This window comes from Microcoleus sp. D3_18_C4 (genome assembly GCF_036702355.1).
Lineage (GTDB): Bacteria > Cyanobacteriota > Cyanobacteriia > Cyanobacteriales > Microcoleaceae > Microcoleus.
The window spans coordinates 115,344-171,258 of record NZ_JAUBTF010000005.1; the positions used below are offsets into that span (position 1 = coordinate 115,344).

General features: G+C 47.7%; 62 protein-coding genes (1 of these 62 running past the window's edge). 43 read left to right on the forward strand and 19 right to left on the reverse strand.

Annotation, left to right across the window (positions count from 1 at the left end):
- Window positions 1–600: the start of an amino acid adenylation domain-containing protein gene (locus QUA90_RS04000; protein WP_333443958.1), read on the reverse strand. The gene continues 8,004 nt to the left of window position 1, outside the view; 600 of the gene's 8,604 nt are visible here — the first part of the coding sequence; its start codon is at window positions 598–600; its stop codon lies beyond the left edge, outside the window.
- A gap of 135 nt (window positions 601–735) precedes the next feature.
- Between QUA90_RS04000 and QUA90_RS04005 the strand changes: the two genes are divergently transcribed.
- Window positions 736–891 (forward strand): hypothetical protein, encoded by a 156-nt coding sequence (locus QUA90_RS04005; protein ID WP_333443960.1) that lies wholly within the window; start codon window positions 736–738, stop codon window positions 889–891.
- Between the two features lie 247 nt (window positions 892–1,138).
- On the opposite strand, the gene QUA90_RS04010 is transcribed toward QUA90_RS04005, so the two are convergent.
- Window positions 1,139–1,279: a hypothetical protein gene (locus QUA90_RS04010; RefSeq protein ID WP_333322894.1), complete on the reverse strand. Its 141-nt coding sequence runs from the start codon at window positions 1,277–1,279 to the stop codon at window positions 1,139–1,141.
- A gap of 126 nt (window positions 1,280–1,405) precedes the next feature.
- Here QUA90_RS04010 and QUA90_RS04015 point away from each other — a divergent pair, with 126 nt between their 5' ends.
- The 3 genes from QUA90_RS04015 (at window position 1,406) to QUA90_RS04025 (ending at window position 7,038) form a co-directional block, all read left to right on the forward strand.
- Window positions 1,406–4,216, forward strand: coding sequence for a TonB-dependent receptor domain-containing protein (locus QUA90_RS04015; protein ID WP_333443961.1), 2,811 nt, complete (start codon window positions 1,406–1,408; stop codon window positions 4,214–4,216).
- A gap of 263 nt (window positions 4,217–4,479) precedes the next feature.
- Window positions 4,480–5,661: a PepSY-associated TM helix domain-containing protein gene (locus QUA90_RS04020; RefSeq protein ID WP_333443963.1), complete on the forward strand. Its 1,182-nt coding sequence runs from the start codon at window positions 4,480–4,482 to the stop codon at window positions 5,659–5,661.
- Between the two features lie 90 nt (window positions 5,662–5,751).
- On the forward strand, window positions 5,752–7,038 hold the full coding sequence (locus tag QUA90_RS04025) for an MFS transporter (RefSeq protein WP_333443965.1): 1,287 nt from the start codon (window positions 5,752–5,754) through the stop codon (window positions 7,036–7,038).
- Window positions 7,039–7,265: 227 nt separating this feature from the next.
- Here QUA90_RS04025 and QUA90_RS04030 read toward each other — a convergent pair whose 3' ends face one another.
- The 3 genes from QUA90_RS04030 to QUA90_RS04040 all read right to left on the reverse strand — a co-directional run bounded on the left by QUA90_RS04030 (window position 7,266) and on the right by QUA90_RS04040 (window position 12,339).
- Complete coding sequence (locus tag QUA90_RS04030) at window positions 7,266–9,353, reverse strand: acylase (protein WP_333443967.1); 2,088 nt, start codon at window positions 9,351–9,353, stop codon at window positions 7,266–7,268.
- A gap of 358 nt (window positions 9,354–9,711) precedes the next feature.
- Window positions 9,712–10,785 carry a hypothetical protein gene (locus tag QUA90_RS04035; RefSeq protein WP_333385138.1) on the reverse strand — a complete coding sequence of 358 codons (1,074 nt, stop codon included), beginning with the start codon at window positions 10,783–10,785 and terminating at the stop codon, window positions 9,712–9,714.
- 102 nt (window positions 10,786–10,887) lie between these two features.
- Window positions 10,888–12,339: an energy transducer TonB gene (locus QUA90_RS04040; protein ID WP_333443969.1), complete on the reverse strand. Its 1,452-nt coding sequence runs from the start codon at window positions 12,337–12,339 to the stop codon at window positions 10,888–10,890.
- Between the two features lie 768 nt (window positions 12,340–13,107).
- Between QUA90_RS04040 and QUA90_RS04045 the strand changes: the two genes are divergently transcribed.
- Window positions 13,108–13,767, forward strand: a complete 660-nt coding sequence (locus QUA90_RS04045) for a MotA/TolQ/ExbB proton channel family protein (protein WP_333082117.1) — start codon at window positions 13,108–13,110, stop codon at window positions 13,765–13,767.
- A complete protein-coding gene (locus QUA90_RS04050) occupies window positions 13,751–14,152 on the forward strand; it encodes a biopolymer transporter ExbD (protein WP_333322881.1) in 402 nt (133 codons plus the stop codon). Before QUA90_RS04045 ends, QUA90_RS04050 begins: the two co-directional genes overlap by 17 nt.
- 365 nt (window positions 14,153–14,517) lie before the next feature.
- Here the strand turns inward: QUA90_RS04050 and hemL are convergent, their stop codons facing one another.
- Window positions 14,518–15,816 (reverse strand): glutamate-1-semialdehyde 2,1-aminomutase, encoded by a 1,299-nt coding sequence (gene hemL, locus QUA90_RS04055; RefSeq protein WP_333035451.1) that lies wholly within the window; start codon window positions 15,814–15,816, stop codon window positions 14,518–14,520.
- Between the two features lie 350 nt (window positions 15,817–16,166).
- Here hemL and hisIE point away from each other — a divergent pair, with 350 nt between their 5' ends.
- Window positions 16,167–16,817: a bifunctional phosphoribosyl-AMP cyclohydrolase/phosphoribosyl-ATP diphosphatase HisIE gene (gene hisIE / locus QUA90_RS04060; RefSeq protein ID WP_333443971.1), complete on the forward strand. Its 651-nt coding sequence runs from the start codon at window positions 16,167–16,169 to the stop codon at window positions 16,815–16,817.
- 231 nt (window positions 16,818–17,048) lie between these two features.
- On the opposite strand, the gene QUA90_RS04065 is transcribed toward hisIE, so the two are convergent.
- Window positions 17,049–18,308 carry an MFS transporter gene (locus tag QUA90_RS04065; RefSeq protein WP_333322877.1) on the reverse strand — a complete coding sequence of 420 codons (1,260 nt, stop codon included), beginning with the start codon at window positions 18,306–18,308 and terminating at the stop codon, window positions 17,049–17,051.
- A 320-nt stretch (window positions 18,309–18,628) separates the two neighbouring features.
- Between QUA90_RS04065 and QUA90_RS04070 the strand changes: the two genes are divergently transcribed.
- The gene (locus QUA90_RS04070) at window positions 18,629–19,135 is read left to right on the forward strand and encodes a hypothetical protein (RefSeq protein WP_333082113.1); all 507 of its coding nucleotides are present in this window, start codon (window positions 18,629–18,631) and stop codon (window positions 19,133–19,135) included.
- A gap of 435 nt (window positions 19,136–19,570) precedes the next feature.
- On the opposite strand, the gene QUA90_RS04075 is transcribed toward QUA90_RS04070, so the two are convergent.
- The 3 genes from QUA90_RS04075 to upp form a co-directional block, all read right to left on the reverse strand.
- The gene (locus tag QUA90_RS04075) at window positions 19,571–19,864 is read right to left on the reverse strand and encodes a TMEM165/GDT1 family protein (RefSeq protein ID WP_333082112.1); all 294 of its coding nucleotides are present in this window, start codon (window positions 19,862–19,864) and stop codon (window positions 19,571–19,573) included.
- 60 nt (window positions 19,865–19,924) lie between these two features.
- On the reverse strand, window positions 19,925–20,392 hold the full coding sequence (locus tag QUA90_RS04080; protein WP_333322875.1) for a TMEM165/GDT1 family protein: 468 nt from the start codon (window positions 20,390–20,392) through the stop codon (window positions 19,925–19,927).
- 225 nt (window positions 20,393–20,617) lie between these two features.
- Window positions 20,618–21,268: a uracil phosphoribosyltransferase gene (gene upp, locus QUA90_RS04085; RefSeq protein WP_333323037.1), complete on the reverse strand. Its 651-nt coding sequence runs from the start codon at window positions 21,266–21,268 to the stop codon at window positions 20,618–20,620.
- Between the two features lie 485 nt (window positions 21,269–21,753).
- Here upp and crtH point away from each other — a divergent pair, with 485 nt between their 5' ends.
- On the forward strand, window positions 21,754–23,298 hold the full coding sequence (gene crtH / locus QUA90_RS04090) for a carotenoid isomerase (protein ID WP_333443974.1): 1,545 nt from the start codon (window positions 21,754–21,756) through the stop codon (window positions 23,296–23,298).
- 152 nt (window positions 23,299–23,450) lie between these two features.
- Here crtH and QUA90_RS04095 read toward each other — a convergent pair whose 3' ends face one another.
- Entirely contained in the window at window positions 23,451–23,891 is a 441-nt protein-coding gene (locus tag QUA90_RS04095; RefSeq protein WP_333443976.1) for a pentapeptide repeat-containing protein, read from the reverse strand.
- A 531-nt stretch (window positions 23,892–24,422) separates the two neighbouring features.
- Here QUA90_RS04095 and QUA90_RS04100 point away from each other — a divergent pair.
- Window positions 24,423–27,788, forward strand: a complete 3,366-nt coding sequence (locus QUA90_RS04100; RefSeq protein ID WP_333443978.1) for an EAL domain-containing protein — start codon at window positions 24,423–24,425, stop codon at window positions 27,786–27,788.
- A 122-nt stretch (window positions 27,789–27,910) separates the two neighbouring features.
- Here the strand turns inward: QUA90_RS04100 and sipA are convergent, their stop codons facing one another.
- Entirely contained in the window at window positions 27,911–28,150 is a 240-nt protein-coding gene (gene sipA, locus QUA90_RS04105; RefSeq protein ID WP_333385168.1) for a regulatory protein SipA, read from the reverse strand.
- A 542-nt stretch (window positions 28,151–28,692) separates the two neighbouring features.
- Here sipA and rbfA point away from each other — a divergent pair.
- Window positions 28,693–29,127 carry a 30S ribosome-binding factor RbfA gene (gene rbfA / locus QUA90_RS04110; RefSeq protein ID WP_333160269.1) on the forward strand — a complete coding sequence of 145 codons (435 nt, stop codon included), beginning with the start codon at window positions 28,693–28,695 and terminating at the stop codon, window positions 29,125–29,127.
- A 71-nt stretch (window positions 29,128–29,198) separates the two neighbouring features.
- Window positions 29,199–30,821: a glycoside hydrolase family 3 N-terminal domain-containing protein gene (locus QUA90_RS04115; RefSeq protein ID WP_333443980.1), complete on the forward strand. Its 1,623-nt coding sequence runs from the start codon at window positions 29,199–29,201 to the stop codon at window positions 30,819–30,821.
- Here the strand turns inward: QUA90_RS04115 and QUA90_RS04120 are convergent.
- A complete protein-coding gene (locus tag QUA90_RS04120; protein ID WP_333443983.1) occupies window positions 30,789–31,019 on the reverse strand; it encodes a hypothetical protein in 231 nt (76 codons plus the stop codon). The two genes, QUA90_RS04115 and QUA90_RS04120, sit on opposite strands and share 33 nt — an antisense overlap.
- A gap of 167 nt (window positions 31,020–31,186) precedes the next feature.
- Between QUA90_RS04120 and QUA90_RS04125 the strand changes: the two genes are divergently transcribed.
- Entirely contained in the window at window positions 31,187–31,420 is a 234-nt protein-coding gene (locus QUA90_RS04125) for a DUF4327 family protein (RefSeq protein ID WP_333057778.1), read from the forward strand.
- Window positions 31,421–31,483: 63 nt separating this feature from the next.
- Here the strand turns inward: QUA90_RS04125 and QUA90_RS04130 are convergent, their stop codons facing one another.
- From QUA90_RS04130 to QUA90_RS04140, 3 genes are all read right to left on the reverse strand, one after another.
- Complete coding sequence (locus tag QUA90_RS04130) at window positions 31,484–31,888, reverse strand: hypothetical protein (RefSeq protein WP_333443985.1); 405 nt, start codon at window positions 31,886–31,888, stop codon at window positions 31,484–31,486.
- A 354-nt stretch (window positions 31,889–32,242) separates the two neighbouring features.
- Window positions 32,243–33,376 carry an ABC transporter ATP-binding protein gene (locus QUA90_RS04135; protein ID WP_333443987.1) on the reverse strand — a complete coding sequence of 378 codons (1,134 nt, stop codon included), beginning with the start codon at window positions 33,374–33,376 and terminating at the stop codon, window positions 32,243–32,245.
- 50 nt (window positions 33,377–33,426) lie between these two features.
- Complete coding sequence (locus QUA90_RS04140; RefSeq protein WP_333443989.1) at window positions 33,427–33,996, reverse strand: HD domain-containing protein; 570 nt, start codon at window positions 33,994–33,996, stop codon at window positions 33,427–33,429.
- A 145-nt stretch (window positions 33,997–34,141) separates the two neighbouring features.
- On the opposite strand from QUA90_RS04140, the gene QUA90_RS04145 reads away from it, so the two are divergent.
- From QUA90_RS04145 to QUA90_RS04155, 3 genes are all read left to right on the forward strand, one after another.
- Window positions 34,142–34,765: a Uma2 family endonuclease gene (locus QUA90_RS04145; RefSeq protein ID WP_333322859.1), complete on the forward strand. Its 624-nt coding sequence runs from the start codon at window positions 34,142–34,144 to the stop codon at window positions 34,763–34,765.
- Between the two features lie 76 nt (window positions 34,766–34,841).
- Window positions 34,842–36,392 carry a thymidylate synthase gene (locus QUA90_RS04150; RefSeq protein WP_333322857.1) on the forward strand — a complete coding sequence of 517 codons (1,551 nt, stop codon included), beginning with the start codon at window positions 34,842–34,844 and terminating at the stop codon, window positions 36,390–36,392.
- Window positions 36,389–36,928: a dCMP deaminase family protein gene (locus QUA90_RS04155; protein ID WP_333322855.1), complete on the forward strand. Its 540-nt coding sequence runs from the start codon at window positions 36,389–36,391 to the stop codon at window positions 36,926–36,928. Before QUA90_RS04150 ends, QUA90_RS04155 begins: the two co-directional genes overlap by 4 nt.
- A gap of 241 nt (window positions 36,929–37,169) precedes the next feature.
- Here QUA90_RS04155 and QUA90_RS04160 read toward each other — a convergent pair whose 3' ends face one another.
- The 3 genes from QUA90_RS04160 to QUA90_RS04170 form a co-directional block, all read right to left on the reverse strand.
- A complete protein-coding gene (locus tag QUA90_RS04160; RefSeq protein ID WP_333443991.1) occupies window positions 37,170–37,676 on the reverse strand; it encodes a salt stress protein, Slr1339 family in 507 nt (168 codons plus the stop codon).
- Between the two features lie 72 nt (window positions 37,677–37,748).
- Window positions 37,749–38,354: a VWA domain-containing protein gene (locus QUA90_RS04165; RefSeq protein WP_333290962.1), complete on the reverse strand. Its 606-nt coding sequence runs from the start codon at window positions 38,352–38,354 to the stop codon at window positions 37,749–37,751.
- Between the two features lie 114 nt (window positions 38,355–38,468).
- Complete coding sequence (locus QUA90_RS04170) at window positions 38,469–38,945, reverse strand: NAD(P)H-quinone oxidoreductase subunit N (protein ID WP_333290963.1); 477 nt, start codon at window positions 38,943–38,945, stop codon at window positions 38,469–38,471.
- A 431-nt stretch (window positions 38,946–39,376) separates the two neighbouring features.
- Between QUA90_RS04170 and rplC the strand changes: the two genes are divergently transcribed.
- The 27 genes from rplC to truA all read left to right on the forward strand — a co-directional run bounded on the left by rplC (window position 39,377) and on the right by truA (window position 55,899).
- Entirely contained in the window at window positions 39,377–40,012 is a 636-nt protein-coding gene (gene rplC / locus QUA90_RS04175; protein WP_333290964.1) for a 50S ribosomal protein L3, read from the forward strand.
- 190 nt (window positions 40,013–40,202) lie between these two features.
- The gene (gene rplD, locus QUA90_RS04180; RefSeq protein ID WP_190657994.1) at window positions 40,203–40,835 is read left to right on the forward strand and encodes a 50S ribosomal protein L4; all 633 of its coding nucleotides are present in this window, start codon (window positions 40,203–40,205) and stop codon (window positions 40,833–40,835) included.
- The gene (locus QUA90_RS04185; protein WP_006634999.1) at window positions 40,828–41,136 is read left to right on the forward strand and encodes a 50S ribosomal protein L23; all 309 of its coding nucleotides are present in this window, start codon (window positions 40,828–40,830) and stop codon (window positions 41,134–41,136) included. The genes rplD and QUA90_RS04185 overlap by 8 nt, the downstream gene beginning before the upstream one ends.
- A gap of 175 nt (window positions 41,137–41,311) precedes the next feature.
- Complete coding sequence (gene rplB / locus QUA90_RS04190; protein ID WP_333057787.1) at window positions 41,312–42,175, forward strand: 50S ribosomal protein L2; 864 nt, start codon at window positions 41,312–41,314, stop codon at window positions 42,173–42,175.
- Window positions 42,176–42,288: 113 nt separating this feature from the next.
- Window positions 42,289–42,570, forward strand: a complete 282-nt coding sequence (rpsS, locus tag QUA90_RS04195) for a 30S ribosomal protein S19 (protein ID WP_006634997.1) — start codon at window positions 42,289–42,291, stop codon at window positions 42,568–42,570.
- A 96-nt stretch (window positions 42,571–42,666) separates the two neighbouring features.
- Window positions 42,667–43,026: a 50S ribosomal protein L22 gene (rplV, locus tag QUA90_RS04200; protein ID WP_015178707.1), complete on the forward strand. Its 360-nt coding sequence runs from the start codon at window positions 42,667–42,669 to the stop codon at window positions 43,024–43,026.
- 112 nt (window positions 43,027–43,138) lie between these two features.
- Entirely contained in the window at window positions 43,139–43,867 is a 729-nt protein-coding gene (rpsC, locus tag QUA90_RS04205; protein WP_242719701.1) for a 30S ribosomal protein S3, read from the forward strand.
- 115 nt (window positions 43,868–43,982) lie between these two features.
- The gene (gene rplP / locus QUA90_RS04210) at window positions 43,983–44,402 is read left to right on the forward strand and encodes a 50S ribosomal protein L16 (RefSeq protein WP_333082091.1); all 420 of its coding nucleotides are present in this window, start codon (window positions 43,983–43,985) and stop codon (window positions 44,400–44,402) included.
- 160 nt (window positions 44,403–44,562) lie between these two features.
- Window positions 44,563–44,877, forward strand: coding sequence for a 50S ribosomal protein L29 (gene rpmC / locus QUA90_RS04215; protein ID WP_333385187.1), 315 nt, complete (start codon window positions 44,563–44,565; stop codon window positions 44,875–44,877).
- 37 nt (window positions 44,878–44,914) lie between these two features.
- Window positions 44,915–45,163, forward strand: a complete 249-nt coding sequence (gene rpsQ, locus QUA90_RS04220; protein WP_006634992.1) for a 30S ribosomal protein S17 — start codon at window positions 44,915–44,917, stop codon at window positions 45,161–45,163.
- Window positions 45,164–45,279: 116 nt separating this feature from the next.
- A complete protein-coding gene (gene rplN, locus QUA90_RS04225; protein WP_006634991.1) occupies window positions 45,280–45,648 on the forward strand; it encodes a 50S ribosomal protein L14 in 369 nt (122 codons plus the stop codon).
- A 1-nt stretch (window position 45,649) separates the two neighbouring features.
- Window positions 45,650–46,012 (forward strand): 50S ribosomal protein L24, encoded by a 363-nt coding sequence (gene rplX / locus QUA90_RS04230; protein ID WP_333212630.1) that lies wholly within the window; start codon window positions 45,650–45,652, stop codon window positions 46,010–46,012.
- Window positions 46,013–46,172: 160 nt separating this feature from the next.
- On the forward strand, window positions 46,173–46,718 hold the full coding sequence (gene rplE / locus QUA90_RS04235; RefSeq protein WP_006634989.1) for a 50S ribosomal protein L5: 546 nt from the start codon (window positions 46,173–46,175) through the stop codon (window positions 46,716–46,718).
- A gap of 22 nt (window positions 46,719–46,740) precedes the next feature.
- Window positions 46,741–47,145, forward strand: a complete 405-nt coding sequence (gene rpsH / locus QUA90_RS04240; RefSeq protein WP_190657976.1) for a 30S ribosomal protein S8 — start codon at window positions 46,741–46,743, stop codon at window positions 47,143–47,145.
- A 122-nt stretch (window positions 47,146–47,267) separates the two neighbouring features.
- On the forward strand, window positions 47,268–47,816 hold the full coding sequence (rplF, locus tag QUA90_RS04245) for a 50S ribosomal protein L6 (RefSeq protein WP_333039622.1): 549 nt from the start codon (window positions 47,268–47,270) through the stop codon (window positions 47,814–47,816).
- 2 nt (window positions 47,817–47,818) lie between these two features.
- Entirely contained in the window at window positions 47,819–48,181 is a 363-nt protein-coding gene (gene rplR, locus QUA90_RS04250) for a 50S ribosomal protein L18 (RefSeq protein ID WP_333039624.1), read from the forward strand.
- Between the two features lie 162 nt (window positions 48,182–48,343).
- Complete coding sequence (gene rpsE / locus QUA90_RS04255; RefSeq protein WP_190745441.1) at window positions 48,344–48,892, forward strand: 30S ribosomal protein S5; 549 nt, start codon at window positions 48,344–48,346, stop codon at window positions 48,890–48,892.
- Between the two features lie 146 nt (window positions 48,893–49,038).
- Window positions 49,039–49,485: a 50S ribosomal protein L15 gene (gene rplO, locus QUA90_RS04260; RefSeq protein ID WP_006634984.1), complete on the forward strand. Its 447-nt coding sequence runs from the start codon at window positions 49,039–49,041 to the stop codon at window positions 49,483–49,485.
- A 102-nt stretch (window positions 49,486–49,587) separates the two neighbouring features.
- On the forward strand, window positions 49,588–50,892 hold the full coding sequence (secY, locus tag QUA90_RS04265; RefSeq protein WP_333082087.1) for a preprotein translocase subunit SecY: 1,305 nt from the start codon (window positions 49,588–49,590) through the stop codon (window positions 50,890–50,892).
- A 5-nt stretch (window positions 50,893–50,897) separates the two neighbouring features.
- Window positions 50,898–51,482 carry an adenylate kinase gene (locus QUA90_RS04270; protein ID WP_333443993.1) on the forward strand — a complete coding sequence of 195 codons (585 nt, stop codon included), beginning with the start codon at window positions 50,898–50,900 and terminating at the stop codon, window positions 51,480–51,482.
- A gap of 293 nt (window positions 51,483–51,775) precedes the next feature.
- Complete coding sequence (gene infA / locus QUA90_RS04275) at window positions 51,776–52,000, forward strand: translation initiation factor IF-1 (protein WP_006276978.1); 225 nt, start codon at window positions 51,776–51,778, stop codon at window positions 51,998–52,000.
- Window positions 52,001–52,368: 368 nt separating this feature from the next.
- Window positions 52,369–52,482 (forward strand): 50S ribosomal protein L36, encoded by a 114-nt coding sequence (gene rpmJ / locus QUA90_RS04280; RefSeq protein ID WP_015178722.1) that lies wholly within the window; start codon window positions 52,369–52,371, stop codon window positions 52,480–52,482.
- An 83-nt stretch (window positions 52,483–52,565) separates the two neighbouring features.
- Window positions 52,566–52,949, forward strand: coding sequence for a 30S ribosomal protein S13 (gene rpsM, locus QUA90_RS04285; protein ID WP_006634981.1), 384 nt, complete (start codon window positions 52,566–52,568; stop codon window positions 52,947–52,949).
- 84 nt (window positions 52,950–53,033) lie between these two features.
- The gene (gene rpsK / locus QUA90_RS04290; protein WP_332978136.1) at window positions 53,034–53,432 is read left to right on the forward strand and encodes a 30S ribosomal protein S11; all 399 of its coding nucleotides are present in this window, start codon (window positions 53,034–53,036) and stop codon (window positions 53,430–53,432) included.
- Window positions 53,433–53,606: 174 nt separating this feature from the next.
- Entirely contained in the window at window positions 53,607–54,551 is a 945-nt protein-coding gene (locus tag QUA90_RS04295) for a DNA-directed RNA polymerase subunit alpha (protein WP_332958426.1), read from the forward strand.
- Between the two features lie 125 nt (window positions 54,552–54,676).
- Window positions 54,677–55,027 carry a 50S ribosomal protein L17 gene (gene rplQ / locus QUA90_RS04300; RefSeq protein ID WP_190657966.1) on the forward strand — a complete coding sequence of 117 codons (351 nt, stop codon included), beginning with the start codon at window positions 54,677–54,679 and terminating at the stop codon, window positions 55,025–55,027.
- A gap of 29 nt (window positions 55,028–55,056) precedes the next feature.
- On the forward strand, window positions 55,057–55,899 hold the full coding sequence (truA, locus tag QUA90_RS04305) for a tRNA pseudouridine(38-40) synthase TruA (protein WP_190745434.1): 843 nt from the start codon (window positions 55,057–55,059) through the stop codon (window positions 55,897–55,899).
- Window positions 55,900–55,915 lie beyond the last annotated feature (16 nt).

Here is a 55,915-nt window from a genome sequence, read left to right on the forward strand (position 1 = left end):
TTCGATGTTGTACAAAACGTTGGCGTGGCTCACCATTACGCCTTTGGGGGTGGAGGTTGAGCCGGAGGTGTACTGAAGATAAGCCACTTCGTTGGGATGGATGGGTGGCTGCTGCCACTTTTCGCCGTCATCGGCAAGCGCCTCTGCTGTCAGCCAGTGCAGCCCTTTGAGTTCCGGCGCTTGATCGCATAGCTGCTCTAAATTTTCCAAGTGTCGCGCGGGAGCGATCGCAACTTTTGCTCCTGCGTCTTTGGCGATCGCACTAATTTTCGCTAAATTCCGTTTCAGCTTCGGCGGATAGAGGGGAACTGCGATCACTTTGGCGTACAAACATCCAAAAAAGGCGGCGAGATAGTCCAATCCTGGCGGGAAAAGCAGTAACGCTCGTTCGCCAGTGACTCCCAATGTCTGAAGTCGCGTGGCGTGCGATCGGGCGATCGCATCTAACTCTCGATAAGTCAAACTGGCGGTTTCAGTTTTTCCGTCTAACAGAAAAGTATATTTCTGCTCTGGTTGGTGTAATGCTCTGTTTTTTAGAAGTTCTACTAAATTGGTACAACTTTCGGTGAGTTGGTTTCCCTTAATGCTTGCGTCACTCATCGATTCTTTTTACCTATAAATCTTGTTTGCAGTACGCCAACCAGTTCCGCCCAATTCTTTCCACATAGACTTTCTGTGAACAGTTGTCGGGCGTTACGAGTCTCCCATCAGCGCGTTTGAGTCTTCAATTCGGGTATGAGCGCTTGTTTTCACGTTTTGTTGTCGATCGCGCTGTTCGGCAATGGCTCCGGGGCGATTTCAGTCCGCGCCAGCTTCGATATCAGCTTCAGGGGCTTTACGGCTATCGACTTTAAGCATAGTAGGCTAGATGATATTTATTGTCAAGAGTAGTTGAGAGAATTTATTGACTCCTCTCATTGCCTATATGACAATATTTTTTAACTTTTGCCATAGCATTTTAGGCGGTCGTTTGTCTAGCCCTGACAATCAACCATACTACGCAAGTGATGTCCAAGGAAATAGAGGGGTGAGACCCCCTATCATGAGATGCAATAATTTTTCATTAGTTAACTCTTGACAGATGCAAGTGCTCTGTTATCTAATTAAGGCACTTTCTCATTAAGCGTCCAGCGACTACTTACTTTAACCGAGGAAGGTGCCAACCGTGGGCGATCGTCCAGAGCGCCACCGGACTGAGGAGTTCGCCCTCACGCGCCTGCTGTATTCCCAGACAAATGCCACTAGCGACGGGAGAATCGGATCGAACTGCGCCCGACAACTGGGCCGGATCTTCTGCACGTCAGTTTCAAGAGGCACACAAGAGCAGTAACGCTGCCACAAATCATGTTGTGCAAGCAACGCAAACCACATATCCGAAGTTCCATTAATTGTTGATTTAAGAGTAATGAACAGATCGCAGAAATTACTAAGTAGCCTTGGGCTGGCAGGAGTCGTGTCGGCGGTAGTCGCTCAGTCGGCGTGCGCTTCCAACATCGCGCAAGTGACGGGCGTTCGCCTCAACCCCACGTCAGAAGGCATTGAAATCATCCTAGACACTGAAGATGGAAGACCCCTGCAAGTCTTCACCACCACCTTTGGCGAAACTTTACAAATTGATGCCATCACCGCTCAACTGCGACTACCGGGGGGAAATGAGTTTCGTCAAGACAAACCGGCTGCGGGAATTGCTTCTGTCACCGTTACTCCTTTAGATAACAACAGCATCCGAATCAGAGTCATTGGCGAGAGGGGTCAACCAGTGGCACGGGTGATTCCTAACGCTGCAGGTCTGATTCTCAGCTTAAAACCCACCTCGCAGATGACTGCTCGCCCGCCTGCACCGGCTCCTACAACACAGCCACCTGGGACACCCGGAGAACCCTTGCCACCGACCGGGCAGCAGGTAGAGATACCCGGAGAACCCTTACCGCCTACAGCGCAGCCACCTGGGACACCCGGAGAACCCTTACCGCCTACAGCGCAGCCACCTGGGACACCCGGAGAACCCTTACCGCCTACAGCGCAGCCGCCAGGAACGCCCGGAGAACCCTTACCGCCTACAGCGCAGCCACCTGGGACACCCGGAGAACCCTTGCCGCCGACAGCGCAGCCACCTGGGACACCACAGCCGGGGAGAGACCCGATTGAAATCGTCGTCACTGCAACACGAACCTCAGAAAGAGTGTCAAACGTGCCGCGCTCTATAACGGTGATAGACTCAGAAGAACTTCAGCGGGACACAGGGGCATCGAGAAATATCGGGGAAGCTCTGGCAAATCAGGTTCCCGGTTTCGCGCCGCCGACTCAAACTACGAGCACTTATGGTCAAACTTTGCGGGGTCGCAACGTTTCCGTTCTGATTGACGGCGTGCCGCAAACGACCAATCTTCAATCTTTTGTCAGGGATTTTAGAAACATCGATCCCAGTGCGATCGAACGCATTGAAGTAGTGCGGGGGTCTACCGCAATCTACGGCGCTCAGGCTACAGGTGGCGTGGTTAATATTATTACTCGTCGGCCAACTGAGGAAAGGCTAACTGCTGTAACTGAAGTGGGCGTCAGTAGCGCTTTAACAAACACAAGAGATGCTTTAGGCTTTAACGCTCAGCAGACAATTTCTGGCCGAAGTGGCAATTTCGATATGACGGGCACTGTGTCGCTCGCCAGAAGTGGAGCTTTTTACGATGCCAAAGGCGATCGTATTCCCTTTTTTGAACTCGGCGGAGATAGCAGCACCCTCTTCAACGTGATGGGCAAAGTCGGGGTAGATTTGGACACCCAACAGCGGCTGCAACTAACTGTCAATCACTATCGGGAAACTCAAGATCCCAATGTAATTCCCGACTTTAGTGTTGACGAACAGGAAGGACGGCAAAAAGCCCGCGCCATCCGAACCGGAAATTTGGATATTGACGGGGTAACACCGGGAAATAGGAATACACAGCTCAACTTAAGTTACACCAACCAAAACCTTTTTGGCAGCAGCCTTCAAAGTCAAATTTACTATCGAACGCATTCCAATGTAGGTGTTCCTTCAGATTACCGCACGTCCGATTTCTTTGGGCCGTTTGTCGGCGTTACTCGTTCGCGCACCAACACCGAACAAATAGGAGGAAGGCTTGCGATCAACACTCCTTTATCGCGTGCCGAAAATCTTCGATTAACTTGGGGATCTGACTATGTTACTGAAGATAGCAGACAGCGTTTCGACCTGTACGACCCGGAGAGATTTGACGCAAGTGGCGGCCGGGTTTACCGGAAAATCTCCGAGCGTCCTTTCGTCCCTCCTTACACTTTCAACAGCCTTGGCTTTTTCGGTCAAATGGAATGGAATATTGACGATATCGTCATTCTAAGTGGTGGGATACGTCACGAACGCCTCGGGTTAAACGTCAATGATTATACCACTTTTAATGAGCGCCAGATCGAAGGAGGCGATCGCAAATTTAACGCCACCCTATTTAATACAGGGGCTGTCTATAAAATTACTGACAACTTCAACATATTTGGCAACTTTTCTCAAGGTTTCTCAGTTCCAGATTTCGGCCGCATCCTCCGCCAACCCCCCGACGATTTTGTCGGAATTGAATCTTCGTTAGAAGTAACTCAACCGCAAAAAGTCAACAGCTACGAAATTGGCATTCGAGGAGGGTGGCAATCCGTGCAAATGTCGCTTGCCGCTTTTTACAATACCTCCGATCTAGGAGTCCGTTTTACACCAGTTGGTAACACAGGCCGCCTGGAACTACAGCGCTCCCCAGAACGCATTTATGGCTTAGAAGGAACTGTGGATTGGCAACCTGCACAAGCATGGTCGCTCGGCGGGACGGCTACTTATATTCAAGGCGAATATGAGGACGAAAACAGTTACCTCGCCCTCGATAGCAGCCGAATTCCACCACTCAAGCTAACAGCTTATGTTCAAAACGAAACTTTGCCGGGATGGAACAATCGGTTACAGTTATTATATTCTGGAAATCGCGATCGGGCATTCAAAGACGGCTCGGATGGCGGCCCGATTAGCAGCTATCTCACACTGGATTACATCAGCGCGGTTAAAATTGGCTCTGGGCTGCTAGAAGTCAAAGTCGAGAATTTATTGAATAATCAATATTTTCCCGTGATCTCGCAATACTCCGCTGGATTTGAATCGGACAGCTCTAATTATGCAGGCAGAGGTTTGACTCTCAGTGTTAATTACCGCCTTAACTGGTAATTACAGCAGATTGCAGGTTTATGAGGTAGATTCAATATCCCCGTAGGGACACTCCAAGAACCCATTGGTGTCAATTTAAGCTGTTAGTCCGCTAGTCCTCGCGCCCACACGCTAGTCCGCCAGGGGTTGAAACCCCTGTCTAATAGCTAAAGTCCTCTCAAGAGGATTAATGAGTTGAGAAGTGTTTTTCTCAGTCCTCATAGCGAGGACTTTAGCTTTGAGACAGGGATTTCATTCCCTGTCGGACTATCGGTTTTACCTTAATGAGAACAGTTAACGGCTTTGAGAAAAATTTCGAGATGAAGTTCCGCAAACTCGCATTCAAACTGCACTTGTATTTGGGGTTAGTGGTAGGAATATTTCTAGCAGTAATTGCTTTAACGGGTAGCTTGCTGGTTTTCGGGCCCGAAATCGAGCGGTTCTTCAATCCCCAACTCCTGCAAGTAATTCCTCAAGGCGAACGGATACCGCTGGAAAATGTCCTGCAAATTGTCGAAAAAGCTTATCCGCAAAATCAAGCTCTTAGTATCTTGCTGCCACGCTCAGCGAAGGATATTTGCCAAGTTTCAATGCTGTCTAAGAGTGAGGAAATAGTTAGCATTTATGTCAATCCTTACAGCGGAAAAATTACGGGTGGGCGCCTTTGGGAAGAAACTTTTACAGGTTTTATTTTTAAGTTACACGCGGAATTAGCTGGAGGAGAATTCGGTCATCTTGTGGTCGGTATTTGCGGTCTAGTAATGCTAGGACTAACTTTTAGTGGCTTGGTATTGTGGACGGGTTGGCGCAATTTGGCTCGCGGATTTTCTATTAATTGGCAAGCTCACTGGCAGCGGACTGTATTTGATTTACATAACGTTTCGGGCATTGTATCGGTTGCTTTTCTCATACTAATCTCTGCTACAGGGACAGCGATAATTTTTTACACGCCGGTTGAATCGGCTCTGTATTGGCTAACGAATGAAAAGCCACAGCCAGCATTGACTTCTCATCCCCACTCTAGCAGTTCGAGGCAAAACCTTGACGAAATCTTACACCAAGTTAATACCGTTTGGCCGGAAGCTACAACCACTTTTATTTCTCTGCCTTTGAAGCCTGAAGCCATTTTTAAAGTACGGAAAAAATTTCCCAATGAGCCGCACCCAAACGGGATTAGCACCATTTATCTCGACCAATATAGTGGCAAAATATTGCAGGCTGACAGTGTAAATTCAGCTTCTGTAGCAAATCGAATTCTCAACTCGCTTTATCCGCTACATATTGGCAGCTATGGCGGAATTTACTTGCGACTTGTACACGCGATCACAGGATTAGCAGCGATTGTACTGTTTGTTACGGGCGTACTAATGTGGCGGCAGCGGCACTTGGCAAAATTTTACCGCAAGGAGGCGAGACAGCAATATGAAGAATTATCTCCACTTAGCCAGCAATGGCCTTGGTTTTAAGGAGAGCGGCGTGCGGTTGGATGCGGGTGTCATTCTCCTGCCTAAAAGCCCCGATTCTCTGAATTTTAAATTGTATCGATCGCCTATTTAATGCAAAAATTTATTCAACTCTGGCTGGGACAAACGGCTTCGATGATTGGCAGCGCTATGTCCGGGTTTGCCCTGACTATTTGGATTTGGGAGTCCACCAGTCAAGCCACAGCTTTGGCTTTGTTGATGTTTTTTACTCAATTGCCGCGCATCTTGCTCGCTCCAGTTGCTGGCATTCTCGTCGATCGCTGGAATCGAAAATTTTTGATGGGGATCGGTGATGCGGTTTCAGCTTTGTTAACGCTCACTATCCTATTACTTTATATCAACCAAAACCTGCAAATATGGCATATATATGTAGCGGCTGCGATTAACGGAATTTTTGATCAACTTCAGCAGTTAGCTTACTCAGCAGCGATTGCCACAATGATGCCCGAAAAGCATTACAGCCGCGCTAGCAGTTTAAGTTTTCTGGCAAGTTACGGTGCGAGTATTATTGCTCCGACGCTGGCGGGGATTCTCTATTCTGCGATCGGGTTGAGCGGGATTTTTACGATCGACCTGGCAACATTTACAATCGCGATCGGCACGCTAGTATGTGTCAAAATACCACAGCCCGCGATCGCGCCAGCGTTGCGGAGCAATATCGCCTCGAATCCTCAGCCGACTCGCCCCCACCTGTTGCAAGAACTCAGCTTCGGATTCCGCTACATCGTCCAGCGTCCCAACGTACTTGCCTTGCTGGTGTCCCTTTCGCTATTCTGGTTCGCTCACGACATCGGCGCGGCCCTGTACTCACCGATGATACTGGCACGCACCGGCAACAATGCCAGAATCCTCGGTACTATCCTTTCAGCCGCCGGCGCAGGCGGCGTTTTAGGAGCATCAATCGTCAGTATTTGGGGCGGCCCCAAACGTCGAATCCGGGGCTTTCTGCTCGGCATGGCAGGCGCGGGCTTGAGTAAAATAGTCTTTGCTTTCGGTCAGGCGCTTTCCATCTGGATTCCCGCTCAATTTTGTTCGTCTTTCAATTTCCCCATCCTCGGCAGTTCCAACGAGGCAATCTGGTTGGCGAAAGTCGCACCAGAAGTACAGGGCCGCGTTTTTGCTACCAGAGCAGTCATCGTACAATTGGCATCAGCGATCGGTCTATTGATCGCAGGCCCACTTGCCGATCGCGTATTTGAACCCGCCATGCAACCAGGAGGTTTTTTAGCAGCTATTTTTGGCGGAATTCTGGGGACAGGTGCCGGTGCTGGCATGGCTTTGTTATACGCTATCTCCGCCCTAGGCTTATTCCTCGTTGCAGTCGGTGGGTATGCTTCCCGACTGCTGCGCGATGGCTAAAGGCGAAACGGAAAGAGGTCTTCTTCCTTCTTCCTGACATCCGTTATATCGTTTCCGGTTGCATCGAAATCATAAAATCGAGTCAACAGTTAACACTCAACCATTCAGTTTTTCGACCCGCCCGTCAACAGTCAACAGTCAACACTCAACAATCACGGACGGTGCAACCGGAATTGATATTACATCCGTTACATCCGTTACAGAATCCGTTGCCGAACTTCCTTCTGCTATAGTTTCTGGCGCGAACTCAAGTGAGCTTCAATTTCCGATCGCGATCGCCATACAGGGCGCAATTCCTTGCGAGCAAAAAGCTGCAACTGATCGCCGACGTGGGGTGAACCAGGTTGAGTGGCGTTGCCGTAACTGTTTAGCGCCATCGCTTTCACCGGATTGGAGAACTCAATCGCAGCGACAAAAGAATCGCCGGCAACCGCTTGAAAGCGATCGTCCTTGCCAGGAGCGAACCATACTGAGCGAAATACACCCAAAGCACCGTCAGCTCCATTTGCAGGCAGATTCGCCACCCCAGGCAATCGGAAGACTTCCCCCCATGCCACATCTAACGCGCCATAAGTTACCTCAACTTTGGTTGCTGCCGCTTCCAGCACCCGCAACGCCTCCGCAGGATTTGCCAACCCGTCTGGCGTCGTTAGCGGCGCATCTTCGCTCCAAGGTTTAGCGAATAACTCATCGGCATCCATCGCTTTTTTCCAAAAGGCAAACAGCACCGCACCCCGACTGTCAGCATCGACTTTCCGATCCCAAGTGGCGAGAACTTCCGCAGCGCGCCGCGCTTTTTCGCTGCCTTGGCGTGCGACGGGAATTAAATCATCAAGGAGGCGATCGGCGAGTTCTACCTGAGTAGAATGTTTGTATTGCATCAATTCATCGAAAGAGATTTTGTCATCTTCTAAGAGCATTTTTGCCGATCGCTGCGATCGCAAATCCATCGGGCCGCGCGGTGCCATGTAGGCGGGATAATTATCGGGTGCGATCGCGCTGGGAAACGTCGTTGTCCAAGGCGGATCGTTGGTATTTTGCAACCAACCGCTGGGCGGATCGACAACGCGCGGCAAATCCGCATAGGGATGATTTTTACTCCACAAAGTCTCTGAGGTATTGCCTGCGATCGTGCCTGACCAGTATTTAAAATCTCCTTTTTTGCGTATAGGGACTTGACCGTTAAACAAGTGCATGATATGCCCCTGACGATCGGCATACATGACGGTAAACATGGGAATTTCCAAGCGCTTTAAAGCCGCTTCAAATTCAGAAAAATTCTTGGCTCGTGCCATATCCCACCACTGCTGAAGGGCTGCGGATTTATCGAGTCCGACAACGCGCAGGGCGATCGCTTTGCCCTGTTTTTCTGTGACAATCGGCCCGTGAACAGAACGCCGCACGACTAGAGATTCCGATCGCAAATTTCCATTCTTTTCTTTGACTTTTAAAACCTTCTCTTCTCTGTCAAATTTTCGGACTTCGCCATCGAAGCGATAACCATCGTTAGCGAGAGGCAATTCATAGGCATCCCAGCCATCGTGAGTGTTGACAGTATGAGTCCATCCCAAGTTGTCATTAAAGGCGATCGTTAATACAGGAAATCCGACGAGAGTCGCTCCGTAAGCGTTAATTTCTGGGCCAATCAGTTGCGCTTCGTACCATAAATATAAATCCGACCAAGGAAGGTGAGGATTTCCCAATAGCATAGCATTGCCACTTTCAGAGCGCGAAGGAGCGATCGCCCAACCATTAGAGCCTTTGGGGGTGTCATTTTCAGCGAGTTCTTCAAGGTGCTCTGGCTCGACTATAAAAGTAAAATTGATGACACGTTGCGCGTGTGCCAATACATCTACCGGTTTGAGAGGCAATGCTATCTTTAATTCTTGGGTGAGCGCCTCTGGGTGTTCTTTTGCATAGGCATTCATTCCGCCAACAAAAGCATCGAGATAGTTGCGAAAAATGGGATTTTGTGATTCATACCACGCCTTGGCGCGATTAGGAATTCCCATAGTTTGCACCCAGCGATCGGATTCCAGATAATCTTCGCCCCAAAACTCGGCAGCTTGCCCGCGAGCTTGTCCATAAAGACGCAAAATCAGATTACCGTGACTTTGCATCTGCGCCCACCCAAAAGCGTAGAAAAGGCTTTTACTATTTTCTCCGTAAATATGTGGAATTCCATAGGTATCCCAAAGAATTTGAGTGCCGGTTTGAGGCGAGGATTGAACCCCTTTATTTAGAAGTAAAACTAAAATAAAACTCATTAATAACGAGACAATCCGTCGGCTTTGTTTTTTTTGTTGTAGAAACACTGAAAATTAATTCGCTAGGGTTAAACTGAGACATTGCAGCCTTTTCAACAAACTGCACAAACACAACGCCGAGGATTTAAATCCTTTTTATGGAGAACAAGGGAGAAAATTATACCAAATTAGATGCCCAAAAAGCTAACCTATCTGCGTCCATCTGCGGTTAAAAAAATACCACCTCTTCGAGAACTCCATAAAACCCGAAAAAATACCCTGTCTAAATCGGATGTGAAATTAAAAGCCCTCTCCTAACCTCACCAAATTTAAAAGCGCTATAAAACGCCGGTGTGTCGGCTCTAAAGTGCATTAATGTCATTGGTTAGGAGGGGGGTAAACAAGAAGGGCGAGATAGGTTATAAGGTTATTTTTTAATTTGACCTTGTTGCCAATTTCCTTCTACTTTCGTTCCATCTGCATAAATGTAGGAACCTTGCCCGTGTTTCTGACCGTTGAGGAATTCACCTTGATAGCGATCGCCATTGGCGTAAATGCAAGTACCTTTGCCGTTGAACTGACCATCGGTAAATTCGCCTTCGCAGCGATCGCCATTCTTAAAAACGTAAACTCCTTTCCCGCTCATCTTACCCTTGACAAAAGTGCCTTTATAGCTATCTCCATTGGCGAACTCACGGACACCTTCACCACTAAATTCTCCATTGTCAAACGGCCCTTGATAACGTCCCCCTTCTTTAAAAGTAAACAGCCCCTGACCTTGAATGTTGCCCTTCACAAACTCTCCTTCATAGCGGTTGCCGTTCTGATATTCGCGAACCCCTTTACCGTGAAACTGCCCTTCACTAAATTGCCCCTCATAACGACCTCCTTCAGCAAAGGTATAAATTCCCTGCCCGTTAGGCACATTATTCAGCAACTCTCCTTCGTAGCGGTTCTTATTAGCATATTGACAGACGCCTTTGCCGTTAATTTTTCCTTCTTTAATATCTCCTTCGCACCGAGTGCCATTACTGAACGTAAAAGCCCCCCGACCGCTGGGAGAACCATTGCTAAAAGAGCCTTCGTAACGAATGCCGTTAGTTGAGGTAAAAGTGCCTGTACCGTCGAACTCACCGTTTTTAAAAGTGCCTTCGTAGCGGTTGCCGTTAGCAAATTCGCGGACACCTTTACCGTTGAATTCCCCATCCCCAAATTCTCCTTGGTATCGACCTTCTTCTTTAAAGGTATAGATGCCTTGACCGTGAGGTTTGCCGTTGAGAAATTGGCCTTCGTAGCGATCGCCGTTGGCATATTGACAAATGCCGGGCCCGCTGAGTTTTCCCTCACTCAATTCTCCCTCGCAACGTCCGCCATCGGGTAAAGTAATTACTCCTGCCATTGCGCTGTGAGGGTTGGCAAACAACAAAGCCATTCCCAAGTTGGAACCAAGTAAGAGAGCGAGTCCCACTCGCTGAAGTTTACTTAATATTGCTGACGACATTCCCAAATTCATAATTCACAAAAAATTCAATTTTTAACTTTGCTATTTCTTGGACGGTGCTATAGAATTCCCAGCCAAATTGCTAGAGTCTCAAAAAAATCCCTAGTCAGTGAGCTGGAAGATAATGACTATTCTTTCTCCTTGAAGGCCACTCTCTGATGGGGCATATTTCCTTTCTTCTACTGTTTTCATCGCTGCGCGATTCAAGTCGTTGTATTTGCTAGGAGTCAAGATCTTGATGTTGACTGTCTTACCGTTGGGGTCAATGTCACAAATGAGTTCCACTTGGCCTTGGCGCCCTTCTTCTCTGGCTGCGCTCGGATAGTTAGGTTTACCGCAGCCACTAATGCAAGTGCCCCCAGGCGTGCCGGGAGCGCGCGAAGGACTCCCCCCTCTTCCTGGATTTGTCGGTTTTTGCCCTGACCCCGAACCGCTTCCAGAGCCTCCGCCTCCACGACCTCCGCCTCCAGAACCTCCGCCTCCAGGGCCTCCGCTTCCAGGGCCTCCGCCTCCAGGGCCTCCGCCTCCAGGGCCTGGTAAGCCAGCCGTCGCCGATCTTCCCAATCGCCCCGAACCATCCCCAAATGGCTCTGAGGAAGGTAGGTCGCCATTTTCGCTGGCGCCAGATGGTGAGTTCGACGCACTTCCTCCAGGGCTTCCGCCTCCAGGGCTTCCGCCTCCGGGGCCACCAGAGGCAAGGTTTCCTAAACCTCCGAGCGCATTTCCAGAATTGCCACCGCCTCCTGGTCTAGTAGTTGTGACTGGCGACCCAGCCCCGGGCGATCGCTGAATGGGCCCGGAAGAAGCATTTAATGGCTCTGAGGAAGGCTCCCCGCTACCCGCCGAAGCAGATGACGAGAGTGGGTTATTTTTTTCAGGGCTGTCGGAGGAGTTGGGATTTCCAACGTCTTTTGTAAAGTCTGGGAGACTCGCAGCACCCTTGGGGCGGGAGTCGCTAACGGGTGGTTCGCTTTTTGGAGGATCGGGCGAAGGGGTTTCGGGTTCTTGGGCGATCGGGGTTTTAGGAGTTTCTGGGGACTTTAAATCCTGTTGAGGTGCGGGGGAAGGCTCGATAGGAGTTGGCGGTGGCGTTACCGCTACGGGTGGCTCCTCTGGAATCGGCGGTGGAGTTACCGCTACGGGTGGCTCCTCTGGAATCGGCGGTGGCGTTACCGCTACGGGTGGCTCCTCTGGAATCGGCGGTGGCGTTACCGCTACGGGTGACTCCTCTGGAATGGGCGGTGGCGTTGCGGCTACGGGTGACTCCTCTGGGGGAGTTGGCTCTGCTGGCGGTTCTGGTTTGAACGTCTCAGGTGGGGGAGATACCTTTTCTGGAATAGTCGGCTCTGGCTGGGTTTCCTCTACTTTGGGCTCATCAAGCACAACAACTTCAATGGGTTCCTCTGCAAATTCAGCAGGTTTAACCAAGTTGAGGCTCAACGGCAGCGCGACACCGTGCAGGAAGCTTGAGGCTAACAGACTGATCGCCAGAACTTTTTTGAGAGCTTCTTCTTGTTGTTGTCTTTGCGTCGCCGAAATATTTGAAAAACTCATGCCTTATGACTCTCCTTGATGGATGGGTTGGCAACGTCCTCGCTGGCTCCCCGACATAACCCGAAACAAGCTACCAACTGCGGGTTGAGCTTGCTATCACTGATGAACCTACCCATCCTATAAGAAGACTGTCACCCTCTTCAAGACTCTTGCAATTAATTTTCATTATTTAATTTTGAGATAGCGACTAGACGCTACCAATCAGCATTTCCTTTGGGGGCGTCTACCTTGCTCTTATGGGCGCTGTCAATATTCTGATTCTGCTAAAGGAAGGTTCACAAATGCCTTAAATACAATACTCTAGCCCGTAATCTACCAACAAATTTCCACATTCTCAAGATTTTCATGTATTTTCTAAATAACTAAAATTGATTTTGTTTTTTTTATCGATAGGTTATTTTTATGTATAAACGTGGGTCATGACTTGACAAACCCTGAATTTTGTGGAAACCTAGTTGAGAATCTTTTAAATTATTGAAGATTATTGTCAAGTCCTAACGCAAATATTTAGCAAAGAAGCACTGGCAGAACAATCTGTCGCGATCTCGGTCGGGATCACATTAGGAGCATTTTGGGTACAGACGAAGATAGTCACATACAGGTAGTGCGTTTGTGCGATCGCGATCGCGATCGCGCTTGAGTGAAACAATTCGCAGCCTGAATCACTTGTGCCGACTTGACGCAGAAACTCTACCAGCCTTCTCACGGGCTAATTGCACCATTAGGCAGCTTGCGATCACTCAACACAGCTAACGAGAATACAAACTAATGGATAATTTCATTTACATTTTTCGCGCTGGGGGCATTGTTTCTTGGCCGCTGCTTGCCTCGTCAATCGCAGCAGTCGCACTGATTTTAGAGCGTCTTGTCTTTTGGTTTAAAGTGAATCGGCGACAGCGGCGGGTCGTCCGGGAAGTGCTAAAACTTTACACTCAAAACCCGGATTCCGCCATCAAAAAGTTACAAGTAAACGCTGATTTGCCCTTAGCCCGAATTTTTTTGGAAGCATTAGAATTAGACTCGCCCAACATCGAAGAATTTTGTTTGGTTTTAGAGAGTGCAGCTCAGGCAGAAATCCCCGTTTTGAAGCGATTCAATACAATATTTGACACCATTATCACCCTCTCCCCGCTATTTGGGTTGCTCGGAACAGTTTTGGGCTTAATTACCACCTTTGACTCCCTCAAACTGGGAGATGCTGCAGGCACCAATGCCGCGGGCGTTACCGGGGGGATTAGCGAAGCCCTCGTTTCTACGGCAATGGGGTTAGTGGTGGCAATCTTTACACTCTTATTTGCCAATATGTTTCGCGGGTTTTACTTACAGCAGATTGCTTTTATTCAGGAAGCCGGAGGCCAGCTAGAGCTATTGTACCGTCACCACTACGAAAAACTACCAAGAGAATCTAATTATGCGCCTACCCGATGAACCTGAGAGTATTGCCCAGATTAATATCGTGCCACTGATTGATGTAACCTTCGCCATATTGACGTTTTTCATTGTTTCCTCTTTGTCTTTATCCAAATCCGAAGGTCTGCCCGTAAATTTACCGAAAGCAGCAACCTCTCAAGTTCAGGACTCGCCTTCTAAAATTACCGTCACCATTGATCCTAATGGAAAATTAAGGGTTGATAAAAAGTCAGTCAACTTAGACCAGATTGAGAGTACGGTGCGGCAGACGATGGGGTCAAATCAGAACTCATTAATTGTGCTGAATGCGGATAAAAGCGTCAATCACGGAAATGTGGTGGAAGTTATGGATCGATTACGCCGAATTAAGGGAGCTAAGTTAGGGATTGCTACCGCAAAGTAGAGAGTTCCTATAATTACTAATTTTGATTGTCCTCACACCCTTAAACAGGAATTACCCCGTGAAAATTTACGAAAAAAGCCTGTAAGCCTAATTAAAAGCTAGTCCTGCATAGTCTCTATGATTCAGGACTTTATATCAAATCCGTTAGCATCGGAATAGTAAATTCGAGTTCACTGTTGACTGTTGACGGTTGACTGTTCACGGCGTCAACAGTCAACCGTCAACAGTCAACATCATGTATGAGTGTAACCGGATGATATTATTTGATAAAGCAGTGAAAAATTAAAGTCCTTACTGCCAACAAACAGCAAGGACTTTAATTATTTATTCCTGAGTTTTACGGACAAACATCCTTACTACACACGTTAAATACTTGCCATCACTTCACGCGCTGCAGCCAAAGTTCGATCGATATCTTCCTCAGTATGAGCCAAAGAAGTAAATCCCGCCTCAAACTGGGAAGGAGCAAGATAAATACCGTGCTCCAACATTCCCCGGTGAAAGCGACTGAACTTTGTCAAATCCGACTTCTTCGCATCCTCGTAATTGTGAACCGGGCCAGCCGCAAAAAACAAACCAAACATCCCGCTAATTTGCCCGCCCCAAACCGCGTGTCCGGCTTCCTTAGCAATTTTTAGCAATCCGTCAGAGAGTTTTTTGGTAATCTTATCCAACTGTTCGTAAGTGCCGGGTTTTTGCAGCAATTCCAAAGTCTTAATCCCAGCAGTCATCGCCAAAGGATTTCCCGAAAGGGTACCCGCTTGATACATAGGGCCAGCAGGAGCCACCATCCCCATAATATCACGCCGTCCGCCGTAAGCTCCCACCGGCAAACCGCCACCGATAACTTTACCCAAAGTAGTCAAATCCGGGGTGACACCGAATCTTTCCTGAGCTCCGCCGTAGGCGATGCGGAAACCGGTCATTACTTCATCAAAAACTAACAAAGCACCGTTATCCTTAGTAATTTCCCGCAAACCTTCGAGAAAACCAGCATCCGGGGTAATAAAACCGGCATTCCCCACCACTGGTTCGAGAATTACGCCTGCTATCTCGCCGGGATTTTCGGCAAATAAAGCTTTGACTGCTTCTAAGTCATTGTAGGGAGCGTTGAGGGTATTGGCAGTAGTGGATTTCGGGACGCCCGGAGAGTCGGGAAGGCCCAGAGTTGCGACGCCGGAACCGGCTTTTACCAAGAACATATCGGCGTGTCCGTGATAGCAGCCTTCAAATTTAATCAGTTTATCGCGTCCGGTGAAAGCTCGCATCAGGCGCAAAACGGCCATACAGGCTTCGGTGCCGGAGTTGACAAATCGCACCATTTCAATGCTGGGAACGGCATCGATGACCATTTCGGCGAGTACGTTTTCCAACAGCGATGGTGCGCCGAAACTCGTACCTTTTTCTAAAGATTCGTGCAGGGCTTTGATGACTTCCGGGTGGGCGTGGCCACAGATGGCTGGGCCCCAAGTGCCTACATAGTCAATGTATTGGTTTTCGTCCACATCCCAAATGTAGGCTCCTTTTACCCTGTCAAAGACGATGGGCTGTCCGCCTACGGATTTGAAGGCGCGCACGGGGGAACTGACGCCACCTGGCATCAACTTCTGGGCTGCTGCGAAAATTTCTTCTGATTTGGTCGTTTTCAAGGTTGTGGAAACCAATGTTTTCTCCTTAGTGAACGTCTGCTGTTGGTAGAATAATTTTATAGCCAGTTCAACATAAAGGTTAGGTCGATTCAAGGAAACTATTCTAGTAGATTTTAGGGTACAAACCAAGGAGTAGCAATACTAGCTTGGGTTTTTCAAGCTTTGTAGCACCCGCACCGTGAAGCGAAGCTATCCCGTAGGGAATCGCCCTAAAATGTAATTTTTTGTAAAATAGTTCTTGACAATTTAGCCATCACTTGGTTAATCTTCTCTCTTCCTCTGCCTCCTCTGCGTTCTCTGCGGTTAATAAAAAACAATCTCCGACAGGAAAGCGTTAATCTATATTACCAAGTTGAAATAAAATTATGTCTACTACTGATTTATCGAGTTTGAGCCGATCGATCCCAATTGAAAAGATTCGTTACGACGATCGCGGTTTAGTGCCTGCGATCGTCCAAGATTATTTGGACGGTACGGTATTGATGATGGCCTGGATGAATCGGGAGTCGCTGCAAAAAACGCTCTCTACCGGGCAAACTTGGTTTTGGAGTCGATCGCGCGCCCAATTTTGGAACAAAGGGGCGACTTCGGGACACGTTCAAAATGTCAAAGGGCTGCGTTACGACTGCGATAGCGATGCTTTGCTAATCACTGTCGAACAAGTCGGAGATATTGCTTGTCACACGGGAGAAAGAAGTTGTTTTCACCAAGTTGATGGGGAAATTTCACCGCCGCCTGGGGATATGTTATCTCAATTATTTGCGGTAATTTGCGATCGCCGCGACCATCCTAACGAAAGTTCTTATACTTGCAAATTGTTCGAGGGCGGCGACAACAAGATTCTCAAGAAAATTGGCGAAGAGTCGGCGGAAGTTGTGATGGCTTGCAAAGATGACGACAAAGACGGGATTGCTGGGGAAGTGGCGGATTTATTTTATCACGCTTTGGTTGCTTTGGCTCACCATCAAGTTGATTTGAGAGAAGTTTACCGCAAATTGGGCGATCGACGAAAATAAATTAGTTAGTTGACGGTTAACTGTTGAGTGTTGAGTGTTGACTGTTGAGTGTTGAGTGTTGAGTGTTGAGTGTTGAGTGTTGACTGTTGACGGTTAATCCTAACAACTACAGTCTTGGACGCACGCGGAGTCACAAACCCGGTTTCTCGGAAAAATGGTGGTATCGAACCGAGAGATATTGACGCAGAAACCGGGTTTTTTTGGTCTTAGTCCTAAACGAACAACTGAATATTAGATTCTACTTTTCAACATTCGATCGAGCTTTTGCAAAATAACCACAGCCGCAATCACACTCAAAGCCAAACCCAACCAGAAATTATCCGTCGCCCATTTACCCCGATCCAAAGCCAAACCGCCCAGCGGCGGCCCGATTAAATAGCCGATCGCCCAACACTGAGAACTAACGGCCAAATACACGCCCCGCAAAGACTCCGGTGCTAAATCCACCACCAAAGCCGAAGCAAAAGGCGTATAAGCAACAGTCGCCACCGACAAAAAGCTCAAGCCTAAAACAGCTAAAAATAGATTGCCAGTTGCAGCTATTCCCGTCAAGCCGATCGCGATAAATCCCATTCCCCATAGCAGCGCAGAAATCATCAAAGCTTTCGGATGGGAAAACGGCCTCAAAGCTTTAACAACCGGCAGTTGCAAAGCCACAGTTAAAAACGTACTAAAAGCAAACAAAACGGTAATTGTACCTGTTGAAAAGCCTTTTCCCGATGTCCCCACCGCGACAAACTTGCTAAAGTACAGCGGCATTGTGGTTTGGATTTGGGAAATATATAATGTGAACAGGGTATTTACTAAAGCATAAACTAGAAGACTTCGATCTCTCAGCGCCACCATCCAGCCATTTTCCCGATTTTTTTTTCCTCTATCCCCTGGATTAGCTGGTTTGTAGGTTTCGACGATCGCGATCGCCACCACCGCAAACAGCACTAAAAACGAGATACCATCAATAATAAAGAGCGAGCGATAATTCCCCGTTACAGCAATCAACAAACCGCCCAAAATAATCCCAACTTGCAAACCCAAATTATCAGCAAGCCGCGTCAAAGCAAAAGCCTCCTGTCGCTGTTCGCCCTCAGTTAAATCCGCCACCATCGTCTCCGTTGGAGGCCAATACAAACCCACACCAAAACCCATCAGTAAATTGCCCACAATTAAGCCAGCGAAATCATTAGTCGCCGCCAGTACAAAAGAAGCAGCAGCCGAAATAATTGTCGCCAGCAGTAAAGTTCGGCGCCTTCCCCAAAATTTAGAATCGCAAAAAGAACCGCCCAAAATTCTGCCCAAAATTCCCGAAATTGAACCACTACCCAAACCAATCCCAACAGCAGTAGCAGATAAACCGACGCGATCAACAAAAAATATCGGCGCGTAAAATAAAGTAAAACCGGTGCCGCTTTGGGAGAGGAATCTGCCGGCGGCAAGAATCCAGACTTGAGGCGGGAGACGGGGCAACCAAGAGGATAATTGAAATTTAGGCATATACAGTTAAATTAGGAGTTATTTCTGGACGCAGAAACCTGGTTTTTTATAAAAAATACGTTACTGTGTTTAATCAGGGTCAAAAACCGATGTCTTTGGTTGCAGTGCATAAGTCCTATGAGTAATTATTAATTTATTCCGTACTTTTTCGGAATTAGTATTAATTAACCGAGGTGAGGACAAACATAAGTGAGCTTAACAATTCTTCAGCGTCTGTTACAGAAAAGTTACCATTAATTTAAAAATACTTAACACGATTTTATAGAAAAGTTAGTTAAACTCTAGAAAAGGCAGAAGAAAATTTTAGAGGGTCTAATTATATGACAGCTATTACAACATCAAGAGTGGAATCAATCAAACCGCGCTGGCAAGCAATTGTCATGGTTGCCCTAATTTTCTGGCTCAGCGTTAGCCTGATTTTGGATCTAGTAATTATGCCCAGTCTCTACGTATCTGGCATGACGACATCACCGGAGTTTGCAACTGCCGGGAATTTAATGTTCTGGGGATTCAACCGCGTTGAGTTAATCTGTTCGGGCGTGGTGGCAACGGGTTTGATGGTTTTGAGCAATTTAGTCGGTGACTTCGGCAAGCGCAGCCGCACAGCAATTTTATTATCATTGGTACTTTTGACGATCGCCCTGATTGACACCTACGCCCTGACACCCCAAATGAGCGCCTTGGGAATGCAGCTAAATCTGTTCGATTCCGCAGCAGAAGTGCCCGCCGGGATGAATCTACTGCACCAAGGCTATTTTGCATTGGAAGCTCTGAAGTTGGCTGTCGCCGGTACGCTGCTAGGCTGGTGCTACCAAAACCAAGTTTAATCGACACAATACTCAGAGGTTGAGTGCAGAAAAAAAACTCAACCAGCAGCGGGGGGCGTGAAGTCACGCCCCCCGCTAATTTTTAAAATTTTAGCTATCGAAAACGAGGCTTGAATGAATTGCAGCCCTTCTGTATTCATCGGCGTTAATCTGTGTTTATCTGCCTGTATCTGCGGTTAAAAAAAGAGAATTTCTTGGGCCGCAGATGACAATGGATTGACGCTGATTCACGCGCTTGTCGAGAAGAGAGATATGAATAAACTCCGAGGCTAACAGATTTGAGATAACTATACTGTCAAGTTTCCTGACCCGCCCAAAAACGGATACTTGCGAACGACTCCTGTGGTGGAGAGCTCAAAATTTTAGACTCTTGTTCAAACTCCCAGATTCATCTGTAGAGTAAATCTAAAATCTAAAATCGACTGACGCCAAGCCCTACTCGGATGCTTCCGGTAAATCTGCTTTTGGCCACAGCAAGCGCAAGCCCATTACCGCAAATCCGATCGCCGCGAGTCCCTTTACCAGTCGTTCCGGCAACACCTCTGCAGTGCTGAAGCCAATGCCCACACCGATTAAACTCGCCAGCAGCAGCGCCGACGCTGTACCGAAAAATACAGCCCGTGGCGAGTTACAACTACTGCCCAGGGCGATCGCAGCTAATTGACTTTTGTCTCCCAATTCTGACAAAAACACTGTAATAAAACTGATTCCCAAAAGTTGCCAGTCCATGTTTTTTTAGTTCTTAGTTAGCTATTGTAGAAATCTAGGACTTACCGACAAAGCAGACAATTAACCCAGCACTTCCCACAGCAGAACCGCCGAAATCGCGAGTAAAATCACTCCGGCTGCTCTCTCCAAAGTTCTCGGGGCAATCCGACTAGCCAGCCACCTTCCCAGCAAAACCCCCAGCAAACTCGTTGCTATCAAAGCCGAACCCGCACCCGCAAACACGATCCAAGGATTTCGAGATTCAGCCGTCATCAGCAAAATCGCGAGCTGAGTTTTGTCTCCAATTTCAGCTAGAAAAATAGTTGCAAAAGTCGAAGCAAAAATTGCCCAGTGCTTGGGCTTCAGTTTCTTTTGTTCCTGACAAATATCGGGATTTAGAGTCACTGAGACTTCAGCGGGCTCCGGGGTTAAAGCAGCACAAATCTCAGTAACCTCTTTTATTTGTAGTTGTACCTGTTGTGGCAAATCATAATTGAGGTTTACTGAGTCAGAAGCAGACAAGCTTGGCGGAACAGAATCAAGTTTCACGGGCAATGAGTGCTAAAAGCTATTTATTTTTGACTTGTACTTTTGATTCTAACTCTCTCGGTGCCTGCTTTTACCAAACCAGGGTCATCTTTTTCCCCCGATATTTCAGCAACTGATTCCTAGAACCACTCACCGCACCCACAAAGGCATACAAGCCCCCAGATTTATCAGTCTAGTCAATCTAAAATCTCAAATCTCAAATCTAAAATTGACTGGCTGACTGGTTTATGTGCCGTAAGTTCGATCGCCCGCATCTCCCAAACCAGGTACAATAAAGCCCTGTTCGTTGACTATTTCGTCGATCGTTGCCGTATAAATAATCAAACTCGGGTACTCTGCACTCAGCCTCTTCAAAGCCGGAGGAGCAGCCACCACAGAGATAATCCGAATCAAGTTTGGGTCAATTCCCCGTGCAGTCAATTCCTGCATAGTCGCTATAATCGTCCCGCCAGTCGCCAGCATCGGCTCGCTAATTATCACCCGCGTTTCCGGGTTAAACTGCGCCGGCAATTTGTTCAAATAACAAGTCGGTTCCAGCGTCTCCTCATTTCTTGCCATGCCGAGGTGGTAAACCGAAGCCAGCGGTACAACCGTCTGAATTCCTTCGAGCAGTGACAAACCCGCCCGCAAAATCGGTACCACAACTAACGGAGCTTCTGGGTTGATAAAAGTTGCCGGACATTCTGCCAAAGGCGTTTGCACTGTTGTTTCCACTGTCGGCAGCCATTCTCGAATCGCCTCGTAAGCCAGCCACCTTCCTAATTCTGTCATCGCAGAACGAAAAAGTACCGAGGGGGTGGCGGCGTCGCGGGCAACAGCCAGCCAGTGTTTAATTAATGGATGTGGAGGAACGTAAACGCGCAGTTGCAGGGACATTAGGAAATTGGGGAGATTGCTAGGTTTGAGGGATTTTATGCGGTGCGATCGATCTTCTTCGAGGGCTTCGCCAACGATCGATCCAGCGATCGCTCTGTGCAACTTATCACATCCTTGAGGGCGCATACAAGCCAGAGATTGAGTTAGAACCCATTCGCCGATCGACCTCCATCAGCTTATTGAAATATTTTTCCAATAGTATTGACATTAATTAGCAACAAGGCTATAGTGATTTTTAGTGTTCTCCTCTCAAAGGATCGGCAGACGGGGGCAGTCGGCAATGGTAGACTGTTCCCGCATTTTTTTGCGGAGCAGGGGCATCGGGCACTGGGCGTCGGGCATTGGGGATTGGATATTGGGCATTGGGCATTGCCGAACTTCGGTCTTCCTGACATCCGTTACATCCGCTACAAATCTCTTGCCGAACTTCTTGCTTCGGGAGCGATCGACTGTAAAATCATAGAAATATTAAGATTTTTAACCGAATGTCAGCTCCTACCCAATCCCAGTTATTTTCTCCCAACTCCCGCCCTACACAGCAAGAGTTTGATGTAATTGTCATCGGTTCCGGCATTGGTGGACTGGTGACAGCCACCCAGCTAGCCGCTAAGAAAGCCAAAGTTTTAGTGCTCGAAAGCTATACAATTCCGGGGGGTAGCGCTGGATATTTCGATCGAGAAGGCTACAGATTCGATGTCGGCGCCTCCATGATTTTTGGTTTCGGACAGCGCGGCACCACCAACCTCCTCACCCGCGCCCTGAAAGCAGTCAACGTCACCTTAGAAACGATTCCCGACCCCGTACAGCTTCACTATCACTTACCCAGCGGCTTGGAACTTGAAGTTCCCCAAGCTTATGATAAATACTTGCAAGAGTTAACAGACAGGTTCCCTCACGAACGCGAAGGAATCCACAAATTTTACGGCGAATGCTGGAACGTCTTCAACTGCCTCAACGGCATGGAACTGCTATCCCTAGAAGAACCCGGATATTTGGTTCGAGTCTTTTTTCAGAATCCTTTAGCCTGTTTGGGATTAGTAAAATATCTGCCTCAAAATACTGGCGACATTGCGCGGCGCTACATAAAAGACCCTACTTTGCTGAAATTTATCGACATGGAATGCTACTACTGGTCTGTAGTACCTGCCGACTTGACGCCGATGATTAATGCCGGAATGGTATTTTCCGACAGACATTACGGTGGCATAAATTATCCCAAAGGCGGAGTCGGTCAAATCGCCCAAAAATTAGTAGAAGGATTAGAAAAATGTGGCGGGAAAATTCAATACAAAGCTAAGGCTAAAAAAATTATAACAGAAAACGGCCGCGCTGTCGGAGTCGAGCTAGCAACCGGCGAAGTTTACCGCGCAAAGCGGATAGTTTCTAACGCCACGCGCTGGGATACTTTTGAAAAATTGCTGCCAGCAGAAGAGATGCCCGCTAGCGAAAAGAAATGGCAGCAGCGCTATCAAAAAGCCCCCAGTTTCTTGAGTTTGCATTTGGGAGTGGAAGCAAGCGTAATCCCTGCGGGTAGTGCCTGCCACCACATTTTGTTAGAAGAGTGGGACAAAATGGAAGCGCCGGAGGGAACAGTTTTAGTGTCAATTCCGACCGTACTCGACCCGGATTTAGCTCCCGCAGGATATCACATCGTTCACGCTTTTACGTCGAGTTGGATGGAAGAGTGGGAAGGACTTTCGCAGCCAGAATACGAAGAGAAAAAGGAAGAGGCTGCGGGGAGAATTATTGAAAGATTAGAAAAGATTTTCCCAGGTTTAGATGCGGGTTTGGATTATATGGAAGTTGGGACGGCGCGTTCTCACCGCCGCTTTTTGGGTCGCGACGACGGAACTTACGGGCCGATTCCGCGACAGAAGCTAATGGGTTTGCTGGGAATGCCGTTTAATCGAACTTCTATGCCTGGTTTGTATTGTGTGGGCGATAGTACGTTTCCCGGACAGGGTTTAAATGCGGTGGCGTTTTCTGGGTTTGCTTGCGCGCACCGAATTGCGGTTGATTTGGGTTTTTAGTGGTAGTGGTAGGGTACGTCAGATTGTTCGCTGGAAATACGAGAGAAAATGTGAGGCTCCGGGGTACCCTACACAAAGACTAAAAACCCGGTTTCAGCAGAGAAACCGGGTTTTTAACCTCAAAATTGGTGTTTTCCATTCTTTTAATGAGTTTACTGGTCGTAGCTGCCGCCGACGCCGATTTGGGTATTGTAGATTTTCGCATCTGTGATGGTCATATCTTCCATTGATGCGCCGGATACGTCAGCGGTGTTAATTATGGCCGCGGTCAGATCTGCCCGATCGAGGTTTGCGTCATTTAAACTGGCATTAGTCAGAAAAACTTTGGTTAAGTTAGCACCCGTCAAGTTAGCACCCGTCAAGTCAGCACCTTCGAGGTTGGCCTGAGATAGGTTTGCTCCTCGTAAATTTGCTTCTCTCAAATCAGCACCAATTAAATGAGCTCCCGTTAAATCTGCTCCCGACAAGTCGCACTTAAAACATTGCCCGGTGGACAATAACTGTTCGACGTGAACGGGATTTTCAGCGCGAGCCGGGCCTGCCAACACTAGGGGAGCAATTAAAAAAGTAGCGGCTAATAGATTGCGTTTCATAATCTCTTTTCCTCACAGACTCTGTATTCAAGTTCTTGTCTTGATATCTACAATCGTACCATGGTTGTTTTCGCGGCGTTGCGATCTAATTCACACATTGGCTGTGATATCGATTGCCCTCAACAACGCATACATGGTCTCGACCAGCTTGCAAAACTTTATTTCGCAAAACTTAACACTGCCGAACTTAATACAGTGCCTTTTTGTAGTAACCTTTTCTAGGTTAGCTAATACAGCAAACAGATGCGTCTTTCTGAAGAGGGAGATGATTCGCAATGCTATGGATGATTTTAGTCTGTAATTCTATCGCAAAAAGTTCACAACAAATACATTATTTTTAATAAATGTGTCACGGGACAGAAAATTTAACTTAAAATAAAGATAAGCTTCTAACTTTATAGGTAGAGGAAACGCAGTCACTGGCCTGATCCCCAGTTCAAGCTCGGCTGCATTTTTAACAATAACTTTTAATTAGGTCTCAGCAGCGCCGTAAAAATCCACCTAGTGCTTGGAAAGCAGCACTTTTTTGGAATGTCGCAGAGTCCACCCGATCGCAAAACTCAATTAAATATGCTCAAAAACGATTCATCCAAGTATCTGCCAACCTTAGCTCAAGTAATTGACCGCTACCCCTTGACAGTAGCGCCCGATACCCCACTAGCAGACGTAATTACCCTGATGGGCCAACGGCGCCCAAGTTGCTCTCTAAACGCAGCCATTCCACCAACCGATATCTATCAGCAACTAACAGAAATCGCAAATCTCCCCACTAAGAGTGCATTCAGAGACGCGACAGGTGTCTGCGTCTTTGTCGTGGAAAAATCACTCTTAAAATTATCTTCGCACTCTGCTCCAGATTCTCAATTGCAAGGAATCTTCACAGAAAGGGATCTTGTCGATTTGATTGCCTCGGGCAAAAACTTAAAAGGTGTCACCATCGCAGAAGTGATGAGGCAGCCTGCAGCAACTCTGACAAAATCCGAGACTCAAGACATTTTCAGCGCCCTAATTCTGCTGGGGCAACGAAGAATTAAGCATCTCCCAATATTGGATAGTGAAGGTCAACTCTTAGGAGTAATTACCCCGGAAAGCATTCGCCAAGCCATGCTCAAACCGGCAAATATCTTAAAAATGCGTCGCGTGAAAGAAGTAATGACCGCACAAGTCATTCAAGCACCTCGCTCCGCGTCAGTTAGGAGTTTAGCTGAGTTGATGGCGCAGCACCGCGTTAGCTGCGTAGTAATTACTGAATCAACAGAATTATCGATGAATTTACCGTTCCCCATTCCAGTAGGTATAGTCACAGAACGGGATATTGTGGAATTTCAAGCTTTAGATATAGATTTGTCGCAAACGATCGCCCAAACTGTGATGAGTACCCCTTTATTTAGCCTCAAGCAAGAAGACTCGCTGTGGGTAGCTCATCAGGAAATGCACCAGCGTTTAGTCCGCAGGTTGGTAGTAACGGGGGAACAGGGAGAACTCCAGGGAATAGTTACTCAAACCAACATACTGCGCGTACTTGACCCGATGGAAATGTCCGGGGCGATCGATGTTCTGCACGATTCAGTGGCAGAAAGAACTAGGGAATTGGAAAAAGCGATTGCATCCCTCAGCTTGACTAACGCCAGACTAGAAAGCGAAATTGCTACCCGCGTTAGGGCCGAGGCCAGACTCCACCTTTTAGAATCTGCTGTAGTGAACGCTAACGACGCAATCGTGATTATGGATGCGGGAGACAGCGATATCTCCGACCCCACCATCATCTATGTCAACGAAGCTTTTACCCAAATGACGGGCTACCTACCCGAAGAAATCATCGGACAAACCCCCAGTTGCTTGCGTGGCCCAGAAAGCGACCCCACCCAAGTCGCTAAAATTCGCCGTGCTTTCTCTCGCCGAGAACCCCTACGCCTAGAATTGATTAACTACCGCAAAGACGGTTCAACTTATTGGGTGGAACTCAACAGCGTACCCATTGCCGACACCTCCGGGAACGTTACCCACTGGGTGTCGGTGCAGCGAGATATTACCGATCGCAAGCGCATGGAACAAGCATTTTTTGAAGAAAAAGAACTCGCTCAGGTAACACTACAATCGATCGGCGATGCCGTCATCACTACTGACGCCGACGGCTGTATTTCCACCCTGAATCCAGTTGCCGAAACACTCACGGGTTGGTCTACCTCGGCAGCTAAAGGTTTGCCCCTCGCCAGCGTGCTGAGAATAGTTGACGAAACAACCAGGCTGCCGATCGAAAATATCGCCGAAATCGCTTTGTGCGAAGGTCGGATTGTTGACCAAGGGCGCAACAATTTGCTGATTGCCCACAACAACACCGAATTTGCGATCGACCACTGCGTCGCCCCCATCCACGCTAGCAGCGGCGAAATTGTCGGGGCCGTTGTTGTGTTCCGAGATGTCACCCAAGTGCGAACTCAAGCGCGACAACTCACCTGGCAGGCAACTCATGACCCCCTGACGCAATTAGTCAACCGCCGGGAATTTGAGTACCAGCTAGAGCACGCCCTACACGGCGCTCAAGGTTACGGGCAAGAACACGTAATGCTTTACCTGGATCTCGATCGCTTCAAAATAGTTAACGACACCTGCGGTCATGCTGCAGGGGACGAACTGCTGCGCCAAGTCAGCCAGCTATTTAAAAGTCATATCGGCAAAACCGATATTTTGGCGCGTCTGGGTGGCGATGAATTTGCCGTACTCCTGTATCATCGTCCCGTCGAACGAGGATTGAATGTTGCTGAAACGCTGCTGCGAAGCATTCAGGGCTTCCGCTTTGCGTGGCAGGACAAAACTTTTTCGATCGGCGTCAGTATCGGTTTGGTAGCAATCAATCCCAAAACAGCATCGACATCTGCGATTTTGAGCGCCGCCGATATGGCCTGCTACGCTGCTAAAAATAAAGGTCGCAACCGGGTACAGGTTTATCAAGCCGGCGATCAAGAATTAATCAAACAGCACGGCGAAACCGAGTGGGTGGTGCAAATTCATCAAGCTTTAGAAGAGAATCGCTTTTGCTTGTACTCTCAGCCGATCGTACCTTTGCTCAATTCTCCAACCACCGGAACCCACTGCGAAATCCTCCTGCGCCTCCAGTTGGAAACGGGTGAGTTGGTGTCGCCGATGGCGTTTATTCCGGCTGCAGAACGCTACAACTTGATGCACGCGATCGACCGCTGGGTAATTAGCACGTTATTTAGCAATTTATCTAAAATTTTCACGGCCAATTTATTCGTCCAAGACCCTGGAGTAGGCAGCGATAAAATAGTTACCTTCCCTGCTTGCTCTCTTTTGTCTAATCCGCAATCCTTATTTGGCAAATATCCCAGCATTTATTCAATCAACCTTTCTGGGGACAGCCTCAACGAAGAAAAGTTTATCGAGTTTATTCAGGAACAGTTTTCCATCCATCAAATACCGCCGCAAATAATTTGTTTTGAAATTACCGAAACCGTGGCGATCGGTAATCTCAGCAAGGCAGCCAGCTTGATTTGGCAACTCAAGGAACTAGGCTGCCAGTTTGCCTTGGACGACTTCGGCAGCGGGATGTCTTCCTTTGCTTACCTGAAAAGCTTGCCGGTTGATTATCTCAAAATAGACGGCAATTTTATTAAGAATATTGTCGATAATCCTATTGATATCGCAATGGTGGAAGCTATTACCAAAATCGCTCACGTCATGGGAATTAAAACTATTGCCGAGTATGTTGAAAATCAAACAATTATGGATAAACTAAATGAACTTGGGGTAGATTACGCTCAAGGTTATCATTTGGGCAAGCCTCAACCTTGTAACTTCACATCTCCTATTTTCGAGGAAGTTTTGGGGGAGTTTCCTGTTAATTCTTTGGCTTTTGAGGCTAAGCTGGCTTGTTGAATAAGGAAGTTCGGCAACGATCAAGCAAGAGGATTTAACCGATTTAAGGGAGAGATGTTGAGGGAACAAGGAAAAGGGAGATGTTAAGTGGTGATCTCAATTCCCCATTCCCCCTTTTTCCATTACCCATTACCTTCTACAATTGTTTCCGCTACTTCAATGTACTGACTGTCTAACAGAAAAGCACCTTTTTCAAAGCGAATTCCCCAATAATTGCCGGGACGCCGATCGATCACAACGCCTTCAGCGCCGATCGCAATTAAATTCGCTGGCCGCAGCATCGGCATCGGTTCGGCAGTTTTGACGTAAGGCGGCATCGCCACAACTCGGACTTTTTGACCGATTGTAAATTCTTTTTCCATGAGTTTTATTTCCTAAAAAAACACAGCGATAAAGGAATTTTGACAAGAAATGTTTCTGTTTAATTGATTGATTGATTGATTGATTAGGGATGGATAATAAAATGGGTAATTTTGAAGCATTATCAAGGGAATTACGGCAAAATTAGTGATATTTTAGGCTGCCATCTTCGTTATATTCAAGTTCATGATATTTTCCCCCTAACCCTAAGTCATGAAGACATCGCTGGTAGTTTTTGGCTCCCATATCGAAAGGGTTAGTCCTGTTCAATCTGGCCCATTCAGCTATCGTTAGCTGGTTAGTTACCCCTGAAGCATCGGCTACGGTTTTGACAATCCCATCAAACATTTTTTTTCCTCTAAGCTGTATCTCACTCTACCTCTCTATATTAGCTATATATTCACCTATGGCAATCAAACATTTTTTTCCTCTAAGCTGTATCTCACCCCTAACTCGGACGATCGCCCGTAACACGCCTGACCGATCGCGCTACAATTGTCTATTGGGATGAAAACGGCCGATCTAAAAGTAGGGGATAGTTGTTATGGCTACAAGTCGTCGCATTGAGCGCGTAGCTTCAATGATTAAGCGGGAAGTCAGCCTGATGTTGCTGAACGGCATTAAGGACGATCGGGTAGGTGCCGGTATGGTTAGCGTTACCGACGTAATTGTTTCTGGAGACCTTCAGCATACAAAAATTTTTGTCAGCATCTACGGTACTGATGAGGCGAAGGCTGAAACTATGGAAGGTTTGAAATCTGCTACTAGCTACGTCCGCAACCAGTTGGGCCAACGATTGCAACTGCGCCGGACGCCGGAGGTGATTTTTCTGGAAGACCGTTCTTTGGAACGGGGCGATAAAATGTTGATACTGCTGAATCAGCTTTCTGCCGATCGCAAACCGGGTATGTTTGATGACGAAGAATTGGCCGATGGCAATGAAAATGATGATGATGATTTAGAAGCAGACGAGGATTAGGTCTGAAGGTAGTCAACAGCCCAAAGTCAACAGTCAACAGTCAACAGTCAACAAACAATTCCTAATTTCCCATGATTGACAATCTTTCCTTACCCGAACTGGTGGCCCAGATGTTCGTGGTGCGCGCTTCTGGCTGCTTGTTCGACCACCAAATTCGCTATCCCGAATGGGAACCAACTGCTAGCAAACTCCGCTATTATCTGGAAAAGTTGGGCGTCGGCGGGGTGATTTTGGTCGGGGGAAGTGCTGCGGAGTTGGCAGTTCGATCGCACCAATTGCAGTCTTGGGCTAAGTTTCCGCTACTGCTGGCTGCTGATATTGAAGAAGGTGTCGGCCAGCGGTTCGCGGGGGCGACTTGGTTCGGGCCGCCGATGGCAATTGCTGAAATTGCGCGGCACGATGCAGGTAAAGCCGATCGATATGCTGAACAAATGGGCGCTGTCACTGCGATCGAAGCTAGGGCGATCGGTCTAAATTGGATTCTCGCACCAGTGGTTGATGTTAACAACAATCCCGACAATCCCGTGATTAACGTCCGCGCTTTTGGCGAGACACCGGAAATTGTCGGGAAATTAGCCGCTGCTTTTATTCGCGGCGCAGGCCAACACCCGGTTTTGACCACAGCTAAGCATTTTCCCGGTCACGGAGACACGGCGGTTGATTCTCACTTGGAATTGCCGGTTTTGCCGCATTCGCCAGCGAGATTGGCTGAGGTTGAGTTGCCTCCTTTTGTTGAGGGGATGGCTGCTGGGGTCGATGCTGTGATGAGTGCTCACTTGCTGATTCCAGCTTGGGATGCCGAGTTTCCTGCTACTCTTTCTCGCAAAATTTTGATTGGGAAGCTGCGAGAAGAGTTGGGATTTGAAGGTTTGATTGTGACGGATGCTTTGGTGATGGGCGCGATCGCCAATAAGTACGGCGCTAATGAAGCTGCTGTTTGGGCTGCTGAGGCTGGTGCTGATGTTTTGCTGATGCCGCTTGACCCGGAAGGGGCGATTCTCGCTGTCTGCGAAGCGGTCACTCAAGGGAGGATTCCAATTTCACAAATTAAGGAATCTGTCAAGCGGATTTGGTCGGCTAAAGCTAAAGTCGGTTTGTTAGTAAAGGAAAAGGAAAAAGCAGTAGATTCAACATCGATCAAGTCGATCGACTTAAGTTTGCTGGCAACTCCTGATGCCAGGGCAACTGCTGCCGATATTTTGCGAGATTCTTTGAAATTTGGTGGCAATCTACCTTTGCAGGTTGCAAAACCCCCAGAAAACAAGTTTTTGCGGAATTTGATTGTTGTAGATGATGTTTTGGGGTGCGAGTTTTTGGGCAACCACACTCCGGCGATCGCCCTTCCTGAACAGTTTGGTTACGAATTGCAACTGATTGACGATCGCACAGGGGCGATCGCTGATAATACAGGTGCAGAGCATTTTTCTCCGACACTGCTGCAAATTTTCATTCGTGGCAATTGCTTCCGAGGCAGTGCTGGTTTGACCCAAGCAGCTCAAGATTGGTTTAAGAAATTATTAAAAACGGAAGAACTGCAAGCTGTGTTAATTTACGGCAGTCCCTACGTTTTAGAGCAATTTTTGCCACACTTGCCTCCGAGTATTCCTTATGTATTTTGTTTTGGGCAGATGCCGGCAGCGCAATCTCTCGTTCTAGAAGTGCTATTCGGCATTGACGGAACTGGTAATGCTTGAGTTGCCCGACTGCTGAATCTTTCCATTGCTGCTTGCTGCGTTAGGAGTTAAATTCATCAACCCGGTTTCTCGCCGGAAATGTTGCCTTTGGTGGCAAAGCATCCAGAAACCGGGAATTGGACGGCGGTTCCTAAGTTCTGAATACAGCTTTCCAGCAGCTCCGCCTGCTTGTGGGGAAAATGTGCTGCTTCTCCACATCCTAAGACAGATCTCATCACTTATTGATAATTCGTATAATTTATTTTTATTTACGGCAGTGAATTGTATAGCTGGATACGGACAAAATTTAACTTCCATATTCGTAAGTTTGGACTATATTATTACCAGGGCCATAAAATTTTTTAGTAAAACATTGAGGGCGCATTATGATTCACTCCACTATTCCCCAAATCCAATACTCTTTAGATGTGATCCAAGATGAAGCGCGTCACCTCGTCCACGAGGGCGTACTGAGCCGCCAACAGCCTATATACACGCTTTGCCAATTCATTCCGCCTCGGGAATGGGCCTGTGTAGAGTGCGAATTAGAAAAATGCGACTTCTTGCTGCGCGATCGCATTGCCGACCTGATAGGTTCTGAAAAATGGGACAATGACTAAATTTTGGTTCTCTTAAATTAAGTTGGCAAGTAAACTCCGGCTGTGTTAAAGACTCTTGATTCTTTAATACTGGGAATTTTCGGCGCGCAAATTTTCCAACTCGGCCCTCAGCGCTGCCATGTGTGCAGTTAATTCTTGAATCTCTAGCTTTACGTTAGGCTGTACAACCGACTCGGGAGGAGCATCAGTCGCTGCATCTGATTGCTTGGGCGAGACAGATTCACTGTCTGCATTCTCCCGATCGCCCGGTTGAGAGAAAATAGTATCTACAAAATTCCGGGCTTCTCGCTCAGTCATTTCTCCTTTTTCCAGCAGCTCATCGGCGAGTAACCCCAAATCAGACTTCAGTTTGTCAAGATTTTCTTCTCGCTTCAGAGGATCTTGCAATGTCTCAATTAAAAAGGAAGTTGCACCTAAAGTTAGGTGAAATCCTGTTTGCAGCATTTGAGGCAGGTTGTCGGGATTCATCTAAAAATGCCGCTAGAACGTTTTTCTGAGTTTTTGCTTCGCTAATTGCTCCCCAGTCGGGGCGTCAAGCCGCTTCTTAGGGAAAAGATGCTTGCCTTCTGGGTAGCGATCGCCCCGATTCAGGAAATATCAGCTTTTGGGGGGACGTTTTACCGTTGTGCCAATACTAATCGTATCATTACTGCGTAAATTAATAAATGTCAAGTGTAAACTTTTGTAACTACGAATCGAGACTTTCCCACAGGAAGGATCAGTCTATTTTAGATGTTAGATTTTAGATTGAACAGGACTTAGGCCCTGCGACTAAAAAACCCCGGTGGCTGATTACCCGTGCGTAAGTCCTGTTCAATCCAGTTAAGGATACAACGCTTCCCCGGTGGAAGGGTCAAATATAAATAGTCGATCGAAGTCAAGCTGTACCGTCAGTCGATCGCCCGATCGCAAGCGAACACTCGCAGGTATTTGTAACTGTACAGTAGTTTCAGCACTCAACAACGGCAAACTCGCCCGAATTAAAGTTTCTCGCCCCAGAGGTTCCACTACTTTTACCTCTAGATCGAGGGGGACTTTTTCTAGTGCCCAAACATCGGTTTTCAAATCATCATCTTCTACTGTTTGTGGCGTAAAGATTTCTATATTTTCTGGACGGATGCCCAAATCAAATCCTTGTCCTTCTCTCGCCTGCAATTTTTTCTGAATCGAGGGCGGACAGGGTAAATATTGATTTCCCACTTGAAAGGATTCGTTAGTATAAATTGCAGGAAAAATGTTCATCGCGGGATTGCCTAAAAATGTGGCAACCATGCGGTTAGCTGGTTTGGCGTAAATGCTTTGCGGGTCTCCAATTTGTTGAATTTTCCCCCCATTTAAGACTACAATCTTATCAGCTAAAGTCATCGCTTCCACTTGGTCGTGGGTGACGTAAACGGTGGTAATTCCTAGCCGTTGATGCAGTTGTTTTAGTTCTGCTCTAGTGTCGTCTCGCAGTTGAGCATCGAGGTTAGAAAGCGGTTCATCTAAAAGGAATACTTTCGGTTCGCGGGCGATCGCCCTTCCTAGTGCTACCCGCTGCTGCTGTCCGCCTGATAACTGTTTGGGCTTGCGCTTGAGGAGGTGGTCGATCGAGAGCGATCGGGCTACTGTTTCGACTCGTTCTTGAATTTTAGTCGGGTCAACATTCCGCATCCGCAATCCAAAAGCCAGATTTTCGCCGACAGTCATGTGCGGATAAAGCGCGTAATTTTGAAACACCATTGCTACATCCCGCTGTCTAGCAGGAATGTTGTTAACTAAATTATCTCCGATGTAAAGATTGCCGGAACTTGCGGTTTCTAAACCTGCAATTGTCCGCATAATTGTGGATTTGCCGCAGCCGGAGGGCCCGACTAATACCCAAAATTCCCCGTCCGGGATTTTGAAGCTGATGTTTTCGATCGCGGTGACGTTTTGGTAGCGTCGGGTAATATTTTCTAAGCGAACATTTGCCATTTTTTAATTGTAATTGGTAATTGATAATTAGTGCTTTTTACCTTCAGCCGTCAGCCTTCAGAAAACTGTTCCAATTCTAAAACTGTGCGGTCTAATTCTTCAACTATAGGCGTTAACTCTGTTTGGCGGAATGCTTCTACTAAAGAACGATAATACCAGAGAGAACCATCTTTGCCACCTTTGAAGCGTTCCCAAACAGTATCTCCTAATTGACGGGAATCTTTCAGGATCGATCGAACATTATAAAGTTTATCAGCAGCCGAGACTAATCTCACAGAGCCAGAAGCTGTAGAAATGCGATCGATATAAGCTTGTTTTCGCTGTCGCCAAGGCGGTTTCGGCGTCTCGTCACTGTCGGTACAGCCATCTACAATCGCTGTGACGCTATCACCAAAGCGGCGGCGGATGGCTTCGCGGGTGGTGACGCCACCTTGATCTTCGATCGCATCGTGAAGCAAAGCTGCGATCGCCTCATCTTCATTTGCCCCATATTCTAAAGCTATACTAGCAGTGCCCAACAAATGGGCAATGTAGGGAACGCCAGAACCTTTGCGAACTTGGGTAGCGTGCAATTCGGCAGCATAGGTGAGGGCTTCAGAAAAACGGTTTGAGAGAATCATGAAAGTCACCTTTGTCAATTGCTATGATATATAAATTGTCGGGCTAAGTGGAAAAGACAAAATCTACCAAATTCCATAAGATCATAAAGATGCGATCGAGAGCGATCGATTGTACAATTCTAATCGTTAAAGAGATGTTTATAGCATGACAGCTACTATAATTATACCAAACAGTGGCGACCAAAACTCAGAGCCAGAACTACCGCAAAAATTAGAAAATGTAGCAGAAATTCTGGCACAATCTGAGCATAAAAAAGTCATATCTCTCGAAAAGTTTTTAGTCAAGCCTCCTGATAGAATGGAATGGGTTGACGGCAACTTAGTTGAGAAAACAGGAAGGACATTCAAGCACGGTCTCGCTCAAGCTAAATTATCTACATCCTGGAGAAATTACAAACATTCCAGCGGACAGGGAGGAGAAGTTCTTACAGAAGTCCTTTGCCGCACTAGCAAACAGGGCCGCCGTCCCGATGTTGCTTACATTACTCCTGAACTGCTGCCACAATCAGGCAATTTTACAGCCTTTTCCCAAAGTTTTCCCTTGATAGCGGAAGTTGCTTCTCCCGAAGATAGTGGCGAAGAGTTATTTGCCAAAGCTCAGGAATATTTGGAATCGGGATGTTTAGAAGTTTGGTTGCTGTTTCCTGAAGCTAGATTAATATTTGTCAATGCAGGGCAACGCTGGCGGTTGTTTAATGCCGATGAAGTTGTTAACACTCAAAGTGTGCTTGCAGGTTTTAGCGTAGCTGTGAGTGAATTGTTGGCTTGAGGAATTTGTTCAAACAAAATTATCAAAGATTCTGCAGTATTGATATAGTAGTACGCGGTGCAAAAAACGGTAAGCCATGACAGCCAAAAATCTCGTCAATAAATTTGAGTACAAACCCCTATACAAACCAAATCAATTAATTTGCGGAACGGGGCAAACAGCCATTGTCAGCGGCTGGACAGTAAAAAGTGCGATCCTTTCCAAGGGCTGCGCTAACGGCAAAAAATTACAACCCAATGAATTTGCTGTCATCGGACAACTATACTCTCCTACTCGCGGCATCAACTTCTTAATTAGAAACTTGCTGTGCAATCCCCACGTCCGCTTTTTAGTAATTCTCAACGCTACCAAAGAAGACCGCAACTCCGGTGCCGCAACTTGCTTGCTAGACTTTTTTCGCAACGGCTTTGAAGCCGGCAAAAGCGATACTGGTAGAGATTGTTGGCTAATTAAATCTTCAATATTTGGCTACATTGATATTGAAATAGCAGCAGAAGCCTTAGAACTATTGCGTCATTCAATAGAATGGAAAGAAGCCAAAAATATAGCAGAAACAGTGACTCTTGTCAAGTCTTTTTCCGAAAAAGCAGTGGTTGAACCTTGGGGAGAAACCGTAACTTTTCCGTTAGTCGAAATCGTCCCGACTGTACTCCCCGGTCAGAAATACGGACATAGAATCGAAGGCAAAACTATAGCCGAAACTTGGGTAAAAATCATCCACCGAATTAAGACCACCGGCACCCTGCGGCCGACTGGTTACGACGGACAGTGGCAAGAATTAATCGACTTGATGGCAGTGATTACAGATGAACCTGCGGAGTTCTATTTTCCAGAACCGAATTACTTACCAATCGACCGCGATTTCCTCGAACAGTACAAACCGCAAATGCTCGAAGATGCCCCATATAGCGAAGGCATTAAATATACCTACGCACAGCGGATGCGGTCGTGGTTTGGACGCGATCAAATTGAAGAAGTTATTGCCAAACTAATTAAGGAAATTGACGCGGCAAGTGCTGTAATTAGTTTATGGGATGCCGGCGGAAATATTAACAGAAGGCCTGACGGTTCATCAGACCACCAGCACAGCGGCAGTCCTTGTTTAAATCACATTTGGGTGCGAGTTGTAGATGATGAAATATCGCTAACTGCAACTCTCCGCAGTAACGATATGTTTGCGGCTTGGCCGGCTAATGCAATGGGTTTGCGGGCTTTGCAGCAGCACATTCGCGATGAAATTGCGAGGCGTTCCGATTATAATTTGACAATGGGCCCGTTGGTAACGTTGAGTCAATCGGCTCACTTGTATGACGATACCTTTGAAAATGCCGATCGACTAATTCAAACCCAATATGCTAAAATCTGCGAAGATCGAGACTTTTTCGATGCAGCGGGCAATTTTTTAGTTGAAGTAGCCGACAATCAGATAGTAGTCACGCAAACCACCCCGGGCAGCGGCGAAGTTGTCACCTGTTATTCTGGAAAAAACCCTCTCAAGTTAGTGCGAGAAATTTGTGCGGCTTCCCCTGCCATCCAACCCGAGCATATTGGTTATTTGGGAATAGAATTGCAAAAGGCGGCCGAGTGTCTGAAAACCAGCAACCAATACATTCAGGATAGAAAATGAATCTAGAAGAAGAAAGACCGACTTGGGACGAATACTTCTTAATGTTAGCAAAATTGGCCGCTACTCGATCGACTTGTTTGGCTTTTCCTGTAGGCGCGGTGATAGCTAAAAACAGGCAAGTTTTAGCAACGGGTTACAACGGTTCGCCGTCAGGTTCGGCACACTGTACTGCTCAAGGCTTCTGCTATCCTGGTTTGAGTAGTTGCGACGCCAGCAAAACTTTGCCATCAAGGGCGGTTCACGCGGAAGCAAATGCGATCGCTAAAGCTGCTAAACACGGTATATCTACTGCTGGGGCTAGTATTTACGTCACTTTAGAACCCTGCATCTATTGTTTGAAATTAGTCATTGCCGCTGGAATTAGAGAAGTGTTTTACGAAACGAGTTTTAACAGCGGAGAAAAAGCTGCTTTGAGAGATACTTTTATCAGTGAAGGTATTGTTGAGTTAAAACAAATTCAGCTATCTGAAGATACAGCAAAAAAGGCAGCTTTGTTTTTATTGCATCCTACATCTGTGGCCAAAAATTTAGTATAGGCTCAATCCTCCCCGTGGTTGTCGCAGCCACAGGAAATAACTGTGCTGTGTCCCTATAAATGATATTTATGTGCTGGCAATTTCTAGGGATACGGCACAGTTATTTCCTAAATACCGCGTGATACAAAGGATATTTATTGTACGTCTTGCAAAGACACAGCACTGCCATACCCTTACAACAAATAGAGATGGCAATTAACCAAAAAACGTCCTGACTAATTGTGAATACCGTGTAGTTCAATCAATCAAACTCATTCACCGCTTGCAAATAGTCGATCGCCGCATCTATCCTCGAAGAATACTTAAAAGCAAACTGATCGAACCAATATCCCTCATCGGAATTTTTATCCAACTTTTTCAGCCAAACCTGAGCTTGCCTAACTTTCTGTCTGTGCGTTTGTACGTCCAACTGCGGCCCCGCGACTTTTTCTGCGGGCCGCGGTTCCAGTGAAGCTACTTCCTGAGCTTGATTTTGCGCTTCGTGCTCAGGCTTAAGCGGTTGCTGTGAAGCGACTGCATGAGCTTGATTTTGCGCTTCGTACTCAGCCTTAATTTGAGCTAAATCCTTATCCAAAGGACTAGCATACAAATTTATATCTGATGTTTTAAATGTTTGATTTGACGGCACTGCTGCTTGTGGTACAGGCGCTTGTGCTTGCACTGGTGTCTGACTTTTCAACTCAGCATTTTTTTGAGATGCTTGATACTCTGCCTTAAGTTCACCTAACAGGCGCTCGATCGATTCCATAACTTAAACCCCCTAAAAAATGCTGCTGGGCTAACTGGCCCAAATATAATCGCGTGAACTTCGCCCGCCTCCTCAATCAGTTATTGCATTCAGCAATACCTCTGTCAGGGTCATTCCTTCAATATCATCCATCGTGACAGTATCAACGATATCGAATTTAGCCCCGGCGCTTTGCAGTTCGTCATCCAATATCTTGAGAAACTTAGTAGCTTCCGGCGCATTTCCTACTTGAATGAAAGAAATCGCCAACTCTTCATCTCGATCGAGCTTCCGAGAAGCCTCTATAATCGTTTTCATCACTTCTTTGCGATCGTCCGGTTCCCCGTCCGTCACCACTAATATTGTTTCCCCATTTTGCTTGGTCTTACCGGATGCTTTGCGCTGAAAAAAATTGTTCAGAGCGTCTTGCAGAACAGCAGCTAAATTGGTAGTCCCCGAAGGTTCATTTTCTTGGAAAATTTGCACGACTTTAGCTGATGTTACGTTGTCGTAGCGCTTGAAGCGACCGGAAAACACATAAACTGTTATGCCATCAGGATCAAGTTCTTCGCATTTATTCGCTAATGCGATCGTCGATTCTTGCATGAGCGCCCACCGAGTTTTACCGCCCATTTGGTCTTTTGTGTACATACTGCCGCTTTTGTCAATAATGATGGTATAATCGCGGTTCTGAAGCATAAGATTTTTCCTGTTAATTAAGTTCCAAAAATATCAAAACCAGCGAGCAGAAGCTGTTGAGCTTTAGTTGCTCGCTGCGTTTTTTAGTTGATTTGCGATCGCAAATACCGGAATTTAAGCTGCAACTAAAGCATCTTTAAGTGGCTTCCAGCTAAAAGCTCGATCGCCCCCCATCTCCACTGCTATTTTAACTCGCGGTTCTAACGTCGGCAAAACAGTCAAATACTCAATCTCCTGACTCGACAAAATCTGCCCTTCAATAATCCACAGCACCAGTCCTTTTGCTTTAGGTGGCAAATTGTCTAATTGAGTTTTCAACATCGGTGGCACGTAGTATGTATAACCCACAGCCGCTTCGTTGCCAGTAGTTTTCTTGCCCAAATGTGGCGGTCGCACGCCGTGAACCCCCGTTAAATACATCGCCAAATCACCCAAACCCCGCGCCGAAATCGTGTACGCACCGTAGCCCGCAGCCCTCAGCCTGCGGAGGTAGCGCCCCTCAAATCCGCCCTCTAAAGGAACGTACAGGGCCAGCGACCCCGACTTTTCCAAATCCCGAATCAGATCAGATCCCGTCGTAATCAGTCCCATAAATTTGTGTTTCCTGCTGTATCAAAATTTGGTCGATCGCTGCTTGCGAGCTGGAAATATTATAAATCTTAAAGTTGAGCCTAAAAATTCTCATCCCGGCCTTGACAAACGGCAAACACTTCATGTACTATTGTGAATTGTCGCCGTAAAGGATACTGAGTGGTTTGCTGCTCAAGTCCTGGCACAAACAAGCAAGACCGAGACAAAACTCGGAGATCTAGCCGGTAAAAAGCCGCGAATCTCAACCCTTGCAAGACTTCCACAAGCTCGCTCCCAAATTTAAAACTCAAATTTTAAACACCGAGGAAGGCTGTTGGTTGATAACAGTTAATTGCAGGAACATTGAAATAAATGTTTCTGCACAAGAGCAAGCGGATTGACGTAAATTTCGCAATCCGAAACCTCTTGCGTAAATAAAAGGAAGAAAATCCGTGTCTGTAGGCATTCTTGGCACTAAACTAGGCATGACTCAAGTGTTTGACGCCGAAGGGAGAGCCATCCCCGTCACCGTCATACAAGCAGGGCCTTGTACAGTAACTCAAATCAAAACAAAACAAACTGACGGCTACGGTGCCGTTCAAGTTGGATACAACGAAGTCAAACCAAAGGCTCTCAACAAGCCAGAACTAGGACACCTTGCCAAGTCGGGGGCGAATCCATTGCGCCACTTGCAGGAATACCGATTGGAAGACACCAGTTCCTTTGAATTAGGTCAACAACTAAAAGCAGATACTTTTACACCGGGACAAATAGTAGATGTCATCGGTACCAGCATCGGTAAAGGTTTTGCAGGTTTTCAAAAGCGCCACAACTTTAAACGAGGCCCAATGTCTCACGGTTCCAAGAACCACCGCGAGCCTGGATCGATCGGACCTGGAACTACTCCCGGTCGCGTTTATCCTGGGAAAAGAATGGCAGGACGTATGGGCAACGTTCAAGTCACCGTCCGCAAACTAACAATTGTCCGGGTGGATACAGAGCATAATTTGCTGCTAATTAAGGGAGCAGTTCCCGGCAAAGCTGGCGCCTTAGTCAATGTTGTGCCTGAGAAAAAAGTAGGACGTTAGTCAGTAGTAAGTAGTCAGTAGTCAGCAGTCAGTAGATAGTGGTTGGCCGTTAGTAGCAAGCAATAACTAAGAACTAAAAGCTGAAAACTAAGAGCTGAAAACTAAGACCTGAGAACAGACAACAGACGACAGACAACAGACAACAGACAACTAACAACAGACAACTAACAAAAGACAAAGGACAAAAGATATGGTTAACTGTGTAGTGCGAAATTGGCAAGGTGAAGAAGTTGGAGAAACAACTTTAGAACTGCGCGTAGCCAAAGAAGAAAATGCGTCTCACATCGTTCACAGAGCATTGACGCGGCAACTGAATAACGCTCGTCAAGGAAATGCTTGCACCAAAACTCGATCGGAAGTCAGAGGCGGTGGCCGCAAACCTTGGCGTCAAAAAGGCACGGGTCGAGCCAGAGCAGGTTCTATCCGTTCTCCGCTGTGGCGGGGCGGCGGTGTCATCTTCGGGCCAAAACCGAGAGACTTTGAAGTCAAAATGAACAAAAAGGAACGCCGTCTCGCTTTGCGGACAGCATTCCAAAGTCGCACCGAAGACATCATTGTGGTTGAAGAATTTGCAGAGCAATTTCCGAGACCGAAAAGCAAAGAATTGCTGAGTGCGATCGCCCGCTGGGGCATCGAACCCGATACAAAAGTTCTGTTAATCTTGCCAGAACCGCAACCAAACGTCTACTTATCAGGACGCAACATCGAATTAGTAAACGTCATCTTGGCAACCTCCCTGAATGTTTACGACGTTCTCGCGGCTGACAAAATTATCGTCACATCTACAGCCATAGCTAAAATTCAGGAGATTTACGGTGAGTAAAATCGACCCCCGCGACTACGCAGATTTGATCCAGCGTCCGATTCTCACCGAGAAAGCTACCCGAATGATGGAATTAAATCAATTCACATTTGACGTAGCCCCCAAAGCGACGAAGCCTCAAATCAAAGCTGCAATCGAAGAACTATTTAAGGTCAAAGTCATCGGCGTCAACACCCAAAACCCGCCGCGTAAAAAGCGTCGAGTTGGCAAATTCGTCGGCTTTAAACCTTGTTACAAGCGAGCAACCGTAACTCTGACCGACGGAGACTCGATCCGCAAACTCCTATTCCCAGAAGTCTAGACGATTTTGGATTTTAGATTTTAGATTTTAGATTTTAAATTGCGGTTAACTGGTGGAAATTCTAGAACCAGAAAACTCGTAAGTTAACCAAACATCGCCAATCTTCAACCTAAAATCTAAAATCGATAAACGTCAAATCCAAAATCCAAAATCCAAAATCTAAAATAGATCGATTATGGGCATCCGTTCTTACCGACCTTATACCTCCAGCACCCGAGAACAAACCGTCTCGGACTTTGCTGAAATTACCAGATCAGAGCCAGAAAAGTCTCTAACCAGCAATAAGCACACCAAACAAGGCCGCAACAACCGAGGCGTCATCACCTGTCGCCACCGGGGAGGCGGTCACAAACGGCTGTATAGAGACATCGACTTCCGCCGCGACAAACACAGCATTCCCGCTACCGTCAAGGCGATCGAATACGACCCCAATCGCAACGCCCGCATCGCCCTCCTGTTCTACAAAGACGGCGAAAAACGGTACATCCTGCACCCGCTCAACTTAAACGTCGGTACAGTAATTGTCTCAGGCCCAGACGCGCCGATCGAAATCGGTAACGCCCTCCCCCTGAAGAACATTCCCCTCGGTACGAGCATCCACAACGTCGAGCTAGTACCCGGAAAAGGCGGACAAATCGTTCGCTCCGCCGGCTCCAGCGCTCAGCTAATGGCAAAAGAAGGTAGCTACGTCACCCTCAAACTGCCATCCGGCGAACAGCGCAAAGTCCGCGCCGACTGCTACGCCACCATCGGTCAAGTCGGCAACACCGACGCCAGAAACATCAGCCTGGGTAAAGCCGGCCGCACCCGCTGGAAAGGTCGCAGACCAACCGTTCGCGGTAGTGTCATGAACCCGGTAGACCACCCGCACGGCGGTGGCGAAGGCAGAGCTCCCATCGGACGTCCGGGGCCTGTCACTCCTTGGGGTAAACCAGCATTGGGTGCAAAAACTCGACGCAAAAACAAGCGCAGCGACGCTTTAATCGTCCGGCGCCGCCGCAAAGCTTCCAAGCGCGGCAAGGGCGGCAGACAAAGCTAGTCATCAGTCAGCAGTCTTCAGTGCTTAGTTATTAACTGCTAACTAATGACTGAGGACTGATGACCAATGACTGCTTAATTCTGACTAATGACTCCTGAATTACTAAAAAAATCATGTCTCGATCGCTAAAAAAAGGGCCTTTTGTCGCAGATGCTCTGATGACAAAAATCGAAAAACTCAACGCCGCCGGCCAAAAACAAGTAATTAAAACTTGGTCGCGATCTTCCACAATCCTGCCCCAAATGGTAGGTCACACGATCGCCGTTCACAACGGCAGACAGCACGTACCCGTTTACCTCACCGACCAAATGGTAGGTCACAAACTCGGAGAATTTTCCCCCACTCGCACCTTTAGAGGTCACGCGAAAAGTGGTGATAAAAAGGCGAAAAGATAGCCGAATTAGGTGACAGGTAATAGGTAGTAGGAAAAAAAATTACCAATTACCAATTACCTTTTGCCCAATTACCAATTACCAATTACCGAAATCGAAATGGCTATAGATACCACATCCGAAATTAAGGCGATCGCCCGTTACATCCGGACATCCCCCTTCAAAGTGCGCCGAGTCCTCGACCAAATTCGTGGCAAAAGCTACCAAGAAGCGCTGATTTTACTCGAATTCATGCCCTACCGCGCCTGCGAACCAATCGTCAAAGTTTTGCGATCGGCAGTAGCCAACGCCGAACACAACGCAGGATTGGATAAATCCAAGCTAGTAGTGTCTCAAGCTTACGCAGACCAAGGCCCAGTCCTCAAACGCTTTAGACCCCGCGCTCAAGGTCGCGCCTACCAAATTCGCAAGCCAACCTGTCACATTACCGTAGTAGTAGCTCCGCTCCTAGAAAACTAAACCAGGGAAAAACGTAATAGGTAATAAACAGCTTAAAGTTGAAAAATGGGTAATCACCAATTACCAATTACCAATTACCAATTACCAATTACCAATTAACTCATCAACTATTATGGGCCAAAAAATACATCCAATTGGTTTTCGCCTCGGCATTACCCAAGAGCACCGCTCTCGCTGGTTTGCCGATCCCAAAAACTATCCAGAACTCTTGCAAGAAGACTATAAAATTCGCAAGTACGTTCGTAAAACCCTCAGCAATGCTGGGATTTCCTCGGTCAGAATTGAGCGGAAAGCCGATCAAATCGACCTAGAAGTGTTCACCGCCAGACCAGGCGTTGTCGTAGGCCGCGGCGGAGCAGGCATCGAAACCTTGCGCGTCGGTTTGCAGCAGCAACTCGGTAGCAACCGCCAAATCCGCATCAACGTCGTCGAAGTCCAGCGAGTAGACGCCGATGCCACACTGATCGCGGAATACATCGCTCAGCAACTAGAACGGCGCGTATCCTTCCGCCGAGTCGTCCGCCAAGCTATCACCCGCGCCCAAAAAGTCGGCATCCAAGGCATCAAAATTCAAGTCAGTGGACGCCTCAACGGTGCAGAAATTGCCCGTACCGAATGGACACGGGAAGGAAGAGTCCCCTTGCACACGCTGCGGGCAGACATCGACTACTCCTACTGCACTGCTCAAACCATCTACGGTATTCTGGGCATTAAAGTTTGGGTTTTCAAAGGCGAAATTATTCCCGGACAGGAACAAGAGGCTGCACCAAATGCAGCAGTGCCCCGCACCAAACAAAAGCGCCGCCGCCAGAACTTTGAAGATCGATCGAACGAAGGCTAGCTAATTGTTAACTGTTAGTTGTCACTTGTTAATTGTCAGTTGTTCCAAACCAATTAGCAATTAGCAATCACCAATTACCAATTACCAATTACCAATTACCCAACTCCCTTTCGCCATGTTAAGCCCCAAAAGAACCAAATTCCGCAAACAACAGCGCGGGCGAATGAGCGGTATTGCCACCCGCGGCAATACAGTTAGCTTTGGCGACTTCGCGCTCCAAGCCGTCGAACCCGCCTGGATCACTTCTCGCCAAATAGAAGCCGGACGGCGCGCCATGACCCGCTATATCCGCCGGGGCGGCAAAATCTGGATTCGCATTTTTCCCGACAAACCAGTCACCCAGCGCGCAGCAGAAACCCGGATGGGTTCCGGTAAAGGTAATCCTGAGTTTTGGGTTGCTGTGGTCAAACCCGGCCGGGTAATGTTTGAAATTGGCGGCGTAAGTGAAGAAACTGCCCGCGAAGCAATGCGTTTGGCATCTTTCAAATTACCAATTAAAACCAAGTTCATCACTCGCGAAGAAGACCAGTCATAGCGAAGAGCGAAGGTAGAATTAGGTCTGTCTTAATCAGCATTTTAAACGGCTACAGCAATTTAAAATCTGGCTTTCATAACTTTTCTTTCCTTCGACCTTCAGCCAAGCGAGACAATTCTGTCTTCTGTCATACCGCTCGCTAACGAGAAAGCACACAATTATGTCTTTGACCAAGATTAAAGAAGCTAGAGAATTAAGCGATGCTGCCGTAGCAGAGCAAATTTTAGCCGTCAAGCGCCAACTAATGGAATTGCGGCTCCAGCAAGCTACCGGCCGCATGGAAAAGCCTCACCTGTTCAAGCACGCCAAACATCGGCTAGCTCAATTGATGACAGTTGAACGCGAGCGCCAAATCGTTGCTGAGAAAGAAGTGGCAGAAAAATTAGCCGCCGCATCTAAACAGGTAGCACAGCCTGCTGCAACCGCAGCAGTCAGCCAAGAGTCAGAAGCAGCCGAGCCGACGATCGCACAGTAGCTAAAAACAGTCAATTGCACAACAAAAATAGGTAGCTATGGCAATTAAAGAACGAGTTGGCGTAGTAGTCAGCGACAAGATGGATAAAACCGTCGTGGTAGCAATCGAAAACCGCTCCTCCCACACCAAATACGGCAAAATCGTAGTCCGCACCAAGCGGTACAAAGCTCATGACGAAGAAAATCAGTGCAAATCGGGCGATCGTGTCCGCATCACTGAAACTCGCCCACTGAGCAAAACCAAACGTTGGACGGTTGCTGAGATTTTCGGGACAAAAAACGGCTAACAGTTAATTGCGATCTCGCGCTCGCCCGATCGGTACTTGATTAATCAATTAGCCGTCAACAGTCAACAGTTAACAGTCAACAGTTAACAGTCAACAGTTAACAGTCAACAATCACCATGATTCAACCCCAGACATACCTCAATGTCGCCGACAATAGCGGAGCCCGCAAACTGATGTGCATCCGCGTATTGGGAGGCGGCAACCGTCGCTACGGCGGAGTCGGCGATGTCATCATTGCCGTCGTCAAAGACGCCATCCCCAATATGGCCGTCAAAAAATCCGATGTCGTTCGGGCTGTCATTGTCAGAACCCGCAAAGGTTTGCGCCGCGACAGTGGCATGAGCATTCGTTTTGACGATAACGCCGCCGTTATTATCAACGTAGACGGCAACCCCAAAGGCACTCGCGTCTTCGGCCCCGTCGCCCGCGAATTGCGCGACAAAAACTTTACTAAAATCGTTTCCTTAGCCCCGGAGGTACTTTAAAATGTACGGAAAAAAGGGTAAACCAACTAGCGAGCCGCAGCGCTACAGAATGCACGTCAAAGCAGGCGATACCGTGCAAATAATTACTGGCAAAGAGAAAGGAAAAGTCGGAGAAATCTTAAAGACATATCCTAAAGTCAGCAAAGTAATTGTTAAAGGTGTAAACATCAGAACAAAGCACGTCAAGCCCCAGCAAGAGGGAGAGTCCGGGAAAATACTCACATTTGAGGCTCCCATTCACAGCTCAAATGTCATGCACTATTCCGAAAAAGAAAAAATAGCTAGCCGCGTTTGCTATACATTTAGCGAAGATGGCCGGAAACTGCGACAGCTCAAAAAAACTGGAGAAATCCTCGATAATTAGTCATTAGTCATCAGTCATTAGTCATCAGTCATCAGTCATTAGACAAATGCTTTCCTGACAACAGTCAACGGACAACTGACAACGGACAACTGACAACGGACAACTGACTACTAATAATTCCCTGACCAAGCCCAGGGACAGTTAACGAAACACAAAAACTATGCCGGACAAACTCAAAGTTCTTTATCAAGGAAAAATCGTTCCCACACTGATGGATCAGTTTAAATATACTAATATCCATCAGGTGCCCAAACTGGTCAAAGTCACAGTGAACCGAGGTTTGGGAGAAGCATCTCAAAACGCTAAGGCACTGGATTCGTCGATCAACGAAATTGGCATCATCACCGGTCAAAAACCAGTGGTGACGCGGGCGAAAAAAGCGATTGCAGGCTTCAAAATCCGCAAAGGAGTACCCGTCGGCGTTATGGTGACGCTGCGCGGCGATCGGATGTACGATTTTCTTGATCGGCTGATCAACCTCGCACTCCCCCGAATCCGCGACTTCCGCGGCATCAGCCCCAAAAGCTTCGACGGGCGCGGCAACTACAGCTTGGGTCTGAGAGAACAGCTAATTTTTCCAGAAATAGAATATGACCGCATCGATCAAATTCGAGGCATGGACATTTCAATTATCACCACAGCAAACACCGACGAAGAAGGACGCGCCTTGCTTAAAGAAATGGGAATGCCGTTCCGGGACAACTAAGCACTAGAGTAAGAAGCAAAAGATGGCAGCTAACGATACCATAGCAGATATGTTGACGCGCATTCGCAATTCTTGCATGGCGCGCCACCAAACAACGCAAATTCCAGCTACAAAAATGACCCGCAGCATCGCCCAAGTCCTCAAAAGTGAAGGCTTCATCGGCGAATTTGAAGAAGCAGAAGCAGAAGGGGTCAAGCGACATTTAGTGCTTTCTCTAAAGTACAAAGGTAAAACTCGCAAGCCCATTATCACGGCACTTAAGCGAGTCAGCAAACCAGGACTGCGCGTTTACTCGAACCGTAAAGAATTGCCCAGAGTGTTAGGCGGAATTGGCATAGCCATTATTTCCACCTCCAGCGGCATTATGACGGATAGAGAAGCTCGACGCCAAGGTTTGGGCGGTGAAGTGCTTTGTTATGTTTGGTAGTCATTAGTCATTAGTCATTAGTCACTGGTCGTTGGCAACCGACTCAAAAATCAATCACTAAGGACTAATAACTAAGCACTAATAATCAAGGACTAATAACTAAAAACAAAGGACAAAAAACTATGTCGCGAATTGGCAAGCGTCCGATTAGCATCCCCACGAAAGTCACCGTCACCCTAGACGGTCAAAAAGTAGCCGTCAAAGGCCCTAAAGGTGAACTTTCCCGAGTTATCCCAGCCGAAATCCTCATGGGAATTGAAGGGGAGACTTTACTCGTTACTCGCCGAGACGAATCTCGCGTCGCCAGACAACTGCACGGCTTGTGCCGCACCCTAGTCGCAAACATGGTCGAAGGTGTATCTCAAGGTTTTCAGCGGCGTCTCGAAATTATCGGCACAGGTTATCGGGCACAGGTTCAAGGACGGAACCTGATTTTAAACGTCGGTTACAGCAAACCCGTTGAAATGCCTCCTCCAGAAGGCATCACAATGGCAGTTGAAGGCAACACCAACGTCATTGTCTCCGGCATTGACAAAGAACTCGTAGGCAATACAGCAGCCCGCATCCGCGCAGTGCGTCCGCCCGAAGTCTACAAAGGCAAAGGCATTCGCTACAGCGGCGAAGTCGTCCGGCGCAAAGCTGGTAAAACAGGCAAAACAGGTAAGAAGTAACAATGAAGCTTACTCGCAAAGAATCAGTCCAGCGCAGACACCGCCGTGTTCGGCGCAAGGTGTTCGGCACCGCCGAACGTCCCAGACTAGCGGTATTTCGTTCAGAGCAGCACATCTACGCTCAAGTAATCGACGACACCGCCCAGCACACTTTGGCCGCCGCGTCAACCCTCGACCCCGAATTGAAGTCAACTCTCAGTTCTGGCGGCAACTGCTCCGCGAGCGTGCAAGTCGGTCAGTTGATTGCCAAACGCTGTTCCAGCGCTGGCATAGTCAAAGTCGTATTCGATCGGGGGGGCAACCTCTATCACGGTCGTGTCAAAGCCCTCGCAGAAGCAGCTCGCGAAGCGGGGTTAGACTTCTAGAGGGGGTAATGGGTAGCGGGTAATGAGTAATTAAAAAGTAAAAAGTCAAAAGTTGAAAGTTAAAAGGCAAAATCCAGATTTCTTCTATTTTTACTTTTTACTCAAACAATTACCACTTGCCGATCGCCTTTCACCAATTACTAATTCCCACAGGACAAAACTATGGCAGAACAAAAAGAACAGCGCAACAAGAAAAAAAGCAGCAGCAACAACAAAGGGCGCGAAAAAGAATCCGAATGGCAAGAACGGGTTGTTCAGATTCGGCGCGTTACCAAAGTAGTCAAAGGTGGTAAAAAACTCAGCTTCCGCGCCATAGTCATTATTGGCAACGAACGCGGTCAAGTTGGAGTAGGAGTCGGCAAAGCTAGCGACGTAATCGGTGCCGTTAAAAAAGGCGTCGCTGACGGCAAAAAGCACCTAATTGAAGTCCCCCTCACCAAATCTAACTCCATCCCTCACCCCATCAACGGTGACGGTGGCGGAGCTAAAGTGATGATGCGGCCGGCCGCTCCAGGAACCGGGGTAATTGCAGGGGGAGCAGTGCGAACTGTTCTCGAACTAGCAGGAGTCCGCAATATCTTAGCCAAACAGCTAGGTTCTGGAAATCCCTTAAACAACGCCCGAGCAGCAGTCAATGCCCTCTCCACCCTCCGCACCTTGTCCGAAGTTGCTCAAGAACGCGGAATTCCAGTAGAAAACCTCTACGGTTAGGGCAGGCGAGAATGGGAAACTGTAAGTTTTGAGTGTTAAGTGCTTGCATGGAAAATAAAAAAATCCGCAACTCAAAACTCACGCACTCAAAACTACTGCGTACCCGCTCTCTAAATACCAATTACCAATTACCAATTACTAAAACTATGAGATTGCAAGACGCCCGACCCAAAGCAGGCTCCCAAAAGCGCCCCCGACGCTTGGGCAGAGGTATTTCTGCCGGTCAAGGCGCGAGCTCCGGCAAAGGGATGCGCGGTCAAAAATCTAGAGCCGGTAGCGGCACTAGACCGGGTTTTGAAGGAGGTCAAAATCCTCTCTACCGCCGTCTCCCCAAGTTGAAAAGCTTCCCTTTAGTGAACCGGAAAGAGTACACTACCATTAATGTAAGTAAATTAGCATCGCTGCCAGCAAACACCGAAGTTACTCTCACCTCTTTGATCCAAGCAAAAATTGTCACCACAGACGACGGGCCGCTGAAAATCTTAGGAGATGGTGAACTGAATGTACCTTTGCAAGTGCGCGCCTCGGCTTTTACCGCAGGTGCTCGCACCAAAATTGAAGCTGCAGGCGGAAGTTGCGAATTAGTTGCGTGAAGATTTGAGGTTTGAGAGTCTGTCCAAATCTCAAATCCTCAACCTTGCTATCAGAAAATGATTTAGTCGAAAATCCCAAATCTAAAATCCAAAATCGTAACTATGGACGTTAGTAGAGAGAAAGCGCCAACTGCACAAGAGACGTTCATGCAGATGGCTCAAGCTGCTGGTTTACGAGGCCGCATCCTCGTAACCGTTGGCTTACTGATTTTAGTACGCCTGGGTGTCCACTTGCCAGTCCCCGGCATTGATCGAGTCGCATTTGCCCAAAACGTCCAAAATAGTCCTTTAATTGGCTTTCTGGACTTGTTCTCAGGAGGCGGCTTGTCAGCGTTGGGGATTTTCGCGTTGGGGATTTTGCCCTACATCAATGCTTCAATTATTGTGCAACTTCTAACTGCGGCTCTGCCAAGCTTAGAAGACTTGCAGAAAAATGAAGGAGAAGCAGGGCGACGCAAAATTTCTCAAATTACTCGCTACGTTTCATTGGGCTGGGCAATTCTGCAAAGTATTGGCATTGCGATTTGGGTCAGCCCTTTTGCTCAATCTCCAGCGCCTTTATTCATAGCACAAACTGCTTTGGCTCTGACAGCCGGATCAATGTTTGTGATGTGGATATCGGAAGTGGTGACGGAACGAGGTATCGGGAACGGAGCGTCGCTGCTGATTTTTATCAATATTGTGTCGGTATTGCCGCGCTCTTTGGGACAAACTTTTGAATTGGCTCAAAGTGGTGACACACAAGTTGTCGGCCGCGTAGTCGTTCTGCTGCTGGTCTTTTTGGTAACGATTGTCGGGATTGTTTTTGTTCAGGAAGGCACTCGCCGCATTCCGATTATTTCGGCCCGTCGCCAAGTCGGCCGCAAAGTTTATCGGGAGAGCCGGAGTTATCTGCCCCTGCGCTTGAATCAAGGCGGAGTGATGCCGATTATTTTTGCATCTTCGGTCTTGATTGTGCCTTCTTTCCTCGCTCAGTCTCTCAATAACCCGTTTTTGGTTCAAGTTGCTAATGTTTTGAGTCCGAACGGCCCTGCCCCTTGGGCTTACGCGCTGTTTTATCTAACTTTGATTCTGTTCTTCAGCTATTTCTACGCTTCGTTGATTGTCAACCCCGTAGATATGTCTCAGAACTTGAAGAAAATGGGCGCTAGCATTCCGGGAATTCGTCCGGGTCAGAAAACGAGTGATTATGTGGAGAAGGTTTTGAACCGTTTGACTTTCTTGGGAGCGATTTTTCTCGGTCTGGTGGCTATTGTACCAACTGCTGTAGAAAGCGCGATCGGAGTGCAAACTTTTAGAGGTTTTGGCGCAACTTCCCTACTGATTCTAGTAGGTGTCGCGATCGAAACTGCTAAGCAAATTCAAACTTACGTCATCTCCCAGCGATATGAAGGAATGGTGAAGTAATCGTAATGCAATTTATTTTCATGGGGCCTCCAGGGGCGGGAAAGGGAACTCAGGCTCAGATATTAGCCGCTCTCTGGAAAATACCCCATATTTCTACGGGCGAAATCCTACGCGCCTGCGTGGTGGCTAAAACTGCCTTGGGCCTAAAGGCGCAAGCTTACATGGACAAGGGTGAGTTGGTTCCCGACCAATTGCTGATGGATATCGTGCAGGAACGCTTGAATGAACCGGACGCGAATGCTGGCTGGATTCTCGACGGCTTTCCCCGCACTGTTGCCCAGGCAACTTTTTTAGACAAACTGCTGCAGGAGCTTAGCGGTGCCCAGGGGAGTACATCAAACCCGAAATTTGGTCTCAAAGCTGTTAATCTCGACGTGCCTGACGACATTTTGGTGTCTCGCCTGCTGTCGCGGGGCCGGCAGGATGACAATGAGGAGACGATCCGCCGCAGGTTGCAAGTTTATCGCGAGCAAACTGAGCCTTTGATTGATTTTTACAGTGACCGTCAACAGTTAGTTGCGGTTGATGGCGATCGAGCAATGGAATTAGTCACCGCAGAACTCCAACAATCTCTCTCTGGCGACTCTTGAACCCTCTCAATACAGCTTGTTACTCACCAGCTTTTGCTAAGATATGTTAACTAGGAGCTTTTTGTGCTATCAGGTTTTGTGAGGGTTGCTAGAAACTGGATTGAACTCGATACTAATTGCCAGAACTTTACTCAAGTAAAGCCAAAGTGAGCGGTTAATTGAGTCTTTAAGTCGATCGAGTCGCCCTAATTATTGCCCCCCGCTCCCGTTTGACTCCTACCAGTAAATAGGTTTGGAGGCCAACGCCGGGACACTCCTAGTTAATCAAATGTAGAGTTGAGGTAAATACCAAATTGTCTAAGCAAGATTTAATTGAAATGGAAGGGACAGTGACGGAATCCCTGCCCAATGCGATGTTTCGCGTTGACCTAGATAATGGGTTTAACGTGCTGGCTCACATTTCCGGCAAGATCCGCCGCAACTACATCAAAATTCTGCCTGGCGATCGCGTCAAAGTCGAATTGACTCCCTATGACTTGACCAAAGGCAGGATTACTTATCGCCTTCGGAAAAAATAGGCTTAGATAAAACTTTCTAAAAACGAATTCTAAGTTTAATTTAGAGAGAATTTGGTAAAAAGCTTCAAATTTATGCTATAATGCTACGTTTGTAGTGTTGCCGAGAAGGGCGTCAACAACCTACCGGTGTACCGGGTTAAGTCATTGTTACACCGTAAAAGTATCGCTCGCCAACACTCTGGCGCAGGCGAACTTTACCCAGCAATGGGAGTGGGTGCAAGCGGGCTCCTTCATGAAACAACCCGCACTTTATACAATTTAATCGAGGAGAGGTCTACACCTTGCCCAGCCTCTCCTCCCACCGCTCTACTGGCAGTCCCAGCGTGCCTGTTCTCCGCTAGAGCGGGGTTCTCCAGGCAGGAAGAAAGATGAAAGTTCGAGCATCTGTCAAAAAAATTTGTGAGAAATGTCGCGTCATCCGCCGTCGCGGTCGAGTGATGGTGATATGCACTAACCCGAAACACAAACAGCGCCAAGGTTAGAAAAAACGAAGATTGGGCACTGCACGCAGGTGCATCCTAATTGAACATTGTAGCCAAACAGGAAAACTAGGGAGACAAAAAGTGTGGCACGGATTGCCGGGGTAGACCTTCCACGCGATAAGCGCGTCGAAATAGGTCTGACATACATTTACGGAATAGGCTTGTCGCGGGCCCAAAAAATTATCGCTGCAACAGGCGTCAATCCTGACACTCGCGTCAAGGATTTAACAGAGGCCGACGTGACAGCTCTGCGGGCTCATGTAGAAACCACATACCAAATCGAAGGAGACCTCCGGCGCTGGGAGTCAATGAACATCAAGCGCCTGATGGACATCGGAACTTATCGCGGTCGGCGTCACCGTTTGGGTCTGCCGGTGCGGGGACAACGAACCCGTACCAACGCCAGAACCCGTCGTGGCGTCCGCCGAACAGTTGCGGGCAAGAAAAAGGCACCTTCCAAGAAGTAACATCTTTTTTGGAAAAATACGCTGGGGGCTGCTGGCTCCTAGCGCTTCTGGACATTAGTTGAGAGAAACGTTAAAGAGACTAATATGGCGCGACCACAAACAGGCAAGAAATCTGGTGCAAAAAAGCAGAAACGGAATGTACCCAATGGGGTAGGCTACATCCAGTCTACCTTTAACAACACGATTGTAACTATTACCGACCTCAACGGTGAAGTGATATCCTGGGCATCGGCAGGTTCCAGCGGTTTTAAAGGAGCTAAAAAGGGAACTCCCTTTGCCGCTCAAACAGCAGCAGAAAGTGCTGCCCGCAGAGCCAACGACCAAGGAATGCGCCAAATAGAAGTAATGGTGAGCGGGCCCGGAGCAGGTAGAGAAACTGCAATCCGGGCGCTGCAAGGGGCGGGACTGGAAATCACCCTGATTAGAGATGTTACCCCAATTCCTCACAACGGCTGTCGCCCTCCCAAGCGGCGTAGAGTCTAAAACGATTTGAGATTTTAGATTTTAGATTTTGGATAATGGCTAACTGCTTAAAGTCAAAAACTAATGGTTCTAACTGTTGCCCCGTCCATCCAAAATCCGAAATCCGTTCAGGGGTATGCTCTGCAATCTAAAATCCAAAATCAAAAATCCAAAGTGGAAAAGGGAGGTCACTCCGTGGCGCAGTTTCAAATTGAATGTATAGAGTCTAACACTGACAAAGACCGCAGTCAGTACGGAAAATTTGTCCTGGAACCGCTCGATCGCGGTCAAGGAACAACTGTTGGGAATGCGCTTCGGCGAGTTCTGCTGTCAAATTTGGAAGGAACGGCAGTAACTTCAGTCCGAATCGCGGGCGTCAATCACGAGTTTGCCACGATCGAAGGGGTACGTGAGGATGTTCTAGAAATTCTCCTGAACATGAAAGAGGTGGTCCTCAAAACTCATTCTCAGCAGCCGCAAATCGGCAGGTTGCGGATTGAGGGGCCTGTCACAGTTACGGCCGATAGATTCGATTTGCCCTCAGAGGTGGAATTGATTGATCGCTCCCAGTACATTGCAACTCTCTCGCCCGGCTCAGTTCTGGAAATGGAATTCAGAATTGAAAAAGGCATCGGATACCGAGCAGTAGACCGCAGTCGCGATGATGGGTCGGCTTTGGATTTTCTCCAAATTGACGCTATCTTTATGCCGATTCGCAGAGTCAACTACAGCGTTGAAGATGCTAGGGTAGGCGGCACGGTCGAGAAAGACCGGCTGATTATGGAAATCTGGACTGATGGCAGCGTGACGCCTCAAGAAGCTTTGAGTCAATCTGCCCACATCCTGGTAGATTTATTTGCACCTCTCAAAGACATCACCCAAGATTCTCTCAAACCAGAGTATCCAGGTGAAGCCGATCCTACCAGCCAAATCCCGATCGAAGAATTGCAGTTGTCCGTCCGGGCTTACAACTGTCTCAAGCGGGCTCAGATCAACTCAGTCGCAGACTTATTGGATTATACCCAAGAAGACTTGCTCGAGATCAAGAACTTCGGGCAGAAGTCTGCCGAAGAAGTGATTGAAGCTTTACAAAAACGCTTGGGCATTACCTTGCCACAGGAAAAATCAGCTAAAAGTTAATCAACGGGTAACGGGTAAAAAAGTTCTGAATTTTAAGTAGGTGAGTTTTTAAGTTAAAGAAATCACCGCTCAAAACTCGCGGACTATCCCGGCACCCAATTACCAATTACCAATTACCAACTGCTATGCGTCACCGCTGTCGCGTTCCCCAACTCAACAAACCGGCTGACCAGCGCCGCGCCCTGCTGCGCTCGCTGACCACCGAATTAATCCGCCACGGTAAAATTACTACCACTCTCGCCCGCGCCAAAGCGCTGCGCCCAGAGGCGGACAGAATGATTACCCTGGCAAAAGATGGCTCATTGGCCGCTCGCCGGCAAGCTATGGGCTTTATCTACGACAAACAGTTAGTACACGCCTTGTTTGAAGCAGCCCAAGAACGGTACGGCTCGCGCAACGGCGGCTACACCCGCGTCGTGCGAACTGTCCCCCGTCAAGGAGACAATTCCGAAATGGCGATCGTTGAACTGGTTTAATTCAATTTTGGGTTGGAGATTTGTGATTTATGACTGACAATCCAAAATCCCCAATCGAAAATCCCCAATCGATACAGCGCGTTGCTCTAGTAATCCAATACCTCGGCACTAACTTTCACGGTTGGCAGCGACAGCCGAACCAGCGTACAGTACAAGAAGAAATTGAAACAGCAATATCGACTGTTCTGGAACGCCCGGTAACGCTGCACGCTGCTGGGAGAACCGATGCGGGAGTTCACGCCGCTGCTCAAGTAGCGCATTTTGATGCCCACGGCCCAATTCCCGCTCACCGCTGGGCAAGCGTTCTCAACTCTCGACTGGCAAAAGATATTTTAATTCGAGCTTCGGCAAAGGTGGAACCTACCTGGCACGCTCGGTTCTCAGCCAGTTGGCGGCGCTATCGCTATACCCTTTATACAGACCCGACCCCTAATTTGTTTGTGCGTCCTTTTGCTTGGCACTGCTATCACGCCCCTGTGGATGAATCTTTGATTCAGACAGCTTTGACACCGCTCATCGGGCGGCATCACCTGGCTGCTTTCCACCGCGCGGGATCTGCCCGCCCCCATTCCTGGGTGGACGTGCAAGCGGCCGAGTGTCAGCGTTCTGGGCCTCTTATCTATATTGAGGTTCAGGCGAGCGGGTTTCTGTACGGGATGATGCGGCTGCTGGTGGGGTTGCTGGTGCAGGTGGGTCGCGGGGAAAGGCCGATCGACAATTTCACAGATATCTGGGTCAACGAACGCCGAGAAATGGTAAAATATGCCGCTCCCGCTCAAGGTTTGTGCCTGCTGCGGGTTGGCTATTCAGAATTTCCCTTCCCCCCAGATGTGTGGTACGACACTCAGCCAAAATTAGTCATTAGTCATTAGTCATTAGTCATTAGTC

Bases quoted from the DNA above. Each gene is read 5' to 3' on its own strand.
- crtH (WP_333443974.1), top strand. From the start codon at position 21,754: ATGTCAGCTCCTACCCAATCCCAGTTATTTTCTCCCAACTCCCGCCCT.
- QUA90_RS04035 (WP_333385138.1), bottom strand. From the start codon at position 10,785: ATGTCGTCAGCAATATTAAGTAAACTTCAGCGAGTGGGACTCGCTCTC.
- rplF (WP_333039622.1), top strand. From the start codon at position 47,268: ATGTCGCGAATTGGCAAGCGTCCGATTAGCATCCCCACGAAAGTCACC.
- QUA90_RS04075 (WP_333082112.1), bottom strand. From the start codon at position 19,864: ATGGACTGGCAACTTTTGGGAATCAGTTTTATTACAGTGTTTTTGTCA.
- secY (WP_333082087.1), top strand. From the start codon at position 49,588: ATGGACGTTAGTAGAGAGAAAGCGCCAACTGCACAAGAGACGTTCATG.
- rpsE (WP_190745441.1), top strand. From the start codon at position 48,344: ATGGCAGAACAAAAAGAACAGCGCAACAAGAAAAAAAGCAGCAGCAAC.
- QUA90_RS04270 (WP_333443993.1), top strand. From the start codon at position 50,898: ATGCAATTTATTTTCATGGGGCCTCCAGGGGCGGGAAAGGGAACTCAG.
- QUA90_RS04120 (WP_333443983.1), bottom strand. From the start codon at position 31,019: ATGTGGAGAAGCAGCACATTTTCCCCACAAGCAGGCGGAGCTGCTGGA.
- rplR (WP_333039624.1), top strand. From the start codon at position 47,819: ATGAAGCTTACTCGCAAAGAATCAGTCCAGCGCAGACACCGCCGTGTT.
- rplQ (WP_190657966.1), top strand. From the start codon at position 54,677: ATGCGTCACCGCTGTCGCGTTCCCCAACTCAACAAACCGGCTGACCAG.
- QUA90_RS04025 (WP_333443965.1), top strand. From the start codon at position 5,752: ATGCAAAAATTTATTCAACTCTGGCTGGGACAAACGGCTTCGATGATT.
- QUA90_RS04070 (WP_333082113.1), top strand. From the start codon at position 18,629: ATGACAGCTATTACAACATCAAGAGTGGAATCAATCAAACCGCGCTGG.
- rbfA (WP_333160269.1), top strand. From the start codon at position 28,693: ATGGCTACAAGTCGTCGCATTGAGCGCGTAGCTTCAATGATTAAGCGG.
- rpsS (WP_006634997.1), top strand. From the start codon at position 42,289: ATGTCTCGATCGCTAAAAAAAGGGCCTTTTGTCGCAGATGCTCTGATG.
- rpmC (WP_333385187.1), top strand. From the start codon at position 44,563: ATGTCTTTGACCAAGATTAAAGAAGCTAGAGAATTAAGCGATGCTGCC.
- rpsK (WP_332978136.1), top strand. From the start codon at position 53,034: ATGGCGCGACCACAAACAGGCAAGAAATCTGGTGCAAAAAAGCAGAAA.
- QUA90_RS04045 (WP_333082117.1), top strand. From the start codon at position 13,108: ATGGATAATTTCATTTACATTTTTCGCGCTGGGGGCATTGTTTCTTGG.
- QUA90_RS04015 (WP_333443961.1), top strand. From the start codon at position 1,406: ATGAACAGATCGCAGAAATTACTAAGTAGCCTTGGGCTGGCAGGAGTC.
- rpmJ (WP_015178722.1), top strand. From the start codon at position 52,369: ATGAAAGTTCGAGCATCTGTCAAAAAAATTTGTGAGAAATGTCGCGTC.
- upp (WP_333323037.1), bottom strand. From the start codon at position 21,268: ATGTCCCTGCAACTGCGCGTTTACGTTCCTCCACATCCATTAATTAAA.
- QUA90_RS04165 (WP_333290962.1), bottom strand. From the start codon at position 38,354: ATGCTTCAGAACCGCGATTATACCATCATTATTGACAAAAGCGGCAGT.
- rplX (WP_333212630.1), top strand. From the start codon at position 45,650: ATGTACGGAAAAAAGGGTAAACCAACTAGCGAGCCGCAGCGCTACAGA.
- rplB (WP_333057787.1), top strand. From the start codon at position 41,312: ATGGGCATCCGTTCTTACCGACCTTATACCTCCAGCACCCGAGAACAA.
- rpsC (WP_242719701.1), top strand. From the start codon at position 43,139: ATGGGCCAAAAAATACATCCAATTGGTTTTCGCCTCGGCATTACCCAA.
- sipA (WP_333385168.1), bottom strand. From the start codon at position 28,150: ATGGAAAAAGAATTTACAATCGGTCAAAAAGTCCGAGTTGTGGCGATG.
- rplO (WP_006634984.1), top strand. From the start codon at position 49,039: ATGAGATTGCAAGACGCCCGACCCAAAGCAGGCTCCCAAAAGCGCCCC.
- QUA90_RS04150 (WP_333322857.1), top strand. From the start codon at position 34,842: ATGACAGCCAAAAATCTCGTCAATAAATTTGAGTACAAACCCCTATAC.
- QUA90_RS04050 (WP_333322881.1), top strand. From the start codon at position 13,751: ATGCGCCTACCCGATGAACCTGAGAGTATTGCCCAGATTAATATCGTG.
- QUA90_RS04145 (WP_333322859.1), top strand. From the start codon at position 34,142: ATGACAGCTACTATAATTATACCAAACAGTGGCGACCAAAACTCAGAG.
- QUA90_RS04170 (WP_333290963.1), bottom strand. From the start codon at position 38,945: ATGGGACTGATTACGACGGGATCTGATCTGATTCGGGATTTGGAAAAG.
- rplV (WP_015178707.1), top strand. From the start codon at position 42,667: ATGGCTATAGATACCACATCCGAAATTAAGGCGATCGCCCGTTACATC.
- truA (WP_190745434.1), top strand. From the start codon at position 55,057: ATGACTGACAATCCAAAATCCCCAATCGAAAATCCCCAATCGATACAG.
- rplP (WP_333082091.1), top strand. From the start codon at position 43,983: ATGTTAAGCCCCAAAAGAACCAAATTCCGCAAACAACAGCGCGGGCGA.
- rplD (WP_190657994.1), top strand. From the start codon at position 40,203: ATGGTTAACTGTGTAGTGCGAAATTGGCAAGGTGAAGAAGTTGGAGAA.
- QUA90_RS04135 (WP_333443987.1), bottom strand. From the start codon at position 33,376: ATGGCAAATGTTCGCTTAGAAAATATTACCCGACGCTACCAAAACGTC.
- QUA90_RS04005 (WP_333443960.1), top strand. From the start codon at position 736: ATGAGCGCTTGTTTTCACGTTTTGTTGTCGATCGCGCTGTTCGGCAAT.
- QUA90_RS04155 (WP_333322855.1), top strand. From the start codon at position 36,389: ATGAATCTAGAAGAAGAAAGACCGACTTGGGACGAATACTTCTTAATG.
- QUA90_RS04125 (WP_333057778.1), top strand. From the start codon at position 31,187: ATGATTCACTCCACTATTCCCCAAATCCAATACTCTTTAGATGTGATC.
- QUA90_RS04115 (WP_333443980.1), top strand. From the start codon at position 29,199: ATGATTGACAATCTTTCCTTACCCGAACTGGTGGCCCAGATGTTCGTG.
- hisIE (WP_333443971.1), top strand. From the start codon at position 16,167: ATGTCTACTACTGATTTATCGAGTTTGAGCCGATCGATCCCAATTGAA.
- QUA90_RS04160 (WP_333443991.1), bottom strand. From the start codon at position 37,676: ATGGAATCGATCGAGCGCCTGTTAGGTGAACTTAAGGCAGAGTATCAA.
- QUA90_RS04040 (WP_333443969.1), bottom strand. From the start codon at position 12,339: ATGAGTTTTTCAAATATTTCGGCGACGCAAAGACAACAACAAGAAGAA.
- QUA90_RS04130 (WP_333443985.1), bottom strand. From the start codon at position 31,888: ATGAATCCCGACAACCTGCCTCAAATGCTGCAAACAGGATTTCACCTA.
- QUA90_RS04095 (WP_333443976.1), bottom strand. From the start codon at position 23,891: ATGAAACGCAATCTATTAGCCGCTACTTTTTTAATTGCTCCCCTAGTG.
- QUA90_RS04140 (WP_333443989.1), bottom strand. From the start codon at position 33,996: ATGATTCTCTCAAACCGTTTTTCTGAAGCCCTCACCTATGCTGCCGAA.
- rpsH (WP_190657976.1), top strand. From the start codon at position 46,741: ATGGCAGCTAACGATACCATAGCAGATATGTTGACGCGCATTCGCAAT.
- QUA90_RS04020 (WP_333443963.1), top strand. From the start codon at position 4,480: ATGAGAACAGTTAACGGCTTTGAGAAAAATTTCGAGATGAAGTTCCGC.
- QUA90_RS04065 (WP_333322877.1), bottom strand. From the start codon at position 18,308: ATGCCTAAATTTCAATTATCCTCTTGGTTGCCCCGTCTCCCGCCTCAA.
- rpsQ (WP_006634992.1), top strand. From the start codon at position 44,915: ATGGCAATTAAAGAACGAGTTGGCGTAGTAGTCAGCGACAAGATGGAT.
- rplN (WP_006634991.1), top strand. From the start codon at position 45,280: ATGATTCAACCCCAGACATACCTCAATGTCGCCGACAATAGCGGAGCC.
- rplE (WP_006634989.1), top strand. From the start codon at position 46,173: ATGCCGGACAAACTCAAAGTTCTTTATCAAGGAAAAATCGTTCCCACA.
- QUA90_RS04100 (WP_333443978.1), top strand. From the start codon at position 24,423: ATGTCGCAGAGTCCACCCGATCGCAAAACTCAATTAAATATGCTCAAA.